This is a genomic window from Candidatus Binatia bacterium (assembly GCA_023150935.1).
Taxonomy (GTDB): domain Bacteria; phylum Desulfobacterota; class Binatia; order HRBIN30; family HRBIN30; genus JAKLJW01.
Map to the genome: position 1 here is coordinate 8282 of JAKLJW010000034.1, position 53073 is coordinate 61354.

The following is a 53073-nucleotide window of genomic DNA, read 5'->3' on the forward strand; positions in this document are numbered from 1 at the left end:
TGTGCGCGCACGGCGCGAAGAAATCTTCAGGCCATGGAGCGGCAGTGCCTTCCCGTTCGTCCCGAGTAGCGCCTTCTCGATGACCCGATCGCCCTGAGTAGCCGATATCTTCTCAATCGGCGTATCGAAGGGCTCAGGCGCGTATCGAGGGACAGGCTCGGCAGGGGCGCGCCCCTCGATACGGAGCCCAGGGGAAGGGCTCCTACTCGGGGCGAACGGGCTGGTTGTTCGCTTTGGGTTGCGGGCGCCAGCCCGCGCTAGGCCCGTCGAAGGGCGAGGGGCCGCTTTCTCCGACAGGCTCCTGGACCCGGGGGAATCCGGGCGGGGGGGGCGCGCCGCCGCGCAACTGGCTGCCGCATCCGGATGCCGCCCCCCTTTCCGCCGAAGACTCCAATGCGGTACACAGCGCAGCCGAGGAGGACACGGTCATGCAGGTTTGCGATCCGCGTGAAGTGGGGTTCGATCCCGGGCGTCTCGGTCGTCTCGCCGATAGCATCGAGGCCGACATTGCCGCCGAGCGCTTCGACGGCTGCGAGTTAATTGTCGCCCGCCACGGGCGCGTGGCTTTTCATCGCTGGTTCGGCTGGGCCGACCGCGCCCAGCGCAAACCACTTGTCGAGGACCAGGTGTTCTTCACGATGTCGATCGGCAAGCAGTTCACCAACGTGCTCGTGCTCAACTACATCGAACGCGGCGCGCTGGCGCTCACCACCCCGATCGCCGAGATCATTCCCGAGTTCGGCTGCCGCGGCAAAGACAACGTCGCCATCTGGCACGTGCTCACGCACACGGGCGGGCTGCCGGCACTCATGCCGCCGATGCCGATCGAGGAGGTGTCGCGCCTGCAATCGGTGGTCGCCGCGACGTGCGCGACGATCCTCGAAGCCGAACCCGGCTCGCGCGTGACCTACAGCGTCATCGTCGGACACGCGATCCTCGGAGAAGTCATCCGGCGCCTCGACGGCGGGCGCCGTCCGTACCGTCAGATCATGGCCGAAGAGCTTTTCCAGCCGCTGGGCATGACGAACACCTCGTTGGGCGCGCGGCCGGACCTTGCGGCGCGCATGGCGCCGGTGGTCGTACGCGACCGGCGTCCCGGGGCTCTGGAGCCGGAACTTCTCGAGGCGACCGGAATGCTGGTGACCGAGGAGGCGGAGATCCCCGCCGGGGGCTACCTGTCGACCGCCGCCGACGTGCACCGTTTTGCCGAAATGCTGCGCGGCGGCGGGGTGCTGGGCGACGTCCGGGTCCTGTCGCCGGCAACGGTCGAGCAGGGTCACACGATCCGCACCGGCGCCATGACCAACAGCCTGTTCGACTACACGCGCGCGGCGCGCGGCTGGACGCCGTTTCCCGCCAACATCGGCCTCGGTTTCTTTGTCCGCGGCGGCGGCATGCATCCGACGCCGATGGGCACCCTGGCCTCGCCGACGACGTTCGGCGGCTTCGGTGCGGGCTCGACGGTGTTCTGGATCGATCCGGTCCGCGACGTCACCTACGCGTTCCTGTCGACCGGGCTGATGGAGGAATCGCGCAGCATGGAGCGGCATCAGCGCCTGTCGGACATGGTGCACGCCGCGGTCGTCGAAATGCACACAGCCTGACGAACAACGAACGACCAGCAACAAACATCGATCCCCAAGCCCCAAGACCCCAAGCCCTCAAGCCCCCAAGCCCCCAAGACCCCAAGACCTCAAGACCTCAAGACCTCAAGCCCTCAAGACCCCAAGACCCCAAGACCCCAAGACCCCAAGACCTCAAGACCCCAAGGACCCCGCCCACACGTCCACGCCACCGAAGTACCCGCGGTTTGGCGCCACAGGACGCGGGCGTCGCGCCCTGGGCAGCGGGGACGACTCCGGTGTGCTCCCCGCCGCCGCGGCCGGCCGTGGTTCCAGCTTCGGCTTCGGTGCAGGATTCGGGTTGTTCAGGTCGCCGAACGCCGCCGCGACGTCGAGCTTGCCGTCGCCGTTGACGTCGCCGAGACCCACGCCCCACACCCGTTCGCGCCCGCTCGCGGGCAGGCCGCTGTCCGTCGCCGCCTGCCAGTGCTCGTGCCCGTCCCCGAGCAACGGAAAGAGACCATACGCCCCGGCCGGCGATCGTGTCGTCGTCCGGCCGGCGATCACCAGATCGGTGTGTCCGTCGCCGTTGAGATCGCCGAGGGCCACGCCCAACGCGGCGTACGAAGGAATTGCGCCCGCACCGGCGCGCCAGCGTGTTCCAGCGGCACCGCCGCGCTCCTGGATGAACACCTCGGCGCCGGGGACGGCGGCGCCGGTGGCCAGGTCCAGCAGGCCGTCGCCGTTGACGTCACCCGCGGCGATGCCCCAGTAGAGCCCTCCGGTGGGCGGCACGGGCAGACCGTCCGCGGCGCTGCGCCACGCGCCTTTGCCGTCGCCGAGCCACACGCGCGGTCCGCCGGCATGCGTCGCCGCCAGATCCACGTGCCCGTCCCGATTGAGGTCGACGGCGATAATGGCGTTGCCCCACCCGCTCTGCTCCAGGCCCCCGGATCGTTCAGTCCACTCGCCCTTGCAGTTGCCGAGGAAAGCCCGCACGCCGTGCTCGTTGGCGGCCACCGTGGCGATATCGAGGCAGCGGTCGCCGTTGAAGTCGGCGGCGGCGACGTCCTCCGTGCCGTACGCCGGCAGGCCGCTGGAGCCGGCCCGCCACACGCCGCGGCCGTCACCGAGAAAAACCGCCGCCCCCCGGCAGTGATCGCCGACCACGACGTCGAGCTTGCCGTCGTTGTTGGCGTCGGCGAACTGCATTCCGCCACCGCAATACGCTTCGCGCGGCAGGCCCTCCGAGGCATCGCGCCAACCGCCCTTGCCGTCGGACAGGAAAACGTGCGGTCCATCTGCCAGACGGGACACCACGCCGAGATCGGCGAAGCCGTCGGCATCGACGTCGCCGAAGGCGATGTGCGACTTCCAGAGCCCCGTGTGCGGCAGGCCGCGCGCGGCAGGCTGGAAGCGCACCGCACGCGCCTCCTCGCCGCCGGCCCGCGCCGCGTAAGCCCCGGCGACGGCCATGACGACACTCGAAGCCCAGATCGTGGCGGCCCGTAAATTCAGACGTCTACAAGTCACCGGCAGCATCTCTGGCGGCCCTCTCTCTTTCTCCGCGGCGCATCGTGGCACAAACCGGCCACCGGTGAATACGGGCTATCGGCACTTCGCGAAGTTCGCCATCTTCGACCCACCCGCCCGCGCTCCCCATCGATTTCAAGGACCGGCCGCCGCGGCACCGATGCGTACCGGCGCCGCCGGGTCGCCCTCGAACTCGATGACGAGAATGCCCCCGTTCGGCGGCAGCGCCGTTGCGCTCGCCATGGCGATGCGCACAACGCCCGGAGTATCGCCGTGGTAGGCGAGCACCCCACCTTCAGCCTGCGGTCCGCGCCGCACTCGTGCCAGGCGCAAGCGCTCAGGATCGAACTCCACACGGAAGTCCACCGCCGTAAGCGCGTCGCCCGCCGCGACGTACACGGGAATCCGTTGCCGCGCGCCGCGCCGGCCGCTCCGCGTTCGCCCGAGACGTACGGCAGGCGCCGACTCGCCGCTTACCAGCGCCGCTGCGGCACCGGCGTTCGGCGCCCAGTTGCCGGTGACGTCGCCGATCAGAATGCCGAGGAAGTCCTGGCCGGCGGCCGCCCCTGCCAGCGGCGCGTAAGCGATCGCTCCCGGCTGGCAAACACCGCTGCTGATGACCGGCTGGACGACCTGCTGATTAGCCACCGCCACCGGCGCCGGCACGAAGAGCCAGTCGGAGTTGCAGGTCGTTGCCAGCGGCATGCGGGCGATAATACCGACCACCTTCTGCAGTATCCGCGACGCATCGAGGGCGCTGATCGAGCCGTTGCCGGTTACGTCGGCCGCGAGTCGCTGATTGGCGTTGAGCACCCGCAGGCCCACCACCGACTGCAAGACGTACGACGCGTCGAGCGCGCTGATACCCGAGCCGAAGTTGCCGTCCTTGCGCGGCGCCACCTGCCATGTCGCCGCCGCGAGATTACCGAACGCGTACTGGCCGGCACTGTCGCTCATCTGCGCCGCCGGCGGTGTCCCTTGCAACTCGACCGTCGCGCCGTTCACGTTGTGGCTGCCGTTGTAGTAACGCAACCGGCCGCTGATGCCGTGACCGCCGGTGGGGGTCGGCGTCGGCGTCGCGGTAATCCCGGCACCACCGGTGGCCGTGCGCGTCGGCGTTCGCGAGCCCGTGGCCGTGGCGGTCGGCGGCCCGACGGTAAACGTCGGCGTCGGCACGATCGGAGTCGTCGGCCCGACCGGCGGCGTCGAGGTCGGGGTCGGACTTGCAGTCGAGGCGATCGTCGGCGTCGGCGAGAACCCACCGTTGACGGCGGCCCCGTAAGCCGCGACGGCAAACGGCAGCGGCGGCTCCTGATCGCCGGCGAGGATGACGTTGGACAGCGTGAGGAAGGTCGGTGCCGTCGTGGTCGCCGTGACACGCAAGAGCGCCACCGTACCGGCACCCGCAGGCGGCGCGGCAATACCGTACGTGGCGTAGAGAACGTGGACCCGACCGCCGGCGGTATCGACGACGTCGGTACCCAGAGCCGTACGTCCGGTCGACGTCGGCATCCACGGCGGGTCGGGGCACGGGCTGGTACCGCGTACGGTCGTGCAGATCGGGTCCCCACCGAGCGGCGCGAACGGCGGCACGCCCGCACCGCGGTACGCTTCGTTCGGATTGCCGACCGCCACGACGGCGGGATTGAAGCCGACGTCGAACTGGAAGGCCGCCAGCCCCGGCGCCGGAATGTTCGCGGCGTTCACCTGCACAATCGCCGACTGCCCCGGCGAGAGCACGATCGCCGCCGGTTCGATCCGCAGCGACGGGGCTTGCGCCAACGCCGATACCGGCAGGCAAACCGCGATGAGCAGCGCGCAAGACCGGACCGCCGCGAATGTCTGCAAGCTGCGGGTAAACATCGTCGTCGTGCTTCCGGACGCCGACCGCGCCGGGTGGTTCAGAACCGCTTCCGTCGATGGCGTTGTCCTCGTGACATATCGGCCGCCGTCGGAGTCTGTCAAGGTGGAACCCGGGCGCGGAGCGCGTGCCGTAACTCCGCTCTAACCCGCCGGGTCGTAGGCGCGACCCCTGTCCAGCCAGCGTTTCCGGCGCCGGCTCGCTCGCCCAACGGGCGAGAATCTCCGCTCCGATATGGAACATGGCGCGTCGAGTCGAGTCCCGCCCTTTCAGGGCTCGGTGTCCACGCTCGCCTTGACCCGGGGCGTTGCCCCGGGCTGATGCCTTTTGCCCCTTCGGGGCGTGCGCGCGAGCCGACGTTCCATCCGATGCTCAGGCCCGAAGGGACGGCCATTCGCCAGCCCGGGGCAACGCCCCGGGGAACGATTCAAAGACCGGAAGCCGAACCCCCGAAAGGGCGTCATGCGACGGCGAGCCACATCGCACCGGGGCCTGCACACACAATGGCCGGCGTCCTTTCGCAAGAGAACCGTCCCTTAAGAGCGGAGTTATGCGCGTGCCGACCACCTTGACAACTCCAACTGGCGAGTGGAATGGTCGTGCAATCCGCTATCGTAATTGAGGTTCTGCTTGTTTCGTTCGACTCGCATGCTCGTACTGGCGGGCGTCGTGACCGCCATGAGTGCGCCGGCTGCGACGGCGGCCGTGCGCGACATCGCCATTACCGATGCCGCGCCGCGCGGATTCTCGATCGTGTGGGTCTCCGACGAGTCCGTAGTCAGCGCCGGGGTGCGCGTGTTTACCGGCGCTAACGGCACCGGCGAGATCACCGGCACGCTAACCATCTCCCTCGTAAGCGCCGCGTTCCCGCCGGCGCTCGCCCATGGCGTCGTCAAGGTTTCCGTCACCGGCGTCAACCCGAACACCACGGTTTACGTCCAGACCGTCACCACCGGGGCCGGCGGCACCGTCGAATCCCCGGCTGCCCCCCCGTTCCTGGCGGCGCAAACGCCGGCGGAAACTACCGTCCTCGACGCCGCCAACCAGTTGCGGGTCAACGACGTCATCCGCCACGACGTGTTCCTCCCCGACGGCGTCACCCCGGCCGCCGGCGCATTGCTGGTGGTTGACGCGCCGGGTCTCGGCGCCTACCCGCTAACCGCCTTCGTCGGCGAGGGCATGCCCGTACCGACCGCCGCCGTCGACCTCAACAATCTCTTTTCGACCGCCACGGGCAAGAACGTCACCGTCCCCGCCGGACAGGTATTGCGGCTGACCGAGTTCCGCGGCCTCGCCTGCGCGGGACTGGTATCGCACCAGCTCGTCCGCTACCGCCGCGCGCCGGCGCACGAGGAAACCCCGGCCATCGTCGAACTGGAATTGCCCGTCCACTGTCATTTCGCCGACGTCCGGTGCGACGGCACGATCGACGCGCTCGATGCCCAGCGCGTCCTCGATGCCGACGACAGCCGCGCCGGTCAGTGCCGTTTCAACGCCGACCTCGACGCCGTCGCCGACGGCGCGATCGACGTCCTCGACGCCCAGCGCGTCCTCAACCACTTCGGCGAGAATGTGCCGTAAGGATTTCGCCATGGGTTTCCGGCGCCGATCTCTCGCGGCACTCCTCGCGGTTCTCGCCGTCATCTCCAGCCCGGGCCCGCCCCGGGTTTGGGCGCAGGTGGTCGAGCCGCTCCCGGCCGGACGCAAGTATCTGAACGCCCACCTCTACGAGGAAGCCGGAGCGCTGGTCTTCGTGCGCCCGGACAGCTCGACCGCCGAGCCCTTGAACGGCTGGAACGTACCCGGCCAGCCGGTCGGCGACCTGGTCGGCCTGGTGCGCGCCGGCGCTACGGGCACGGAATTGCGTGTGCTCGATCCCACCGGACGCCAGGTGGGTGCGGCAACGCTTCCCGGAGCACGGGCTCCGATCGTCACCGACAACGGCATCTTCACGCTCGTCGAGGCCTTGCACGTCCCCGTTCGCCCCCACGAAATCGACTTCTACGCTCTCGACGGCAGGCGACTCGGACAGGTGCGCGAACCCGGCCTTGCGCTGGTAAAGTACACGCCGTTGCGCGACGGCCGCCTCGTCACCGTCAACCAGGGCCCCGCCGGCGACGATCGCTCAATCGTCGTGTATGGCCCCGACGGCACCGTACGCTGGCGCTACGCCTGGAAAGGCACCGACGTGCCCGACGTTGTCGTGACGCCCGACACAACGCGTTTAGTGCTCCTCCGCCAGGATCTTCTCGCCGGCACATCGACGGTCACGGTCATGGGGCCGCGAAACGAGGTCATCCGGTCCCACACGCTCCCGACCGTATACCAGGGCCTCGCCAGCGACGACTCGCGACAGGTGGCGGTGGTTGGACAGAATGTGGTGGCGATGCTCGACGCGCCATCGGGGGCGCTGGCATGGCGCACGGCGGCAGACATCGACCTGTTGCTCGCGGGCGGTCTGCGCTTCGATTCCGCGTCCGGCCGATTGACGATCGTCAGCGCGCAGCGCGACCAGCGTGCCGGCCGCGCCAACCTGACACTGCGCAGCCTCGACGTCCGGAACGGCACGGTGGCGAGCACCGACCTCGGCACCCTGGGCCTCGCCGAAGCGCCACCGGTCCTCGCCATCGACACCGCACCGACGGGCGAGCGGCGGGTGTTACTGCAGGACCGCAGAATCGAAGCCGCTCCGGAGCGGTGAGGCAGCGATGCGCGGCGCACTGCTCCTCGTCGTGGGCGCGGCAATCACGGTCGCCCTTCCGCGTCCGGCCCCGGCGGACCCCGTGAACGGCCCGACCGGTGTCGGGGCGGTTGCGATCTACTCGACCCCGCCGGCCATACGAGTCCGCTGGAACGACGTCCCCGACGAAACCCGCTACGAGGTGTGGCGCGCGGTCGATGGCGCGCCGATCGCCAAGGTCGGGGACCCCGGTCAGAACGTGACCACCTTCGTCGACAGCGGCGTCAACAACGCCAGCGCGTACCGCTATCGCCTGTTTGCGTGCGATGCGGTGGGCTGCAAGATCGGCGGCGAGTTCACGACGTCGGTCAGCGTCAAGTGGCCGATCTCCGGAGGCCGCGAGGTGCTGCACGGTTTCAACGAGGTGCTGGCGTGGGCGGGCATCCGCGGCGGCGACGGCGTCACCTCGGGCTACCACGACGGGGTCGACCTGAATCGCACCACCAGCGGCGCCACCGCCGGCGACGACGTACGCGCCCCGCGGGGCGGCATCGTCAATCAGGTCATCCCCAACAACACGGTCGCCGACGACGGCTTCGTGGCCGTGCTGGTCGACCTCGGCGGCGGCAACGTCGAGTACGACAGCTTCAACCATATCGCCAATACCGGCGGCAACGGACCCATCGTCGCGGTCGGCGATGTCGTCGCTCCGGGACAGAAACTCGCCAGGGTGGGCACCCAGCGCTTCGCCGGCGACTTCACCGACCACGTCCACTCGATGGTCACCGTCGGCTCGGCTTTCGCCAGCAGTGCCCGCCACTTCCTGACTATCTTCACCGCCGACGCCGACCGCGATCCGCTGGGCAACTCGCCGGCGCTCTTCGACGAGAACGGCGACGGCAAGAAGGCTCTTTACCGCGACCACGGCGACGCCACGCCGACCAACTACCTGGACTACGATCACGACACCAAACCGCTGTCCGGCGATCTCGACATCCACGTCGAGGTCACCGACAGTCAGGGGACCAACCCCCGCCAGGCGCCGATCGATCTGGCCTACTGGGTCGAAGGGCCGCTTCCCGACGCCGAAGATCTCGACGACGTCAAGAGCGCGGCCAAGCCTTACAAGCTCTATGACTTCCGCACCAACTATTTCGGTCTCGGGGCGCCGACGAACTGCTCCTTACTGGCCGACATCCAGGACACCGCCAATAGCGGCTGCAAGGGCCTGGCCAACTGCACCGCTTACCCCGGCGCCGCCTGCAATTCGGTGGTCAAAGAAGGCACGACCAATTTCCCGTGGCCCATTCTGCACCATTTCATCGTCACCCACGCCAAAGGAGAGACGGGGGTCCGCGCCGACGTCGACGTCAACCAGTACTGGCGCACCAGGGCCAAGGAGGACAACGCCGCCACACCGGCGCACGCCAACTACGCCGGCAAACCCCTGGCCACGAAACCCACCGACGCGCGCTTTCCCGACGGCGACTACACGATCCACGTGGTCGCTTCGGACCTCGTTCACCCCAACGTCGACCTGCAGATCCAGAAGGTTCGCCTCGAGAACTATCCGCCCTTTATCAAAGAACTCACGCTCTACCAGGACCGCGATAACAGCGCCGCCTCTCAGGTCGATGCCGATCACCCCGGCTGCGAATTCGCCCTGTACAACTACAAGCACCAGAATCCGAATCCCTACCCCGGACCGGGCTACCTCGCGACGTCGCAGCAGCCGGCGTTCGCGGCGGCCGGCCGCAAGATCTGCGTCAGGGTGCGCTTCTCGGAGGGTATGGACACGGCCTGGGCAAGCTTTCGGGTCGAGCTCGATCCGCAAGGCGCCGGGGGCGCCGCACCGATCGCCTTCGCCGGCGCGTTCGGCAAGAAGTACACGGACAACGACACCTGGAAGGGCAGTCTGACGGTAACGGCGGACAACAGCGGCAACTCCGACTCGTCGCTGACCGACCCCGGCAAGGACGCCATCGTGCGCCTGGTCGCCCGGGACATGAAGGACCGCAACAACGCGCAGCGCGGACTCGACGAAAACGGCGACGGCACGGGCGAAGCCGACGCCGCCGATCTCAACCACCGCATCAAGCTCGACGCCAGTGCACCGGTGACCACGATCCAGATCAGGAAGGTGCCATGAACGCCGTCGCCTCACCGACTTCTGCCGCCGAACGCCGAGGGCCGGGGACGCGGCGCCGTGCGCTCCCGGTTGCCGCCGCGCTCGCCGTGGCGCTCGCCGGGGCCCTGCCCGTGCGCGCCGTCAGCGAACGCGAGTTCAGCCTCGACGACATGGTCTCGCTGGCCGACGATATCGTCGTCGGTCGGGTGCTGCACAGCACACCGCGCTGGCAGGGCAAACTGATCGTAACCGTGTCGCAGGTGGCCGTCGGCGAGTCGCTCAAGGGCCGCCCGGTGGACGAGGTCGAGGTCACTCAGCTCGGCGGCACCGCCGTCCACCCGCGCCTCGGCGTGCCGGTGACGATGTCGGTCTCCGAGGACGCGGTCTTGAGCCCCGGGGAGGAGGTCGTCCTGTTCGTCCGCCAGACCCGGCCCGGCACGCGACAACTGGTCGGCGGCGCGCAGGGCAAGTTGGTTATTCGCCCGGACCCGACATCGGGCGTTCCGACCCTGCCCGGGGCCCCGCATCGCTTGCTGGTCGAGCGCGAGGGCGAACACCGTCGCATCGAAACCGCCGCCCCCACGCTCGACGCCATGCGTCGCCGGATCGACGCGGCAGTCGCCCGGCAGGCCAATACCCGCGGCGAGGTGCCCAGATGACGCGCGGATTCGCTTGCCTGTTCGTCGCCGGCTTTGCAGCTCTCGGCCTCGCCATGGTCGGCCCTGCCGGCGCGCAGCTAACCGCGCCGCCCGCCGACCTGGTGCCGGAACCTCCGGTTGCCTCGGAACCGCATCGGATCGAATCGTCGAGCCCTGTCGCCACCTCGCGTCTCCTGTCCGAAGACGCGCACCGCTACCTCCAACAGCTCGGCATAGCGACCGCCCCCACCACCACCGCGCCCACGGCGCCTGACCCGGCTCCGCCGCCGCCGCCACCGCCGGCGGACGCAGGGGGCATCAGCCGCACGATCGAGGCCGAGACCGCGCCGGCGGTGAATGCATCGCCGCTGTTCAGGTTCCGCGACGTTACCGAACGCGACGGCGCCGGCTCGGCGATCGTGCCGAGGGCCGAGCGCCGGGCCGCCGTCGAAGCGTACCGCCAATCGTTGGCCGGAAAGGGCGCGGCCGGACGCTGACGACGATGGCGAGCGCGCGCGCGAATAGCCGCCGGACGGCTTACCTGTTCGCGGCCACGGCCGTCGCGGTGCTGAGCTGCGTCCGGCCGTTGTGGGCCGGCGGCAACACGCAGTTCCGGAATCCCAACAACTTGACCCAGGCGATCGACAAGATCTGGGACGACCGCATGCAACCCATCGCCTGGGTGTTAAGTCAGGACGGCATCCCGGGATCGGGCATCGACAACGCGACCCTGATCGGCGAACTGACGGCGGCGTTCGACACGTGGGAGGCTCTGCCGGCGTCGCGCCTCGACTTCACGTTCGACGGGCAGGTACCGCTGCGCGACGCCGGCCGCGGCGGTCCGCTCGCCGCCGGCGTCGACGGCGTCAATCTCGTCACCTTCACCGACCCCGACGTATTGTTCCCGCCCGGCGTGCTCGCGGTGGCCATCACTTTCTCCTTCGCGCAGGATACGGCGATCGACACGGCAAACGCCGACCTCGACGGCGACGGCACCGCCGACATTCCCACCGGCACGTATCCGGCGGGAACGATCTTCGACGGCGACATTGTCTTCAATTCGAGCGAGCCGTGGAGCACCGCCGGGGCGGGCGGCAGTATCGATGTCCGCGCCGTCGCCCTGCACGAGATCGGACACTTCTTCGGCCTCTGCCACTCGATGATCCGCGACGCGGTCATGTGGCCGTTCCTGAGCGCCAACATCGCCGCGGCTCGCACCCCGAAGGCCGACGACGTCGCCTACGCGTCGTTCTACTATCCCGCGCAGCCGGCCTACGGCGCCGCCTTCGGCGCCATCCGCGGACGGCTCGTCAACGGCTTCAGCAACGCTGCCGTGCTCGGCGGACACGTGTTCGCCGTCGATCCTCTCAGCGGACAAAGCGTCGTCGGCGCCTACAGCGGCGACGACGGCAGTTACACGATCCCCGCCCTCGCAGCAGGCAATTACCTCGTCGCCATCGAGCCGCTCGACGGCGACCCCGTCGGCCTCGACCCGGCCCGCGTCAACCAGGTCGTGCAGTTCACCTTCGACACCAACTTCCCCGAGGAGTTCTACGACGCCAACGAGAGCAACGTCGAAGCCGACCCGCTCGCCGGACTTGCCCTGACCGTCAGCGCCGGCGTCGACACGGCGGGCATCGACATCGTCACCAACACCGTCCAGGTACCCGGCGTCAATCGCATTCTCGACACGGGCTACAACCTCTTCGCCTATCCGGTGACGGCGCCCGCCGATCTGACGGCTTTCGACCTGCTCGAGGCGATCGGCGACGAGACGGCGGCGAACGCCATCGACCGCTTCGTTCCGGACACCGGACGGTTCGAACGCGCGGAATACGCCGGCGCCGTCCGGTCGGGTGCGAACTTCCCGATCCGGCGCGGCGAGGCTTACGTGGTGTACACCGATGCGCAGAGGGTCGTGAGCTTCGCCGGCGGAACCGACTGTCCCACGCTCGACCTGGCGCGTGGACTGAATCTGATCGGCGTCCCCTGCCCTCCCGCGGGCTACACGGCCTTCGGGTTGCTGCGGGACCTGGGCTCGCAATTCGAGGTCGACCGGATCGAGCGCTTCGACCCCGGCACCGGCATCTTCCAGGTCGCCGCCTACGACGCCGGGGGCAATCCCGGCGGAACCGACTTCCCCATCGTCAACGGCGAGGGTTACGCGGTCACCATGCTGGCGGCGCGGGCCGGGATTCGCATTCCAGCACCCGGGAGCAGCTTCGCGCCGGTGATCGCCGGACTGAGCCCGGGCCGCGGAGTGCCCGGGACGGTGGTCGTCATCCTCGGCGAGGGCTTCGATCCCGTCGGCGCCAACAACGTCGTCACCTTCAACGGCATCGGCGCCGGCGTCGTCTTCGCAACCTCGACGAGCCTGACCGTCACCGTGCCCGGCAACGCCGGAAGCGGCGTTGTGCGCGTCACCGTCGCCGGCCGCCAGAGCAACGGCTTGAACTTCGTCGTCGTAAGCCCGGTCGCCACCGACGATCCGAACGGCCCCACCGAACTCGTCTCCGGGCAGACGGGCGAAGGCACGCTCGCCGCCGACGGCGAGCAGGACCGGTACACGTTCACGGCACTCGCCGGCTCGCTGGTCGCGGTGCGCGCCGAGGCGGTGGCCGGCGGCGTCCCCGATCTCGTGCTCGTCCTCGAAGACCCGTACGGGGTCACCGTCGCCACCGACGACAACGGCGGCGGCGGCAGCAGTCCCCTCATCAACAACTTCGTCGTGGAAAACACGGGAACGCACACCATTGTCGTCAGCAACGTCCCCGGCGGCGGCACCGGGGCCTACCGCGTCAGTCTCACCATCGCAACCCGCGCCGCACCGACGCAACTGTCGATCATCGGCGGCGACTTCCAGACCGGGCTTGCCGGCAGCACGTTGCCGCAACCCCTCTCGATCTTCCTCACCGGTCCCACCGGCGCCCCCGTCGCCGGAGTTCCGGTGACCTTCGTCGCGACCGGCACGGAAGTCGGCAGCACGCTCGATCCGGCGAACGCCGGGACCACGGTGCTCACCACCAACAACTCCGGTATCGTCACGGTCCAGACCACGCTGTCCGCCACGCCCGGCGTGTACACCATTACCGTCACCGTGCCGGGCGCTGCCCCGGTCACCTTCACGGTCGCCGCCACCGACAAGGCAATCGCGTCGATTACCATGAACGGCGACCGCCAGCAGGGCACCGTCGGCAAGACCCTGCCCAATCCGCTCGATATCATCCTCGCCGATGTCAACGGCGCCCCGGTGTCGGGCGCTCTGGTGGCATTCAAGGTCGTGGGCGGCGGCGGCTCGATCAATCCGACCGGCGCGCAGACTACCGGGGCGCCGGGAAAGGCGACCACGACCTTCAAGCTGGGCAAACAGGTCGCCGCCCCGCAACTCGTCGCGGCGTTCGTGCCCGGCCAGTCCAAACCGTTGCTGTTCGAAGCGACGCCGAAGGCGGATGTCCCCGCGAAGGCGCGCAGCAACAAGTCCAACTTCAACGCGCTTACGCTCGGAACGGCGCGGCTCAATGCGCTGCAGGTGCAGGTGTTCGACCAGTTCGACAACCCGGTACCCGACGTCCTCGTCAACTACGGCGCCCCGGCGGGACTGACCGTACAGCCGGGGCTCGGCCCCGATGGCATCGGCTTTACCAACTTCCTCACCAACGCCGATGGCCTGCACGTCGCGATGGTTATCGCCGAGACGTCGCTGATTCCGACCATCGACGAGTTCGGCAATAAGGGTACGGCCGGACTGGCGGGCACGTACACGATAACCGCCGCTCCGGCCACCGGCAGCGCCCCGGCGCAGGTGTACAAGGTCGACGTCGACATGGGCCCGGAGATGGTCACCGCGTCCGTCCAGAACGATCAGGCGATGATCGGCCAACCCCTGCCCAGTCCGGTCCGCAAGCTCGTCCTGCGTTATCAACGCACCGACCGCTACACCGACGCCAACAACGACTCGAAGGACGACGACAACGGGGACTTCCGCGACGAGAACTTCACGCAGAAGACCCCGAAAGCCGTGCCCGGCGTCGCCATCACCTTCGAGGTGCAACGCGAGGACGGCAACAAGGAAACCGACTTCGGACTGCAGCCGACGAGCGTCGCACCCACGGTGGCCACCACCGACGCCAGCGGACTGACGACGGCGGCGGCGACGATGGGAGACGTGGGGGGCGTCAACCAGGTGGTCGGCAAGACGCCGGCCATCCCGGTCACCTGGCTGTTCGCCGACGGCACGACCCTGGATCAGAAGACCTTCACGGACGCCAATCTGTTCGCCGAGTCGACGAACCTGGTCGCCCTGCCGGTCGTGATCACCACGACGGTGACGGATCCGGGCGGTGGCATCGACCTGGCAACATTGAACGCGCTGCTGAACGGCACTTCGTTCTTCAACGGCGCCACCCCACCGGCGGTGCCGCCGAGCTTCCCCGAGCGCTTGCAGGTCACCGCCGGCGGCAAGGTGTTGACCGCGCTGCCGCCGAGCCTCGTGACCGATTCCGCCTTCACGGATATTCAGGTCGAGTACCGGCCGTCGCGACCGAAACTGCTCAACGGGGCCAACACCGTGCAGGTACAGAAGGTCAAGGACCGCGCCACCAACGAACAAGCGGCGGTAACGTCGCAGGGGTTCACTTACCCGTAACGCGCAGGCTGTCGACGAATGAAACGACCCCGCTTCGATCAGCTCGGCCCCGGACGGCCGCGAAGCCGCGACGAGATCACCGCGGCTTCGGTGAAGGCGACATGGCGGCTTCGCACCGCCCCGGCGTTATTCGCCGTGCTGGTCGCCCTGTGGGCAACGCCGGCCCGCGCCGCGGGACCGCTACTCCGCGACATCGTGGTCACGGACGTAACGCCGACGAGCTTCGCGGCGGTCTGGACCGTCCAGGGCGCCAGCACCGGCACCGTGCAGGTATATGCCGACGTACTCGGCACCGTGCCCGTGCCCGGCGCGGCAATAACCCCGTGGGCACTGGTCGGCGGCGATCCGACCGTCGCCGTCGCCGGCGAGGACGCCGGGGTGCTGCGCGTGCGCGTTTCCGGCCTCGCACCGGAAACGCCGTACTTTTTCCGCACGGCGACCACGGCCAGGGCCGGTGGGCCGGCGGCCATCGTGCCGGCCAGCGGCGCCGCCCTGTCCGTCGTCACGATGACGGCAAGTTTCCCGGAGGCGGCAAACGGTCTCGGCGCACAGGTGGTGCAAGCGGACGGAACCACGCCGCAGCCGGGCGCCGTCGTTCTCATCGCCCTGCCCGGTGCCGCCTTCCCACTGAGCGCCGTGACGCAGGACGGTTATGCGGCCGGCGTCGCCGCGGCCCACCTCGGTAACCTCTACGACGCCACGACAGGCACAACGAAGGCGATGGCCGGCGGCGAACTCGCACAACTCACGGCGCTCGGCGGCTCGGCCGGCAAGGGGACAGTTACGCAAGCCCTCGCGTCCAACCAGCGCCGCGGCGATCTGCAACTGCTCGGCGCCCCGCTGACCCTGCAGGCGGTCGCCGACACCGACGGCGACGGTTTGCCGAACGATTACGAAACCGCCAACGGTTTCAACCCGAACAGCGCGGCCGATGCCAGTCACGACCCCGACGCCGACGGCCTCACCGTACTGCAGGAGTTTCAGCGCGGTACTAACCCGCGCCTCGCCGACACCGACGGCGACGGTCTTAATGACGGTGCCGAAGCGAATACGCATGGAACCTCGCCGACGATCGGGGATACGGACCGCGACGGCCGCGGCGACGGCGCCGAGGTCAATGGGTCGCCGGTGACGGACCCCCTCGACGCCGACTCGGACAACGACGGCGTGACGGACGGCATCGAGGTCCAGCAGGGTACGGACCCGAACGACCCCGACAGCTACCCGGCACTGGACGCCGATGCGGACGGCATCGGCGACCGCGTCGACAACTGCCCCACCATTCCGAATCCGAGCCAGACCGACACCGACGGCGATACGCTCGGCGACGCCTGCGACCCCGACGACGACGGCGACGGAGCGGCCGACGGGAACGACAACTGCCGGCTCGTTGCCAATGCGTCGCAGGTCGATGGCGACGGAGACGGCGTCGGTGACCCGTGTGACAACTGCGCGGCGGTGGCGAATGCCGCGCAGCAGGACAACGATTCCGACGGCCTCGGCGACCCCTGCGACCCCGACGACGACAACGACGGCATCGACGACATGCGCGTTCCCGCGGCGCCGTCGGATACGCCTTTCCAGCTCGTCTCGGCGACCGGGATTACCGCCACGTCGCTGCCCGTCGTCGGCAATACGTCCGCCTTCGTGAGTGTCGAGAAGTACCTCGTCGGCGAGGCGCGCGGCGTACGGCTCGGCGTCTTCGACTTGAAGAACCGCAGTTTCACGGCGAGCGATGTGCCGCCGGCCGATCAACCGCTGCAGGGATGGCTGGCCCTGGGCATCGATACGAACGTGTGCGGCTGCTTCGGCGTGCTGGCCCGGGATACCATTGCCATCGACACCGACGCGGGTCCGATCGCCGCCGTGCTGCCGGCGAACGCGCAGAACACGCGAACGCAGTTCTTTGTCGCCACCGACGGTTCGACCTACACGCAGTACTACTTGCCGAACGGCCCGCTGGCCACCTTGCGGCAATCGGCGCAGATCGGCGGTCCACTCGACAACTGCCAGTTCGTGGCGAACCCGGCCCAGGAGGACTCCGACGGCGACGGCCTCGGCGACTTCTGCGACGCCACCGCCGACGACCTCGACGGCGACAACATACTCAACCCCGTCGACAACTGCCCAACCGCCCACAATCCGGCGCAGGCTGATTTCGACGGCGACGGCCTCGGCGACGCCTGCGATGACGACGACGACAACGACGGCGTGACCGACGCGATCGAGGTGGGCGTGACCATCACCGACCCGCGCGCCGCAGACAGCGACGGCGACGGGATCGTCGATGGAGACGAGGACCTCGACTTCGACGGCTGGTCCAACGCCGCCGAGACGGCGCGCGGCACCTCGCCGGTCGACGCCGACGTCGACCTGCAGCCCGGCCTCAACCTCTTCGCTTACCCGGTTGCCGTACCGGCGGGTCTGACCGCGTTCCAGCTCCTGCCGTTACTCGGCAACCCCTCGCAGGTGGCCGGCCTTGCGCGTCTCGACCAGGGAACCCAGAGCGTGCAGGAGGCGGATTACGTCGGTGGGGTACCGCACGGCGTCGACTTCCCGATCTCGGCCGCCGAAGGCTACTTCGTGCGCATGCTAACGGCGCGACGGGTCACCTTCCCCGGCACGCCGAGCTGTCCGACGCACGCCCTCCAGCCGGGAGCGAACCTCGTCGGCTTCCCTTGCGTACCGGCGGGTTTCACGACGCGCTCCGTGCTGGGGCACATGGGGACGGAGCTCACCGTGGCGAGCGTGCAGAGTCTCGATCCGGCCAGCGGCCGCTTCGAGACGAGTTTCTGGCTGGCCGGTGCATCGGTCGGTCCGGCGGCACCCGTCGCGGCCGGCCGGGCAATCCTCGTCTACGCTCACCTGCCGGTGGCCGCCGTGGCGCCGGCGATCGACCCGCCGAGTGTCGCGATTACCGGCCCGGCGAACGGGGCCACGCTCGATGCCACGCCCATTACGGTCACGGGCACGGTCGACGACCCGGCGACGCTGGTGATCGTCAACGGCGTAAAGGCGAGTGTGGTCGGAACCACGTTCACGGCCGGTGGCGTAGAGCTGCAGGAAGGCGCCAATACAATCACGGCGGTGGCGCGCAATCCGGCCAATCTCACCGTGCGCGAGTCGATCGCCGTCACGCTCGATACGACGCCGGATCCAGACTACACGCTACCGCGTCCCGGCAGCATCAACGACAGTCGCGATTTCAACGTCGGCGCCGGAGCGCTGGCGACGCTGGATCACTTCCACTATGCGCCGACGAACCTGCCGGCTGGGGTCTCGTTCACGCCAAGCTCGATAAGCTTCAACCCGACCACCGGGGATGTCGCGGCGCCCTTCACGATCGCCACCTCCGCCGATGCCGCCGCGGGGCTGCACGTGTTTCAAGTCGAATACGACTTCCACAACGCCGCCCACGGCTCGCTGGCCGCGCACACGATGCAGTTCGTGATCGACGTCCTGCCCTGATTTGCGGTTCTCGCGGGGGCGCGAACCGCACAAGTAACTCGGATGGGGCGGGCGAGCCTCCCACCGAGCCGCGCTTAGTACTCGTCGGGATAAGTATGGCAACGTATCCGCAACCGCTCACCCTGACTTACGAATTCCGTGTTTGCGCGCACGGCGCGAAGAAATCGGATGGCTGATCGGGCCATTGGGTTGCGGGCGGTAGCCGGCGCTGATTTGCGATTTCCGAGTTTCTGCGAGGGGCCGCGGGCCGGCGGCTGAGCGCTGGCTTTCGGCCGATTCGGCGCCAGTGGATCAATCAGACCCGGCGGCATATAGTCTGCGTCGGAGGTTACAATGAAGTACCGAGTTGCGCTCCATCGCTCCGAAGAAGGCGTCTGCGTTTGGGTTCCGGGGCTACCGGGCTGCGTCTCGCAAGGGGACACGGAGGAAGAGGCGCTGGCAAACATCGTCGTCGCGATCCGCGAATATATCGAGGTCACCATGGAACAGGTGGAAGGCGCTGAGATCCGCGAAGTCGAGGTGGCGGCCTGAGGATGCCGAAGCTGCCGGGCATTAATCACCTCGACGCAGTCCGCGCGTTTCAGAAAGCGGGCTTCCGTATTGCGCGACAAGGGAAACATGTCGTGATGACAGACGGGAGGCGGACGCTCACGATTCCTCGCCACGACCCTGTGAACGCGTTTACGATGGGGCGAATCGTGGTGGACGCCGGGTTCACGATCGACGAGTTCCGAAAGCTCCTCTAATCGGATGGCTCACGCGCCAAGCCGAACCAGCCGGTCCAGGTTCCGGCGAAAAGCGCGGCGGCGCCCGCATCTTCCGGTTCCGCGAAGGAATGCTCCCTTCTGGTTTTCGATTTCCGAGTTTGCGCGCACGGCGCGAAGAACTTTCCAGACGATCGAGGAGCGGTGCGCCACCGTTCGTGCCGAGTAGCGCCGTCTCGACAACCCGACCGCCCTGAGTAGCCGATGTCTTCTCAATCGGCGTATCGAAGGGTTCAGGCGCGTATCGAGGCACGTCTGGTGTGACCCCTCGATACGGCCCCTGAACAAACGGGTCCTACTCGGGGCGAACGGGGAGTTGCGGGCATTGGGTTGCGGGCGGTAACCCGCGCCAGGCCACTACTTCCGAGAATCCTCACGGCGCGCAAAGATTCCGCAGGCGGTGGACGCGCTCGGAGATCGCGCTCCACCTGTTGTGGGCTCTGCCCTGCTATCCTCCGGCCGCCGCCACTGCCGCCTTGACCGCCTCGTTGACGATGGCGCCGTCGTGCGTCACGCAGCTTCCCTTCTGCACCTCGTCGGTGAAGTCGAGCGCCAGGTTGCCGTCTTTGATGAAGCACTTGATGAGAGCGCTGACGTTGCGGGCGTACAGGGTGCTCGCGTGTACCGGCATCGTGGCCGGCAGGTTGGTCGGCCCGAGGATCGTAACGCCGCCGGCGTCGACCTGTTCATCTGCCCGCGTCAGCTCGCAATTGCCGCCCGCTTCGGCGGCAAGGTCGACGATGACCGAGCCCGGCCGCATGTTGGCCACCGTCTCCTTAGTCACCAGTCGCGGGGCCGGTCTTCCCGGAATGAGCGCCGTGGTGATGACGACGTCGAACTCCTTCATCTTTTCCGCCAGCATTTCCTGTTGCTTGCGGCTCTGCTCGGCGGTCAGCGCTTTCGCGTAGCCGCCCGCGTCTTCGGCATCCGTGGCGCCCACGTCGAATGCCAGGAAGGTGGCCCCGAGGCTCTGGACCTGTTCCTTGACGACCGGGCGGACATCGTAGCCAAAGACCTGCGCGCCGAGACGGCGCGCGGTGGCGATCGCCTGAAGCCCGGCCACGCCGGCGCCGATCACCAGCACCTTGGCGGCAAACACGGTCCCGGCCGCCGTCATGAACATCGGGAAGAAGCGCGGCAGCGCCTCCGCGGCAAGCACCGCGGCCTTGTATCCGGCGATATTGGCCTGCGACGACAGGGCATCCATGTTCTGCGCCCGACTGATCCGCGGAATACCCTCCATGCCGAAACTCGTAATCCGCCGCGCCACAAGGCGGCGCACCAGATCGGGGCTGGTCAGCGCCTGCAGCATGGCGACCAGCACGGTGCCTTCGCGCAACATGTCCGCCTCGTGGCGTCCGAGGGTCGGATGGTCGACCGGCTTCTGGACCTTGAGGACCATATCGGCCTCGGCGTACAGGCCGGGTGCGTCGGCGACGATGGTTGCCCCGGCCCGCACATAAGCGTCGTCGAAGAAAAACGCCGCCGCCCCGGCATGGCGTTCCACCAGAACCGTGAGCCCCGCCTTGATCAGCGGCGCAACGGCGTCGGGGGTGAGGGCGACGCGGCGTTCTTTGGGTACGATCTCCTTGGGAACGGCGATCTTCATGCAGCCTCCATCATCACGCGGTGGCGGCTATATCAAGGTGCCCTTGGCCTGTCACATCGGTCGGCGACGGCGCACCAGCGCACCGGCGACGACGGCCGCGGCCAGCCAACCCACCCAGTCGCCCCAGTTCGTGTAAACCGTCGTCACTTCGAGCCGGTTCACCGTGGCCCGGAGGTTCTCGCGCGTGAGCACGCCGCTCCGTACGACGTCGCGGCCGACCGGGTCGATCACGGCGCTGACCCCGCTGTTGGTGGCGCGGACGAGAAAGCGCCGGTGCTCGATGGCGCGGAAACGCGCCATGGCGAGATGAATCCACGGCTCCTGCGAGTCGCCGAACCACGAATCGTTGGCCACCGTGGCGAGCAGGTTCGGCCGTCCCGCAACCACCATGCGACGCACGTGCGCCGCTTGCACCGCTTCATGGCAGATGGGCACGGCGATTCGCCACGGACCGAGGGTCAGCGCCGACATTGCCGTACCGGCGCTGAAGGCCGACGCACCGACGGCGCCGTCGGCCAGGCTCGGGACCAGATCCACGAACGGAACGTACTCGGTAAACGGGATCAGCACGTTCTTGTCGTAGGCGTCGCGGATCACGCCGTCGGCCCCGATGAGCAACGCCGAGTTGTACGTGCGGTTGCGGCCGGAGGTGCCGTCGACCGACGCGGCGCCGAACAGCAAAGGCACACCGAGATCTTCCCGAATCATCCGCCCCGACAGTGGCAGCGGCCGGCGCAGGCCGCGCGTGTACACCGTCTCGGGCCAGACGACGAGGTCGACCGGGTCGCCGGCCGCAAGCAGTTCGCGCGTTTGTTCGAGGTAGACGCGGTGATCGAAAGTCGGCCGCCGGCCCTTCTCGAAGACGCCCAGGTTACTCTGCACCAACCCCACGCGAAGCGGCGGCGCCGCGGCCGCGGCGGCGTCGATTGCGGCGATACGCACCGTGCCGTACGTCCACACCACCAGCACCGCACCCACGGCGGTCACCCACGGTAAGACGGGGCGCCGCCGCCGACCGCGAATCCAGCACCAGGTCTCGAACGCGGCAAGGTTCACCAGCGCCACGAACGCCGAAAGCAGCAGCGGCCCGCCGAGATCGGAGATTTGAACGAGGGTGAGCCGGGGCGCCAGAGCGTGACCGATGTGAACCGGAAACAGCGACGGATAGAGCCACTCGACGACGAGAAGGGGGGGAATACCCGCCATCGCAAGCGGCCAGCCGCGGCGGCGAATCGAGGCGTAGACGAGACCGTAAAGCGCGAAACGCAACCCGAACCACGACGCGTCGCCGAGCCAGAGCACGGCGCCGAGAACGATGTTGCCGTCGAGGAAGACCTCGACGACGCGCCACATCCAGTGGAAGCCGCCGGCATAGGCCACGAATCCGAAGACGAAACCGAGAAGCGCGGCGCGGCCGAGCCCATGGGGTCGGGCGTCTTCGAACGCCGCCCAGAGCGGCACCAAGCCCACCAGCATCAGGGGCCAGAACCCAAACCCGACATAGCCGAGACAGCAGAGTGTCCCCGCCAAGGCGCTGAGAAGAACCTGACCCGCGAGCTTCAACACTCTGTCAGCGTCTCGGGAAGATCCACGGCGGCCATGAACCTCCGCTCCGACCGGGGCGGAACCGTCCGCCACCGTCCCACACTGGATCCCGCGGCCCGGGAAGACCGTCTCTGCGTCACGATGTCCCCATATAGGGGCCGGGGTGAGAGGAATCCACCCGGTTGACCTGGGGCGAAAGTTTAGCGAAACTCCCGTCATGACGAGTACGGCCTCGTGATGGTGTCTCATGCGTCTCGCGTGTCTGTGCGTTCCCGATTTTCCGCTGGCTGCGGTCATGCGCGTACAGCCGGAACTGCGCGAGGCGGCGGTGGCGGCGGTCGATGGTTTGGGTCCGCGGGCACGAGTGCTGGCGGTATCGGCAGCGGCCGCGCGACAGGGGGCGACCGCCGGCCTGACGGTGGCGCAGGCCACGGCCATTGCGGCCCGGTTGGTTGTTCGGCCGGTTACTCCGGACATGCTCCGGGCGGCGCAGGCGGCCCTGTGCGATGCCGCCGCTTCGTTCTCGCCCCGCTTCGAGGATGCGGGTTCGGGTATCGTGTACGTGGATCTCGACGGCCTCGGTCTGCTCTACGATTCCGAAGCGCGACTCGCCAACGCGATGTTTCGCGGCGTTCTGCGGCTCGGCCTCGAGGCCCAGGTCGGCGTCGCCGGCTCGAAGGTGGCGGCCCTGCTCGCGGCCCGGCACGGCGGCGGGGTGCGGGTTATCCCGGCAGGCGAAGAATGGAGTTTCCTGGCACCGGTGCCGGTGGCGTGGCTCGCGCCGGAGGCCGGGCTGGGCGAGACGTTGCGGTTCTGGGGCATTCGCACCATCGGAGAACTCGCGGCGTTGCCGATCCGAGCGCTCGGCACGCGTCTGGGAAGTGCGGGGGTGCAGCTCGCGCGGCGCGCGCGCGGCGAGGACGACACGCCGCTGGTACCACGGGAACTGCCGTTACAGTTCGAGGAGCGGCTCGACCTCGATTACGGCATCGAAACGCTGGAGCCGTGCCTGTTCGTTCTACGCGGCCTGCTCGATCGACTTACCGCACGGCTCGAGATGCGCGGGCTGGTATGCGGCGACCTGCGACTGGGGTTGCGACTGGCGACGCGGGGACGGGACGAGCGCACGGTAACCGTGGCGGCGCCGAGCAACGACGTCAAGGCGCTGCTGGCACTGGTGCGTGTCGATTTCGAGGCGCATCCGCCGGCGGCGGCCGTCGAGGCGCTGCACGTGGCGGCAGTGTCGGAACGCTTGCGGCCCGCGCAGCTCGATCTCTTCAGGCCGGGCGGTCCGGCACCGGCGCGGCTGGCGGTCACCCTGGCTCGCCTGACGGCGCTGTGCGGTGCCGACCGTGTCGGCGCGCCGGTCGTTTCGGACACGCATCGACCGGACGGCTGGGGGATCGGCTCGTCGGAGGCGGTCGGGTTGTCAGGCGGTCATGCCGTCAAGGATGGTAACCCAAAGATCGACAGCCCGACCGCAGACAGCGCGGCAACTAACGCCCCGCCCCCCTGCATTCCCCTCGCCCTCCGCGCCCTGCGGCCGCCGCGGTCGGTCGAGGTTTTCTGCGAGCGTGACCGGCCGGTGTTTGTCCGCGGCGATGCGCTTGCCGGCCGTGTCGTGCAGGTTGCCGGTCCATGGCGCGTCGAGGGCGACTGGTGGCGCGACGGCAAATACGCACGCGACTATTACGATGCGCAACTCGGCGACGGCGGCGTGTACCGACTGTACCACGACCTCGGCAACGACGGCTGGTTCGTGGATGGAGAGTACGACTGAAGTCGAGGCGTCGAGGAGTCGGAGAGGACGGACCGAATGCGGATGAGTCGTCTTGCTCGTGGTTCTTCAACGCCTCGACTTCCCGGCGTCTCGACGGCGGACTACGTCGAGCTGCGTTGCCGCAGTGCCTTCAGCTTTCTGACCGGGGCGTCGTTGCCCGAAGACCTCGTCGCACGGGCGGCGGCGTTGGGCTACGGGACGCTGGCGCTCGGCGACCGTGACGGCGTCTACGGCGCACCGCGCTTGCACAAAGCCGCACAGGCAGCCGGCCTGCGCGCCCTGGTGGGGACGGAGGTGGTGCTGGCGGAGAATCCGCGCAACCGCGCGGACGCTGGCGACGTCAGGGACCGAAACGACCCCCCGACCGTCGACAACCCGACCGCCTGCCCCCTGTATCTTCTCGCCGCCACCCGTGCCGGGTACCGGAATCTCTGCCGACTCGTCACGCAGATGAAGCTGCGGGCGGCGAAGGGACAGGGCACCGTCGTCCGGACCGATCTCGAGGAGCATGCGGAGGGCCTGATTTGTCTGCTTCGCCCCGCTTTCGGCATCGCGTCCGCCCATGGGGCGGTTGAGCGGTTGGGTTTCTATCGAGAGGCGGCGGTCAGGCTGTCAGGCCGTTACGCCGTCAAGGATGAAACCCCGACGGCCGACCGCCCGGCACCTGACATTCTGCTCTACCTGAAGTCCATCTTCCCCGGCCGTCTCTATATCGACCTGCAACGTCATCTCGATGCGGACGAGGAGCGGCTCAACCGGGCGTCGATTGCGCTCGCCCGGCAGCAGCGCCTGCCGCTGGTTGCCACCAACGACGTGCGGCACGCGCTGCCGGCGGGGCGGGCCCTGCTCGACGTGCTCACCTGCATCCGCGCCAGGACGACCCTCGACACGGCCGGCCGCCGGCTGTTGCGCAACGCCGAGCGACACCTGAAGGCGCCCGCGGAAATGGCGGCGCTCTTCCGCGACCTGCCCGAGGCCGTACGCAACACTCGCCATATCGCCGAGCAGTGCGAGTTCACCCTTGCCGACCTCGGGTACCGCTTTCCGGACTATCCGTTGCCGCCGGGCGAGACGCCGATCGGCCACCTGCGCACCCTCACCTATGCCGGGGCCCGTGACCGCTACGGCACGCTCGCGCCGCGGGTACGCCGGCAGCTCGAGCACGAACTCGCCGTCATCGGCAAGCTCGATCTTGCCGGCTACTTCCTCATCGTCTGGGACATTGTCCGTTTCTGCCGCGAGCAGGGCATCCTCGCGCAGGGCCGCGGCTCGGCCGCCAACTCGGCAGTGTGTTATGCCCTCGGCATCACCGCCGTCGACGCGGTCGGCATGGACCTGCTCTTCGAGCGGTTCCTGTCCGAAGAGCGCGGCGAATGGCCCGACATCGACATCGATCTGCCGAGCGGCGACCGGCGCGAGCGTGTCATTCAGTACGTCTACCGGCGCTACGGCGAGCGCGGCGCGGCCATGACCGCCAACGTCATCACCTACCGCACGCGCAGCGCCGTGCGCGAGGTCGGCAAAGCGCTCGGCTTCACGCTGGCACAGGTGGACAAGCTCGCCAGGCTCCTCAACCGTTTCGAGTTGCCCGATTCGAGCGACGCGCTGGCGGAGCAACTGCAGGCCGGCGGCGTCGATCCGACGGCGCCGCGAGTCGGTTTGCTCGTCGACATGGTGCAACGGATCCAGCACCTGCCACGCCATCTCGGCCAGCACTCCGGCGGCATGGTCATCGCCGCCGGGCGACTCGACACGATCGTACCGCTCGAACCGGCGGCGATGCCCGGACGCGTCGTCGTGCAGTGGGACAAGGACGATTGCGCCGACCTCGGCATCATCAAGGTGGACCTGCTCGGACTCGGCATGATGGCAGTGCTGGAGGAGACGATTCCGACGATCCGCGAGCACGAAGGCGTCGGCATCGATCTCGCGCACCTGCCCCCCGACGACCCGAAGACCTACGCCATGCTGAGGGCGGCCGATACCATCGGCGTGTTTCAGGTGGAGAGTCGGGCACAGATGGCGACGTTGCCGCGCCTGCGTCCCGGCCGCTTCTACGACCTCGTCGTCGAGGTGGCGCTGATTCGGCCGGGGCCGATCGTCGGGCAGATGGTGCACCCGTACCTCGATCGCCGCAACGGCCGCGCCCCGGTGACTTACGCGCACCCCGATCTCGAACCGATCCTGAAGCGAACGCTCGGCGTGCCGCTCTTTCAGGAGCAGCTCCTGCGCATGGCGATGGTGCTCGCCGGGTTTACCGGCGGGGAGGCCGAGGAGCTGCGGCGAGCGATGGGGTTCAAGCGCTCGGTGGCGCGCATGCAGGCCATCGAGCACAAGCTGCGCGCCGGCATGGCGGCGCGCGGCATCGCCGGCGACGTGCAGGACGCGGTCGTGCGCAGCATCACTTCGTTCGCGCTCTACGGCTTTCCGGAGTCGCACGCAGCGAGCTTTGCGTTGCTGGCATACGCCTCGGCATACCTGCGAGCGCATCATCTCGCGGCGTTCACCTGCGCCATGCTCAACAACTGGCCGCTCGGTTTCTACCACCCGGCAACGCTGGTGAAAGACGCGCAACGCCACGGCCTGCGCGTGTTGCCGGTGGACGTGATGCGCTCCGGCGTGCGGTGCACGCTGGAGCGCGGGGACAGGACGTCAGGCGGTTACGCCGTCAAGGAATCTCCCCTGACAGCTACTCCCCCGACCGACACCCTGTCCCTCCGCCTCGGCCTCCGCTACGTCGCGGGCCTGCGGGCGGCGGCGGCCGAGCGTATCGAGGCGGAGCGAGCACGGCGTCGATTCGCGTCGGTCGACGATGTCGTGGTGCGCTGCGGTCTGCGCGACGACGAGGCGCGCACGCTGGCGCACATCGGCGCCCTCGCCGCCTTCGGCCTGACCCGACGCGAAGCGCTGTGGCAGGTGGCGGGTGTGGACCGGGAACCGTTGTGGCAGAGCGTTGAGGCGTCGGGTCGTTACGCCGTTAAGGATCACGACGACGAAAGACACACGCCGTACGAGGGGAATGCTCCGGCAGGGCATCGATCCAATCCCGCCCCGCTCCCGGAAATGTCGCTCCTCGAACGGACTCTGGCCGATTACCGGGGCACCGGGATAACCGTCGGGCCGCATCTCGTGAAACACCTGCGCCCCGAACTTACCGCCCGCGGTGCCGTGCGGGCGTGCGACCTGCCCCGGATTCGCGACGGTCGCTGGACAAAAATCGCCGGCCTGGTGATCGTACGGCAGCGACCGGGCAGCGCGAAGGGATTCTGCTTCCTTACCCTCGAAGACGAAACCGGCACCTGCAACGCTGTCGTGACCCCCGACATGTTCCGCCGCCATCGCACCCTCCTGCACACCGCGACGCTGCTCCTCGTCGAAGGGCCGGTGGAAAAGGTGGTGGCATCCCGGGGCCCGGATTCGGAGGCCGAAGTCCCCGGCTCGGATTTGAAACGCCGCCGGCGTCCACAGGTCGACAAGCCGACCAGCCGGAGGTCCCCGGTCGTCAGCCAGCCGTCGTCAGCCGTCAGCGACCCATCCGGGACGCCGAGCGACGAACGACAGACGCCCGTCATCCATGTCCGTGCCCGCCGTCTGGAGGCGCTCTCCTTGCCGCAACAGCAGGTCGGCCTCACCGGCCGCGGCTACCGCATGCAGGTTAAGCCCGACGACGACGAACCACCACCGACGCCGAAGTCACACGATTTCCGGTAACGACGGGCACCCGGGCGCGAAGGAGGAGCGCCAGCGAGAGCATCGACCGGCGCCAGGCCACGCTGCCGCGCCGCGCCGCCGCCGGGCGCAGGCGCGTTACACGGGCGCGCCGCGGCTTTGCCGGCTCCTGCGCCGGGGCCTGCCGGCAGGACTCCAGCCAGTCGAGAACGACGGGGTAGACGTCGTCGGGGGCGTGCAGACCGAGCACGAGGTCGGCGTGACTGTAGTCGTGAGCGAACCCGTACTGCTTACCGACGATGCAGAACCGTTTGTGTCGAGCGCCAACTCGCCGGTAGACCCGTTCCAGGTCGCGCGCCGGCGTCAGACCGTCCTTGCTTCCGGCGACGATCAGCAGCGGCGTCGAGATACGTTCCAGGTGATCGGTGAAGTCGAACATCGCGTAGCGGTCGCTCATGTGTTTGGTCTCGTACCATTGGGCAAACTCGCGCAGCAGGGAAGCCGGCAGGTCGTCGACGGCAGTGAGCATCAAGGTGCGGAGCAACTTCACGTCGGCGTTGCCCGGATACCAGCCGAGTTCGGCGATGCTGGCGCTCCAGAGCTCGTTGAGCATGGCGGCAAACGGCGCTCCGAAGCGGGCCAGGGTCCCGAGGGGAACCCGGTCGGGCAGCCAGCCGAGGAGCCAGCGGTAGGGCAGTCCGAAGTCGATCAGCGGATGGCCGACGTCGCTCATCGTCGGCGAGCCGAGCGTGACGGCGCTGGCGATCTTGCCCTGCGCCGGTGTCATCAGGAGTGCGTAGGCGATCATGCCGCCCATCGAGTGTCCGACCCAGTGCACCTGCCTGGCACCCGTTTCGTGCAGCACTTTCTGGAGGGCGGCGGGAGCGTCGTGCTGGACGTAGTCTTCGAAAGTCCAGTCGTAGCGTTTGCCGTTGAGCAGCGACGGGCGCGTCGACCGACCGGCGCCGCGCAATTCGATTACCCAGGCGTCGTAGCCGCGACGCGCGAGATAGCGAGCGATCGACACTCGGCCCGGGCCGTCCATGTCCCAGCGATTCGAGGACATGCCGTGGCAGAGGATGACGGGCGTGCGGTGCGCCGTGCCGCGCGGCTCGTACCTGTAGAGGGCCAGCAACCAGCCGTCGCGCGTGCGGGCCCGATACAGGCGCGGGCGGGGACGGTCGAGATCGAACCAGGCGTCGATAAGGCGTTGCATGGGGCCCCCTACCACAGGCCCGCGCGAGCATCCAGCGCGCGGCCTGGCCTCCCGCCCTCAGCCCTCAAGACCTCACCCCGCCGGGCGCCCGCGGACTACCCGGCGTTCACGAGCAGACCGATATGTGTGTAGTAGTTCAGCGCACTGTACAGCAGAATCGCGACGCCGCTCACGACAAGACACCAACCCCCCATCCGCGCCACCGGGCTGCCCAGATCGCGAACTGCCACCGGCGCCAGCAGGGGACCCACCGCGCTCAGCGCGTAGAGCGAGCCAACCAGCGTATTCTCCACCCACGGATAGTCGTGAAAGATGCCGCTGATCGGTTCCTGCGCCGGTGCCGCGCCAATCGCCGAGAACCGGAACACCGCCACCGTGCAGGCCAGGAGGATCAGACCGAGCGAAAAGACGAGCCACGACACCGGCCGCAGCACACCGGTCAGGCGGTCGAGAGCCACGTCGCTCCGATCCCGAAACGCCTCCGGATGGGTCCACATGAACAACGCGGCCGCCAGCAGCAAGACACCGAGGAACAGCGTCGGCTCCCCGAAGATGATATTGACTTGAGGCTTGGCGTGGAGCGGCCACGTCACCGTCATCATACCACTCAGGAAGGTAAGGATTATGCCCAGCACTCCGAACGAAAGAGCCCACCCTTCCGGCTCGACACGGTGGCCTCGGCGCAACTTAGCGCCCAGAATCGGAACCAGAACCAGCGCGGCCCCGGCGGTGACACCGATCAACGTGTTGTAAAGGATCATTCCGCTTCCATGATACCGTCTCGACGCCGTGGGCCAAAGCCCAGAGTACAACTCACGGACCCTCTCCTCGAATCCGTTCGCGGGTTCGGGGCCGCGGACGGCGGCGGTCTCTTTTGCCGTGCCGACATGGTATCCAATCGCTTATGGCGGACGATGGGCGCGAAACAGCGACTCGACCGGACTTGCCGGCGCTGCGGGCGGTGCGCTCGACGGAACTCGACGCCGATACGCTGCGCCGCATCGTCGCGCTGTTCCGAATCTCGTACCGCGCGGCCGACGAGGCGTACCTCTTGCGCTCGCTCGAGAGACTACGCTTCGTCGCCACGGCGATTGCGGCTGAGACGCTCGCCGGGTTCGCGCTGGGCGACCTGCGGCGCATGGACCTGCCGCGGTTGCCGGCGCAAGCCGTCGCGCTCGCCGGCATTTGCTGCGTCGACCCGCGGTTCCGCCGCCTCGGCCTCTTCCGCGCTCTGGAGCAGCAAGCGTTCGCCGCCGCCGGCATCGCCGCGGAAGGACGCCTGCTCGCCTGCGGCCGCGTCGCACACCCGGCAAGCTTCCGCACCATGACCTCCAACCCCACCCACGTCCCGCGCCGCGGCCTCACTCCGACGCCCTGGCAGCGCGAGGTCGGCGCCGCCGTGGCGGGGGCTTACGGCGTCGAGCACTTCGATCCGGCCACCTTCGTGTGCGCCGGTAGCGGCAAGGCGATCGGGTATCCGATTCTCGATATGAACGTGGAACCCGAGGAGTGGGAGGTGTTCGCCGGCGTCGACCGCGACCGCGGCGACTCGCTGCTCGGCCTGTGTTGGGTCCCGGACGCGCCGGAGGGCTGGTAATGGTCGCCGCGCGGTCCGCGCCTGCGTGCGCACGATTGCGCGGATGTCCTCACGGTCGCGCGGTCGATCCGCGAGCAACTTGTAGACCACCAGCGCTTCCGGGCCGGCGACCGGAAGGGTCAGGTCTGCAACGACGACGGCTTCCGCGCGCTGGACCACGTCACCCTCAAATGCCGTCTTCGCAACCAGCACGTCCACCTGGCGCAGGTCGATGTTCTCGGCTCGAAAGACGACGATGTCCGGCAGCTATTCTCCGGGCGCCACTCGCTGCTCTCGCACGCGTGCGTAGCCCAGCGACTCAAGTGCGCGGACGACGGTGTCCAACGTTGCCGCCTCCGCCAGCACCGTCACGTCAGGATCGGTTCTGGCACGTGCGGCGCCATGGCTAAGCGCGCGGCGCGCGGTGAACACGCCAGCGCCCCCTACGCTCGCGACAGGTAATTCTCGGGAACGAACACGTTGCGACACCGGAACGCCGGCGGCGATTCGAGCATCAACCGCAGGCGCAAAGCGAAGCCATGTGCCGGAAATGCGAAAAACGGCTCCGGACTACCGATACTCCGTGTCCACGCCGGGGTCGCCATACCCACCTCGCGACAGAGGGCGCTCACAACCGCCGCCACGAGGCCCTCAATCTTGCCGGAGTACGCCGGGCCGACCTCCACCATCGCGCTTCGCTCCTCAGGCGTCGCCGCCCGAAAGTCGTCGACGAACCCGTTGACGTGCAATTGGAACCGCTCCCGGTCTGCGCCGCACGCATCCAGCAGCTCAGCCACGGTCATCGAACATCTCCTCGAGCAGGAGGCGCACGCGGACCGGCAGGCGCTCGGCCGGAAAGTAATCCAGCACCACGGCGAGAACGGCATCGGCCGACTGCAACCCGAGTCGGTCAGCCAGGAACCGGATGTCCGCGGCGTCCTCGGCGGTACGCGCCGCGGCACACTTCATCGCCAGCAGTGTGCGGGCGTCGACGGCGGACACCGTCAGATGCGACAACGTCTCCCAGGTCTCGTACCCGGCAGCCGCCGGCACGAATGCCTTCGCTGCATCGTTGAGCCAGTGATCGTCGAGCTGAAGCTCCTCTGCCACCTTGCGCGCGGCGCGCCGGACAACCGGCGCTTCGGTGAACCACGCATCGACATCTTTCGTGGCCGGGCGCGCACGATGCACCAGACACATCACCGCACCACCAACCAGGAAGACCTCCGCGCACTGCTCCTCTTCCGCGAGAAGCGCGTTGAGGCGGCGTAGTGCCGCGACGAGCGTCTCGCGTTGGAGAAGCGTCATGCGACCGCAGTCTATCACCGCCGCCGCTGGCCTGGCTATCTGTGCGCACCGCGGGCAGCGTCCCGCTGTCAGGATGCCGGCTGCCGCGAGAACGCGAAAAGGGCTCCTTGCAGGATCGGCGCGACCGCGACGGCCTGGTCGAACGTGAGGTACATACCGTGACGCCGTTCGCCCGTCCGCCGCAGCGGGATCACGTACCGGACTACGAAAGGGAGAATGGGGTCCACCATCGCGTCCCCGCCTTACGGATTGGGCGCCGCACAGCGATCGCGGGCGGGCGCCTCTTTCCGCTTCAGCCCCGAGGTGTCGTTCCGGACGGTTGTGCCGCCGTAGGTGGTGCAGTAGCGCTTCGTATCGCTGCCCAGACTCAGTACGATCCCCGCCTCGCCAGTGAACGGCGCCGCCACGCTGACACCCAGGCCTTTGCACACCGCCTTCACGACCTTGTTCTTCACGAGCACCGTGCGGCAGGGGTCGCTCGGCGTCCCCGTTCCTTTGTAGCGATACCCCTTCGCACCCGCCGGCCGTCCGAGGCCGGTCCACCCGCTGGCCGGAAGGGCATAGATCGTGGAGCCGGTTCCGCCGGTGTCGACGATCTCGAGCGTGCCACCTTCCGTGCGCGGATCGTCACCGGCACCCGCCAGCTCGAAGGTCCGGCCGGACGGGGCTCTGGCAACAAAGGCAAGCTTTCCGGGTGCGATCGTGAGGACCCGTCCGGGCATGAGCTCGGGCCGCGGTGGTTTGGTCCGCAGTCCCGTGGACGCCACCGGTTCCGGTTCGCCGTCACCGTCGAGATCGGCGCTCAAGATCACATCGAACGTCCTCGTGCCGTCATGAACCAGCGGGGTGATCGTTATCTCGTCGACCAGCGTCGATCCCGCCGGAACCGTGACGTTGCGCGTGAGCCTGGTTCCGGGGGGATTCGATCCCAGACTCACGACCGACATGTCCGAAGCCCCCGTGGAATCCTCGACGCTCCAGGTCAGGTCATACGACTTTGGCGAGCCCGAGGTGTTGTAGACGACGACGGGCTTGCGAATGGGTACGCCGACGCTGACGCGTCCGTGCGAGTTATCGACCGGGACGAAGCAATCGTCACGTTCGTCGACGAGAAAACCGACGCACTGCCGATCGCCGTCCGGCGCCGAGATCGTCACCCGATACGCGGCGCGTTCTCCCTGCGCGGTCAGGCCAGACGGCCTCTGCAGCGTCAGCGAAACGGTCTTGATGCTGGCCGGATTGACAGTTTCCGGAGGAAGGCTGACCGACGAAGGTCCGAGTACCGTACTCGTCTGGCTACCCAACTGGAAGCCGACCTGCAGCCCGACCGCGGTTATAGAGTAGGTCTGTCCGACCGGACTCGGGTTGTGGATTTCGAGCGGAACCGTGGCCGAGGTATCCGATGCGCATAGTCCCCTCGTGCGCGGCACCGCACACCAACGCTGACACTTGCCGTCGGCATCCGCAAGCCAGATGCCGAGGACGCTCGTCGGGTCGAGGACGTATTGGAACACTTCCAGCTCGTCGATACCGCCGTCGAACGACTGCGAATTGAACTCGACGAAGCCGCCGCCTTCCATGTACGCGAACCCGATTCCCGCCGGCATCGTGTTGGTGAGGTTTCCTGCGAGCGGACTGAGCGATTCGGTGTGTGCCAGCGTGCCGTCGACGTAGAAGCGCACCAGTCCACCCCCGCCGGTACCGCCGTCGCGATCCACGGTGACGGCCACGAGATGCCATTGCCCGTCGGTAAGTGACGGAATCGAGCCCGACACGGCTTCGCGCGCACCGCCGCTGCTCCGCATCAGCAGGCTCAGGCGATCGTCGCGCAGGCCGAAACCGAAGCCGTGTTTGATCCCTTTCCAGAGAATGGCGCGGTACCCGCTGTCGGGGTCCGGGCGAATCCACGCGTCGATGGAGAAGTCCAGTGAGTCGCTACCGGTCTCCGGTCCGAAGTCGAGCGCGCCGTCCGAGGGGTGGGGAACCAGTACGAACTGTCCCGCCCCATCGAGGTCGAGCGATTGCCCGACATGGCCGCTCAGGCGGGCGATCGGCAGGGTGCCCTGGTGGGTGCCGTCGTGGTCGGCGATCGTTTCGTTGGCGGTGTTGCCGGTGGGTTCGTCGAAGGGCCACCATGCGGCCATCGTCACCGGCGGCGTGACGCACGCGCCCAGGATCGGGGTGATCACGGCCGGACCGAGGGTCGGGTTAACGCCCGTCCCCTCGATCGTATAGTTCCCGTTGTGGATCGCGAAACACGCGCTCGTGTCGGTACTGGCGGTGACCGTAACCGTGAAGGTCCCGTACGCACCGGGTGCGAGGGTACCGAGGTTGCAGGTCACGACGCCCGCGGCGTACCCGCAGGTACCTCCCGTCGACGGCGCACTTTGGGAAACCCACGTAGCACAGTCCGGAATCGTCTCGTTGACGATCACGTTAGCGACCGGCTCCGTTCCGTCGTTGCGGTACGTGAAGGTATAGGTCAGGTTGGCGCCGGCCTCGACCCACTCTTCGCTCGCGGTCTTGACGACCGAGAGACCCGGGAGTTGAGCGCCGAAACCGTCCACGTAGACATAGGCCCAGTGCGGTCCCCCCCCCGCACAGTCTCCGGCGGACACATCCAGCTCGACGATGCTGCCAATCGCCAGCGATGGTGCCGGGACATCCACTACCGTCCAATCGGTGTAGCCCACGTCTCCGCCCGCGGCGGGGATCCACTTCCAGGGAACGCCGGGCTCGTTGGCAAAGACGAACTTTTCGTACAGGAGAGTCCCGGAAAGGACCTCGGTGAGCCGTATGCGGAAAAACGGTTGATCGCAGGGAGGATGGCCGGGGTCGACGATAACCGGGGCGTAGACGAAGCGTATGTGTACCAGGGAGTCGACGGGGTCGATGTCCAACGCCGTTATGGTCGACTGCTGCCCGATCGAGTTCAGATTTAAGGTTAAACCCACGGCGTTCTCACCGTTCACTCGTGCGGAGTTGAGCCCGAACTTCGGGAATTTCAGGGTAGCGCCCGCGCCCAGGTTCGGGTCCACCCCGGTCTCGGGCGGACTGGCCGAGACGATCACCGTACGATCGACGCCTCCGGGCGTTGGCGGGACCGCCGAGAAGGGTCCGTTGCATGGGCCGGGCAGCGTACCGTGCTTCGAAGTCGTTTTGGTCCAGCCAGCGAAGGTGGACTCGAAGCCGCCGTTGGTGAACAGCGCTCGGGCCGGGGTATCGAGGAGTATCGCCAACGACACGAAGGCGACGGCACCCAGTCCACCAAGACGTGCGGCCATACGCAGCGATCCCTTTCCGGTATCGCGACCGCTCGCAGCCGCAGGATGTACACCGCCTCGACCGGTGCCGCGCGCGGTCGGCCTGTGCAGAGCAACGGAGACCGAACGCGGCCACAATGCGCCCATCCCCGGAAGGGGTCAAGAGAAACCTGTCGGGCTATCGGAGCGTAAGGGCAGATCCGGATGGCGTGCGTGCCGGCATCCACCGTGCCCCAGCCCCAGCCCCTGCCCGTGCCCCCTGCCCCGACGTCAGGCCAAACCGGGCTTGGGCAGGGGCTGGGGCAGGGAATTTGGGGGTACATTTGGAGTGGCACAAGTCGTGCGGCCGGATGGCGGAAAAACCCTCTCACGTTCGGCCCGCAGCGCCTTGCGGTCGCATACGAATGCTCGTATAGTCTGCCGAGATGAAGGAGGCGCGCTTCGTCGGCACCGCCCGTGAGGACTTGGCGGCGTTTCCGGAGGAGGCACGTCGACGCGCCGGATACGAGTTGTTCATGGTGCAAGTGGGGCGGCAGCCGGCGGACTTCAAGCCCCTGCCTGCCGTCGGGACGGGGGCTTACGAGGTTCGCGTGCGGCATGAAGCAGGCGCCTTTCGTGTGGTCTACGTGGCAAAGTCAGAAGATGCGGTCTACGTCCTCCACGCCTTCCAGAAGAAGACACGCAAGACGTCACGGGCGGACATCGAAGTCGCAGCCAGGCGTTACAAGCTGATCGGAGAGCACCCATGAAGAAGCCCGATAAGCGCATCACGCGGGGCAGCGGGAACGTCTTTCTTGACCTGGGTTTCCCACCGCACGAAGCAGCCGTCATGTTGCTGCGCTGTGAGCTTGCCGAGGCGCTGCGGCAGTGGATGGCTCGTGAGGGCCTTACGCAAGCGCAGGCGGCCAAGCGTCTCGGCGTGGTGCAACCGCGCATGTCCGAGATCGCGCGTAATAAGGTGGATAAGCTTTCGCTCGACTACTTGGTGGGCCTGTGCGCGAAGGCCGGCGTATCGGTTGCAGTGAGGCTGGCGGCGTAATCGGCAGGCCGAACCAGCCGCTCCGGGCGACGGCGAAAAGCACGGTCGGAAGAACATCCACTCAATCGCCCGGGGGGTCGGTGGGACATCCACTCGCGCCCGCCGGAGCGATGGGTGTCCAGCACCCCTGCCCGAGCCCCCGCCCCTGCCCCTGCCCCGACGTCAGGCCAAACCGGGCTGGTGACGCGTGGCGCATGACCGGACACCCACCGCCCAGGGTCCGGGATCGCCCCTGCCCAAGCCCCTGCCCCCGACGCGCCGGCGCGAGCGGATTTCCCATTCACCAGGTGCTTCGGACGTGTCGATAGCGCCGGATCTCCCGGTCGCTCGTCACGAAGGGCACATCAAGTCGCCGGGCCAGTGCGATCAGGAAACGATCGGCCGGGTCTTGGTGAAACGAACCGGGGAGGAGCGTGCTTCCAATGGCGTCGCGTGCACTCCATCTGCGAGCGCCGCCGAGCCGGCCTCTCCTCCGTACCGGCTCGGATAAGCAACTTTTCCCGCGAATACCCGTACATCCCCAGGTGCGACCCGCACGGTTCCGCCGGCGCCGGCCCGGCGGTATTGCCGGCGCTGACGGAACGTGCTTGAGAACCCGGTACGGAGAGGTGCCCGAGCGGCCTAAGGGGCACGCCTGGAGAGCGTGTGTACCCAAAAGGTACCGTGGGTTCGAATCCCACCCTCTCCGTTGTCAGATCGGAGACCCGGAACGGGCCGTTCACGACGCCGCGTCGTCAACCCCGGTCCGAAGTCGATCTCGCCGCCGCGGCGCGGAGAGGCGCCGGCCGCGACGGAAAAGGAGAGATGGCCGCAAACGGCGCAAGACCTGGCACGAAATCCCAGGAGCCTGTCGGAGAAAGGCCCGCTGGTGCTTCGACAAGCTCAGCACGGGCGGGCTCTGCCTTGATTTCACAGCATTTTCCGCTCGCCCTGAGCCCGTCGAAGGGCGATGGGCCGCTTTCTCCGACAGGCTCCTAGTCCGCGCCCCCCCCACTCCTCGCCCCCCGGCTTTCCAACTTTCCGCCTCTACTGCCCGACCGCACTCTGGACGCACCGCACGCGACATGCCAACATCCGGAGTCGACAGAACCGACCACCAGTCGATGCAGGACGGGCAGGAGTGATAGCTAGGTCCCACGCAAGGGAGCGTCGCGAACCCCGTCAGGTCCGGAAGGAAGCAGCGGTACCGACTACCTTCCTGTGCCGTGGGGAAACCTAGCTATCACTGCTGCCCGTCGCCGGTCCCAATGAGCTACCTGGTCCTCGCCCGCAAGTGGCGACCGCAAACCTTCGAGGAAATCGTCGGGCAGGACCACGTCAGCCGCACCCTCGGCAACGCGATTCGCACCGGCCGCGTCGCGCACGCGTTCCTCTTCACGGGCGTGCGCGGGGTCGGCAAGACCACGGCCGCACGGATCCTCGCCAAGGCCCTCAACTGCACCCGCGGCCCCACGCCCACGCCCTGCAACGACTGCGTCAACTGCCGCGAAATCACGGCGGGCAACGCCGTCGACGTGCTTGAAATCGACGGCGCCTCCAACACCGGCGTCGACGACGTCCGCGAAATCATCGAAAACGTCCGCTACCAACCCGCCAAGAGCCGCTTCAAGATCTACATCATCGACGAAGTCCACATGCTCTCGACGAGCGCCTTCAACGCCCTGCTCAAGACCCTCGAAGAGCCCCCGCCGCACGTCAAGTTCATCTTCGCCACCACGGACCCGCACAAGGTACCGCACACCATTCATTCCCGCTGCCAGCGCTACGATTTCAAGCGCATTCCTTACCGGCTGATCGTCGAACGCCTCGCCGACATCGCCCGGCACGAGGACGTCACCGTCAGCGAAGCCGCCCTCTTCACCATCGCCCGCGAGGGCGAGGGCAGCATGCGCGACGCCCAGTCGCTGTTCGATCAGGTGATCGCCTACGCCGGAAATACCGTCGGCGACGCCGACATCGGCGCCGCTCTCGGCGTCGCCGACCGCAAGCTGTTGCTGAATACTGCCGACGCGCTGCTCACCCACGACGCCGGCGCGGCGCTCGCCCGCCTCGACGAGCTGCACAGCTTCGGACACGACCTGCGCCGCTTCACCCGCGAGCTTCTCGAACACTTCCGCAATCTGGCGATCGCCCGCCTGGTCCCCGACGAGAGCCTGCTCGCCGACCTCTCCGAAGATGAACGCGCCGAAACTCTGCGCCAGTCGCAACTCGCCTCGTCCGCGGACCTCGACCGCGCCTTTCGCGTGCTCATGACCGCCGAGACCGAAGTGGCCCGCGTTCCCTATCCGAAGCTGGTCCTCGAAATGACCCTCATCAAGCTCGCGACCATGGCACCGATCGTTCCGCTCGACACTCTCATCGAACGTCTCGACGAGATCGAACGGCGGCTGCTGACACCGTCCACCGCTGGAACCCCGCCACGCCGCACCGGCGACGCACCCGCCCCGGCAAAAACGTCGCACCGCGAGAGCGCACCGGCGACCGGAACGACTCGACCGGCCGGCTCTTCCTCCACCGCCACAGCCGCTCGACCGGCACCGGCGGCACCCGCCACCGGCGATGACAGCACAATCGAGTCCGCCGCCCCCGATGCACAGCCCGCTCGGGAGACGCCCGGCCGGAGCTGGGAGGACTTCCTCGCCACGGTCGCAAAAGAGAAGGTCACCTTGCTGCCCTATCTCCTCAAGAGCGCACCGCCCAACCTCGAAGGACCGGAGCTGGCGCTCAGCGTGCCCTCCGGTTACTACTACGACTATCTGGCACAACGGGATCACGCGCAGATCGTCGAGGACCTCGCCCGACGCTTCTTCGGGCGATCCTATCGAGTCTCGGTCCGGACATCGGAAGCGGCACCCGCCGCGCCAGCCTCGGGGACGGCGCCAACTGCCGCCGACCTGCACGCGGCGGCCATGGATCATCCGGCCGTCCGCGCCGCGGTGGAGATCCTCGGCGGCGAGGTCCACGAGATCAAACCCCGCGGCCGGCGCGACAGAGGTGGCGAATGAGTAAGGGATTCAATCCGCTCGGCAATATCGTGAAGCAGGCGCAGGAGCTGCAAGAGCGCCTGGGCAAGATTCAAGAGGAAGCCGCCGCCCGCACCGTCGAAGCCTCGGCCGGCGGCGGCATGGTGACCGCCGTGGTCACCGGCAAGCTCGAAGTTGTCGCCTTGCGCATCGACCCGTCGGTCCTCGATACCCGCGACCTCGACATGCTCCAGGATCTCGTCGTCGCCGCCGTGAATCAGGGCCTTCGCAAAGCCCAGGAGATGATGGCCGAAGAGATGCGCAAAGTAACCGGCGGCCTCAACCTGCCCGGCCTCGGCATGTGAACGGAGCGAGCCGCCGTGGAAAGTGGAAAGCCCGGCGCGGCCACCTTTCGCAACCCCCGCCCCGCACCCCGATCGCCTGACCGCGCACTACCCAAACATTCCGCCCCATGTCAGCCCTGCCGCCTCCCCTCACTCGCCTGATCGAGGCTCTCGTCAAACTGCCCGGCGTCGGCGAAAAGACCGCTACCCGGCTCGCCTTCCATCTGCTCAAGGCCGACCGGCGCGACGCCGAGCAACTGGCCGCGGCGCTCCGCACGCTCCACGACGAGACGCGTCTTTGCTCCGTCTGCCAGGCCCTCACCACCGATGACCCGTGCCGGCTCTGCGCCGATCCCGCGCGCGACGCCCCGACGATCTGCGTCGTCGAACGCCCCGCGGACGTCATCGCCCTGGAACGCCCCGGCACCTTCAAGGGCCGCTACCACGTCCTGCACGGCTGCCTCGCGCCGCTCGATGGGGTCGGCCCCGAACAGCTTCGTATCGCGGAACTGCTCCGCCGCCTCGCCGACGGGCGCGTCGCCGAAGTCATCATCGCCACCAACCCCACCGTCGAAGGCGAAGCCACGGCGATATACCTCGCCCGCCTCGTCAAGCCGCTCGGTGTCCGGGTGACGCGCATCGCCCACGGACTGCCGATGGGCGCCGACGTCGAGTACGCCGACAGCGCCACCCTGGGCCACGCCCTCGACGGACGCCGAGAGATGTAGGTCGACGCCGCCCGAGCGTACATCGCAACCATGCGCCTCCGCATCGATTACGGCCGCACCGGACTCGACGTCGAACTGCCCGACGATCGACCCGTGGCGGTGATCGAGCCGGCCGACGCCGCGCCACTCCCCGACCCCCACGCCGCGATTGCAAAGGCGCTGGCCGAACCCATCGGCTGCGCCCCGCTTGCCGAGGTCGTCCTCGTCAGCGACGGCGTGCCGGCGGCACAGGTCCCTGCCCTCCTTGCCACGCCGGCCCCCAGCGTCGAGGCGGCGCTCGAACGCGCTTCCGCTTTCCACGGCGACGGCGCCCGCGTCGCCGTGCTGCCGCACGGCCCCTACGCAATTCCAACCGTGCGCGGCCGCAAGCTCACCCTCGCCCGCGCCTGGATGGAAGACGGCGCACCGCGGTAAACGAAACCCGGAGCTCGACCGACGACGGGCAACCCGCACTGCCTCCGTCCGTCATTCGCCGTCCTGCAGCGCAGCGACGATTTCGATCCGCGCCGCGGCCGTGTCCTCGGTCGCGTAGGCGCGCTCCAGGGCGGCGCGAGCGGCCGGGCCGCCGAGGCGCCCAAGCGCCCACGCCGCATGCGCACGGACGCTCCACGCCGGGTCGCGGTGGAGCGCCTTCGCCAGGACGGGCAGCGCCGCCGGGTTGCCGCTGTTGCCGAGGCCGATCGCCGCATTGCGCGCCATGCTGGCCCGGCCCGTTCGCCGCACCGCCGTACCCCGATAGCGCCGGCGAAAGCCTTCTTCATCGAGCGCCAGCAACTCCGGCAAGCGGGGCCACAGCGCGTCCGCCAGATCGGCGCCGCCATCGTCGACCGGATCGTCGTTCCACGGGCACACGATCTGGCAATCGTCGCAACCGAATACCCAGTTGCCGAACCGGCGCCGCAAGTCGCGCGGCACCGAGCCCCGGTGCTCGATGGTCCAGTAGGATATGCAGCGTCGCGCATCGAGAACGTAGCCCGGCTGCAAAGCCCCGGTGGGGCACGCGTCCAGACAGCGCTGGCACGTGCCGCAGCGGTCCGGATGCGGCACGTCGGGTTCGAGTTCGAGGGTCGTCAGCACCTCCCCGAGCAGCAGCCACGAACCCGCACGCGCGTTGAGCAAGTTGGTGTTCTTACCGAACCAGCCGAGGCCCGCCCCGACGGCCCACTCGCGTTCGAGCACGGGTCCGGTATCGACGTAAGCGCGGAAACCGGCCTCCGGACGTATGCGGCGCAAGGCCGCGACGAGCTGGCGCAGCCTCTCCCCAACCGTGTCGTGGTAGTCGGGACCTGCGGCGTAGGCTGCCATGCGGCCGCGCGGCTCGCCGCGCCAGTCGCGAGGGGATGCAGTCGGCGACCGGTAGCGCATGCCGACGCTGACGGCACTGCGCGCGCCGGGAAGGATCGCCTCGGGGTCCAGCCGCTTTGCCAGGCCGCGGCCGATGTACTCCATGCCGGCGGCATTGCCCGCCGCCAGCCAGTCACGAACGAACGCCCCGTGCGGCGGCGCACCCAGCCGCGCCAGGCCGCAGATGTCGAAACCGACTCGATCGGCCGCTTCCCGCACCGCCGTCTCGAGCCGCTCCATCACGCCACTCCCGTCGGGCCGCCGCGCCGCACGTTCTTGCGGCACCGGAACGACTCGTTTACTGTCGCGCGCTGCACACCGTATCGCCTCTGGAGGAAATCATGGCACCCCCGCTGCGTAACCTGAAGATGCTCGACCTGTCCCGCCAGCTCCCGGGGCCGTTCTGCTCGCTCATGCTTGCCGATCTCGGCGTCGACGTCCTCGTGGTCTCGTCCCCGACCGACGTCATGGGAATCGGCCTGCCGCTCGTGCAACGCAACAAGCGCAGCCTCACCCTCAACCTCAAGCATCCCGAAGGCAAGGCCCTCTTCTACCGGTTGGCCGAGGACGCCGACATCGTCCTCGAAGGCTTTCGACCGGGGGTCACGGCGCGCCTCGGGATCGATTACGAGACGCTGGCCCAGCGCAACTCGCGCCTCGTGTACTGTTCGATCTCTGGCTACGGGCAGTACGGTCCGTATCGCGACAAGGTCGGACACGACGTCAATTACCTCGGTTACGCCGGGGTTCTCGGAGCGGCGGGAACCGCCGGCGGGCCGCCGGCGATCCTGCCCGTCCAGGTCGCCGATATTGGCGGCGGCGCGTTGATGGGCGCCGTCGGCATCCTCGCCGCCCTCATGGCGCGCGAGCACACCGGGCGCGGTCAGTTCATCGATATCTCGATGATGGACGGCAGCGTGCTGTGGAACGTGTTTCACATCCTCCTCTATCTCGTGAGCAGCCAGACGCCCGAACGCGGCAAGACGCGCCTTACCGGGCACCACCCCTGCTACGCGATTTACGAGACCGCGGACGGCAAGTACGTCACCGTCGGCGCTCTGGAGGAGCACTTCTGGCGCAATCTGTGCGTACAGCTTGGCGTCGAGGAGTTCATCCCCGATCAGTACGCCGAAGGTGCGCGACGCGACGAGATGTTCCGTGTCATTCGCGACCGCTTCCGGCAGAAGACTCAGGCGCAGTGGCTGGCGCAGCTCGAGCACGTCGATATTTGCTTCGGCCCGGTCAACAGCGTGGCCGAGGCCTTCGACGACCCTCAGGTCAAAGCCCGCGGTCTGTTTCGCGACCTTGACGGCCTCCGCCTCATTGCCTCGCCTCTCAAGTTGTCGGCTACCCCGCCGCAAGAGCCGACCCCGCCGCCGGATTTCGGACAGCATACCGACGAGGTGCTGCGCGACCTCGGCCTGTCGGCGGAGCGAATCGCCGCGCTCCGCGACGCCGGAGTGGTGTAGCGAGGGCCGGCCGGTGGACTTCGGTTTCAGCGAAGCCGAGGACGCGCTGCGGGAATCGGCGCGTAAGTTCCTCGCCTCGAAGTGTCCGATGACGTACGTGCGCGCCATGCTCGAAGACGACACCGGGTACGCCGAGGAGCAGTGGCGGAAGCTGGCCGAACTCGGCTGGCTGGGTTTGATTTTCCCCGAGGAGTTCGGCGGCGCCGGGCTCGGCATGGTGGAGCTGGTCGTGCTGCTGGAAGAAATGGGCCGCGTGGTCATGCCGGGCCCGTTCTTCTCCACCGTCGTTCTGGGCGGGGTCGCTCTCGCCCTGGGAGGGTCGAAGGCGCAGCGAACCCGCTACCTCGACCCGCTCGCACGAGGGGCTCTCAAAGCGACCCTGGCGCAGGTCGAAGACAGCGGCCGGTGGGACGCCGAAGGTATTCGCATGCCGGCACTGAAAACTTCTGGCGGCTTTACTCTGTCGGGGAGCAAGCTGTTCGTGCCCGATGCGCACGTGGCGGACTTGCTCGTTGTCGCGGCGCGCACGAGCGGCAAGGGGGAGCGTGGGGTTACCCTCTTCCTGGTCGAGCGCAACCGACCCGGGGTCGGCGTTCGGCTACTGAAGACCATCGACCAGACCCGCAAGCTCTGCGAGGTCACGTTGACGGACGTCGAGGTGCCGGTGGAAGCCGTCCTCGGCCGCGTCGGGCGGGGATGGCCACTCCTCGACCGGGTCGTCGATCGCGCCCGGGTGGCACTGTGCGCGGAGACGTGCGGCGGTACGCAGAAGGTACTCGAGATGAGTGTCGACTACGCCAGAGTGCGCGAGCAATTCGGGCGGCCGATCGGCAGTTTTCAGGCTATACAGCACAAGTGCGCCAACATGATGGTGCAGGTGGAGAGTGCAAAGTCGGCGACTTATTACGCCGCCTGGGCCGTGGCTAACGACGTCAGCGAAGCGCACCTCGCCGCCTGCATGGCCAAGGCCTACTGCGCCGACGCCGGCCGCGTCGTGACCGCCGAGGGCATTCAGATCCACGGTGGGATCGGCTTCACCTGGGAACACGACCTGCACCTGTACTTCAAACGCGCCAGGGCCTCTGAGGCCGCTTACGGCGACGCCACGTGGCACCGCGAGCTGGTCGCACGGGAAACGCTGGGAAAGCCGTGAAGGCCTGGGGGGCCTGCGGGCTTGGGGGATTGGGGGACATCCCATTCACGCCCTCAAGCCCTCATCCCCTCAAGCCCTCATCCCCTCACGCCCTCAAGCCTTCCCGCCCCCCACCTCGACCACTGCGGCCACCGGGTGCTTCCGGCGGCCGCAGAGCTGAATGATCCAGGCCATCGGATACTTGCGGCGGACGAGCTTCAGCACGCGCGCAATCTCGGTCGGGTCCTCGATGGGTGTGGCGCGCGCGGGTTGCGGGCCGTCGCCGAAGTCGACTTCCACCGTGGGCGTCTTGCGGAGGTTCTTGTACCAGTCCGCGCTCGCTCCACGCACGTGCTGCACATAAAACCGGCTGGCGTCCGCCACGACGAACCATACCGTCACGGTGTGGCGCTTGCCGCTCTTGCGGCCGACGGTCGTGAGCCGCACCGTCGACCGCCGCCGGTGGGCGCCGAGATCGACGCTCACCGCGGCACCACCCATACTGCCGTCTGCCGCAGATCCCCGCGCACCGCTTACTCCCGAAACGCCGCCACAACCGCACGCCAACGCGCCGCATCGCCGGCATGGAACGGGAAGTAGAACGATACGCGGTCCAGATAACCCGTGTAGCGGCGCTTGATCAGCGCCGGGATATCCTCGCTGGCGCCGGTAACCGCAAAGACGTCCAGCATTTCGTCGGAGATCTCGTCGGCCATCGCGGTCCACTCCCCGCGTTTCGAGAGTTCCGTCAGACGCCGGGCGACGTCGCCCCAGCCATGGAGTTCGAGCACCCCCGCGTACGCCGGCGTCGAGGCGTAGAAGGCGATCTGCTGGCGAACGGGGCCCCTGGCCGCCTCGATTTCTTCGCGCGTGTTGCCGGCAACGACGAATATACTCGACGCCAGTTCGATGTCGCCGCGGGCGCGACCGCCTCTGGCCAGCCCCTTCTCGATGTTCGGCAGCGTCACCGCCTCCAGATACGCGATGGAATGCAACGGGTGGACATGGAATCCGTCGCACAGCTCGCCCGCAAGGCGGCACATGTATTCGTTCACACCGGCGATGTAGATGCGCGGGTAGGGCACCGACAGCGGCCCGGGATTGAAGAACGGCGTCATCAGCGTGAAGGTGTAGAACTGGCCCTGGAAGTTCGGCCGGGTCCCGTGCTGCCAGCAGTCCCAGGCCGCACGGATCATCAGCAGCATCTCCCGCAGCTTCGGACCCGGCTGCTCCCACTTGACGCCGAAGCGGCGCTCGTTGTGGCCCTTGACCTGCGTACCGAGGCCGAGGACGAAGCGGCCGTTCGACAGCGCCTGCAGGTCCCATGCGATCTGCGCCAGCACCATCGGGCTGCGCGGGAATGCCACCGCGATGGCGGTACCGAGTTCGATCCGTTGCGTATGCTCGGCCGCGAGCACGAGCGGAAAGAAAGGGTCGTGCGCCGTCTCGGCCGTCCACAAACCATCGAATCCAACGGCCTCGGCGGCCTGCGCCGCGGTGGCAGCGTCCCTGAGCGTTCCCGGCATCAATCCCGTATCGATCTTCATCGCACCCTCGCCCGAACCGGAGTGTAGGCGCAGACGCTATCCGAAAGGCACCGCGGACACCACCAACCCCACGGCGAAAACGGCAGGCAGCTCTTGTTCAGCCTGCCCCCGCCTCCCCAAGCCCCCGGGCCCTCAAGCCCTCGCGCCCTCGCGCCCTCCAAGCGCCGTGGGCGCGTCGTAAGATCGGACGGCAAGTGCGGGCGTATTTCATTGCTCGGGCCGCCCCCCCGCGCTATGAACAGGGCGTGGCGCCGATGACCGATCCGCAGCGGTGGGACAACGACCCGGGACGCCGGGCGAACGCTTCGCACACCCCGGTGCGCCCGGCGCGGCAGGGCAACGGGTACAATTTCCAGAACATGGTCGGTGCCAGCTTACGCCACGCCCGCCGCGTCATTGTGCTCGTCGTCGGACTCACGGTGCTCGCTCTGGGCACGGCGCTGATCGTGCTTCCAGGCCCGGCGTTTGTCGTGATTCCGGTCGGGCTTGCCATTCTCGCCACCGAGTTCGAGTGGGCACGACGGTGGCTGCACCACATCAAGGCCGGGGCGCGGACGCTGGTCGATCGCAACCGGCACCCGCTGCGCAACTGGCGCCGCTGGTTCCGCGTCTCGCGGTAATCCTCCGCACGCGGGCTCTCCTGCGCGTCGCGCACATGGGCTGGTTCGGCACCGCATCTGCTGGCGCCGCCGAGGCGACCTCTCCTCCGTACTCGTACTCGTTCACGTACTCGTACTCGTTCACGTACTCGTACACGGCCACTTACTCGTGAACCTCCAACCGCTCGCGGTCCAACTTCATCGCTGCGTGCCCTCAGTCCGTGTACGAGTACGTGTACCGCTTCGCTGAGTACGTGTACGGAGTGGGAGCCGAACTACGATTCACAACGCGCGCGGAGCGCACGTTCCACCTTGGATTCAACGCGCGCGGAGCGCACGTTCCACCTTGGGGACGGTCATTGCAGGGGCACGGCGTCGATGCAGCGCTTGAACTCGCGATGCCAGTTGACGACCGTGCCTGCCTGTTTCAAGTAGGAATCGAGTCCCATCAGGGCGCGCACCAGGAAGACCCGGTGGCCCGGAGCCTTGAACACGCGGTTTTCGAAACCGATGGCGGCCACCTCCATGCCCTTCTCCACCGAGTTATATTTGCGCGGGTCGTAAGAACGGTCGCGCAATACCGGCTCGAAGATCACGTTCATGATCTTCACCAGGGGCTTGGGATCGTCGCCGGCATCCATGAATCCGAGCGCCACGAAACTCTCGGCCATCGCCGCCTCGTCGCGACCGATGGTCGCATGGGCCAGACGGTGATACGCCCGGCGGATCGGTTCCGGGAAGACGCGGATCGATCCGAAGTCCAGAATCGCCAGCTTCGGATGGTAGGTCACGAGATAATTGCCCGGGTGCGGATCGGTGTGCAGAACCCCGAACTCGAAGACCTGCCGCCACACCACCCTGAAGTACTTGAGAGCCACCCAATCCTTCGTCGCCTGCTCGACGCCCGGAGCGAGAATGTCCTTGAGCGGATACCCCTCGACCAGGCCCATGGTGAGCACGCGTCGCGAGGACAGCGAAGGATAGACCGCGGGAATGACGACCTCGTCGTCGGCGGCGAACATCTTCTGAAAGCGCTGGATGTTGCGCGCCTCGTTGACGTAATCGAGTTCTTCGTGCAGGCGCTCCTCGAGTTCTCGGGCGACGTCGGACTGGTCGATCTTCTGGCGCATGACGTCGCGTCCGATCATCGTGAACGTGTGCAGCAGGGCCTTCATGTTCTGGAGATCCTGCCGCACCGTCTCCTCGACCCCCGGGTACTGCACCTTCACGACCACGGTCGAACCGTCCTTCAGCCGTGCCCTGTGCACCTGGCCGAGCGACGCCGCCGCGAACGCCTCTTCCTCGAATTCCGCAAACAGCCGTTCGGGCGGCGAACCGAGCTCGCGCACGATTTGTTTACGGATCAGCGGGTAATCCATCGGCGGCACCGACGACTGCACCACGGACAATACGCTCAGGGCTTCCGCGGGCAGGATGTCGTCGCGCATCGACAGCATCTGCACAAGCTTCATGAACGCGCCGCGCAACTCCTTCGAGCGTTCGACGATCTTGATCGCACTCTTGATGTGGGTGTCGAGCAGCGCCTGCTGGCGCTGGTCGCTCGACCGGAACGGCCACCGCACCGCCTGCCACACGTAACTCGACCCCACCGAGGTGGCGAGGCCGCCAACGGAAAGCACGCGTTTGGCTCGCCCCTGCGTAATGCGCGTGCGGGGCCTGGCAGCGTCCGAGGTCTTCGGCATGCGGACCGATTCTAGCGACAATCGCAGCTTTCGGAAGCCGCCGGCCCAAATCAGCGCCCGGTACTCTTCGCCGCGCGAGCCCTGGCTCGCTTGCCTCTGGCCCGCGACCCGCCGCTTCGCGCTCTCGGCTCGAGTTTCGGGCCTGCGGGCTTGCGGCTTCGGACCTTCGACTTCGGACCGGGAGCCGCGGACTTCGGACCGGCAGCCTTCGACCTGACGGCTTGAACCCGCGCTCCGCGCTGTTCCGCCGCGCCGCTCTCCCGGGCGCGGCGCGCCGCCACCCAGCCGGCGCGATGCACCTGCTCGCGGCTGTTGAACACCAGCGCTCCCGCCGGGACGTCACGCCGCACGGTGGTCGCCGTGGCAATGTAGACGTCGTCGCCGATCGTCACCGGTGCAACCAGTTGCGAATCGCTACCCACCTGGACCCGATCGCCGACGACCGTCTGGTGTTTGCGAAAGCCGTCGTAGTTGCACGTGATCGTCCCGGCGCCGACATTGACGTCACGCCCCACGCGCACGTCGCCGAGGTAAGCAAGGTGGTTGGCCTTGGTTCCGGGACCGAGCACGGCGTTCTTCGTTTCGACGAAGTCGCCGATGTGAACCCCGACGCCGAGGTGGGTTCCCGGCCGCAGATGCGCAAACGGCCCGACGGCAACGTTATCCTCGACTCGCACCTCGGTCATGACGACGCCGAACTTGACGTGCACGTCGTTGCCGAGGGTGGCGTCGACGAGAAACGCGCTGCCGTCGAGGCGGCAGTTCTCGCCGATCGCAGTCGCTCCTCGTAAGGTCACGTTCGGTCCGATCACCGTGTCGCGTCCAATGCGCACTTCGGGCCCGATGTAGGCCGTGGCTGGATCTTCGATAGTCACCCCGGCATCCATCCACCGGCTGGTAATTCGCGCCCGCAGTTCGCCTTCGCGCGCCGCCAGATCGCCGCGCGAGCTGATCTGAATGCCCTCGTCGCCCAGCGCCGCCGCACTGGCGATCGTTAGACCCTGGGCCCGGGCGAGGGCCACTATGTCGGTGAGGTACAGCTCGGCCTGGGCGTTGGTCGGTTCGAGGCCGGCCAGGGCATCGAACAGGAAGGACGAGGCGGCGCAGTACACACCGACATTGATTTCGCGGATTGCCCGCTCCGCGGGGGTCGCATCGCGCTCTTCGACAATCCTGACGACAGCTCCGTGTTCGTCGCGCACGACGCGGCCGAAGCCATGCGGATCGTCGACCGTAGCGGTGAGCAGCGACACCGGCGCGTTGGCGGCGCGGTGCGCGGCAACCAGATCTCGCAGACTCTCCGGCCGGAGAAAGGGCAGATCGCCGTTGACCAGCAACAGGTCGCCGTCGAAGTCGCCGAGCACACTCCGCGCCGCCACGGTGGCGTCGCCGGTGCCGCGTTGCTCGGCCTGCACCGCGAAGCGTACCCCGTAGGACAGACAGGCGGCGCGCACCGCTTCGGCCTGGTACCCGACGACGACCACAATCGGATCCACACCGATGCCGCGCAGCGCCGACAGCGGGTAAGCGATCAACGGCCGGCCGCCGAGATGGTGCAACACCTTGGCAATCCCGGACTTCATCCGCGTGCCGAGTCCAGCGGCAAGAACGATGGCTCCGGTCATCTGAAGGGTGATTAGAACGTCAGCGCGGGCTGACGCCCGCAACCCATTGCGGATTGCGGAATGCGGATTGCGGAACTCATGAATTCGTCGTTCGCAATCCGAAATCCGCATTCCGAAATTCTTCGCACCATGCGATCAAACACGGAACTCGTAAACCAGGGGGCTAAGGGTACATGGAATCGGGATCGCGCCGAGCCAACAAACTGACTCCGAACGGCCAACGACGCTTTCCCGGGTGAGCCTTACTGAGGCTCCTCCCCCGCCTCTCCATCCATCTCGACTATATCCTCCGCCTCTCCACGCACGTCCTCGTCGGGGTCCTTCAGGGCACTATGAATGAGCGGCCACCTGGACTCGTCCTCGCTGTCCGCCACGATGCGCAGCGCCGCCGCCCGCACATCCGGATCGCTGTCGCCAAGCGCAATCGACAACGCATCCAGCGGCGGGTTGTCGGTAACGAACGTCAACTCTTCGAGGGCGGCCAGTCGCACTTCCGGGTCCTGGTCGGACAGCGCCTGAGTAAGAACCGGCACTGCCGAATCGCCTCCGTACGCGTCAAGCGACTCCAACGCCCGAATGCGCTCCTCCGGGTCCGGATCGCTCAGGGCTTTGGCGCGCATCACGTCGAACGTCTCGTCCGGCATCCTCGCCGGTTCATCGGCCGTCGACTCGTCCGCGCCGGCGGCCGCCCGCTTCGGCACGCGCTGGCGGTCCCCAACGGCACGTCCCTCACCGGCACCGCCAACGACGCGGCGATCCCGCGTCTCCGGTTCGCCGCCCATGGAACGGGAAGAACTTCCCGGATCGCGGCGCTCGGCACGTCGCTCTGAGGAACGCGGCTTGGCCATGGGCATGCCTGCGGGCGGAACCCCGCGCGCCGCAATCGCCTCACGCCCGGGGGCGTCCTCGTCGACATCCCCGCTCCACGTGAACCAGAGCAAGCCGAGCCCCGCTACAGCAATGACCGCTAACACCAGCGGGCCGGCTCCAAACCGCTTGTTCATAAGTCGCCTCTCGTTCGCGACGCCGCGACCCGGGGGAGGAGGTTGCAAGAACCCGGCGGCGGAATCGCTCGTATTACCCTCTGAACACTACCTTGCGCCGGAGACGCGGCGCAACCTCTCGGTGGGCAGACCGCCGCCGTCGCCTCCGGCGCGGCCACGTAGCGCTTGACAAGTTTTCCCTGCGGGGCGCACAATCGCAGCCGTCTGGCAACTCGTTGACGGACGGGGACGTTTCCCAACCAGGCAAGGTGACCTTTTTTTTGAGTCAACGCAGTAGGCATAGGTCATGCGATTTGATAAGGGACTTTATCCCAGAGTAGACGAGATACCCTGACGACCGGAACATGCGGGATCTGTACTTGGAAACGGCGGGCCCCTGGCGGCGGTCGCGTCGTCCACGGCAGGGGGGCTCTTCGACACGGAGGAGGTGCCGAATGAGAAACACCGGATTCTGCTTCTTGGTAGTGACGACGCTGGCCGCGGTGGGTTACACCCCGGCTAACGCGGCCCTGTTCGGGACCGTACCGAACGGCGGCGACACCACGCTGGTGGTCATCAACACCAGCACCGGAGCCGCCACGGCCGTCGGCCCGATCGGCGCCGTGGACGTGCAGGGCCTCGCCGGCCGCCCCGGTGACGGCAAGCTCTTCGGCGGCACCAATAACGCCAACAGTGCCAGCGCCGGCGAGGTGCTCACCATTTCGCCCGCCATCAACAGCTCCGGTACCGTGCTCGGGCCCGCCGACGGCGGGCCCGTCGGCGGCGTCGCACTGTCGCCGACAACGTCGGTCATGTACGCGACGTGCAGCCGCTTTACTACGGGACCGAAAAAGCCGGACTGCCTGTGTACCGTCAACCAGCTCACCGGCGAGTTGACTCCGGTCAACGAGTTCAACCACCTCGACCCCGGCTGGACCATCGCCAACTTCAACGGCCTGGCCGCCAGTCCGGGAGGAGTTCTTTACGCCTCGACGACCAAGACCGGCAATCCGGGTTCCAGCGAGCCGCGTCTGTACACGGTGAACACGACAACGGGCATCTCCTCCGTGGTCGGCCAGATCCGCGACGGCTCGAACGTACAGCTCAACGCCGGCGTGGTCGGCCTCGAGTTCGTCGGCGGCGTCCTGTACGGCTCGACCGACGACGCCCGCATCATCACGATCGATCCGGCCACCGGCGTCTACACGCTGGTCGGCTCGACTGGAGTTGGAAGCGTTCAGGGCCTCGCCGATCTCGGCGTCGTCACCCCGGCGCCCAGCGCCACACCAACGGGCCCGACGCCGACCGCGACCCCGGGGCCCTGCATTCCGGGCATGCCGGCAAACCCCTGCGTCCCAGGCGGCGGCTCGACCAAGACCGACTGCCAGCTCGAATGGGTGGTCAACCCGGTGCCGCTGCTGAAGAACGGCATGCCGGTACCCGACCTGAAAAACGGTGTACAGCGCAACCGAGCCTACTGCTACGACGGCGACCCGCGCTGCGATTTCGACGGCGTCAAAGACAACTCCAGTTGCACCTTCCGCATCGGACTGTGCATCAACAACACCGACGCCCGCTTCCCGGCGTGCACCCCTCTCGACCTGTCGTCCATGGAAGTGAAGGGTCCCAACCCGCGATCGCTCAAGGATGCCGCCGACTCGGCGAACCTAGCCACGCTCGAGGGCATCGCCGACGGCGCACCGGGCGGCTTCGGGGTCAACGTGTTCCGTGGCCGGACCGTCCACATACCCGGCATCTCCAATCCGCTGCCGAACCGCTGCAGCGCCTCCTTCGATCTCGTGGTCCCCTGCAAGTCCAGCTCGCGGGGCCCGCGTAAGGCCAAGAAGACCTTCAAGCTCAAAGCCGCTTCGAGCGCGGGGCTCAAGGACTCGGATTCGCTCAAGCTCGAGTGCCGCCCCAGCACCTGCGGCAACAGCATCGTCGAGAGCGATCACGAAACCTGCGACGACGGCAACCGCACGAATGGGGACGGCTGCAACCAGGCGTGCATCATAGAGGTCGCCACGCCGACCCCGACGCCCGCCCCGCCGACGGCCACGCCGACGAATACCGTGCCGGTGGGAGCGACCAACACGCCGACCAGCACACCGACCCAAACGCCAACCGACACTCCGTCGGGACCCACCAATACTCCCACAGAAACCCCGACGATTACGGAGACACCGACCATTACGGCAACTCCGAGTGTGACGCCGACTCAGGGCGTAACGATAATTCCGCTCCGGATTTTCCCCGGCGGCGGTGCGCCGCTGATCTGTCAGGGCACCTGCTCGGGCGGGCCGACTCCGGGCAAGGTCTGCGGTAACAACGCCGACTGCGGCAGCGGCGGTA

The 53073-nt window shown here is 67.8% G+C and carries 39 protein-coding genes, 1 tRNA gene and 1 other RNA gene; 25 read left to right on the forward strand and 16 right to left on the reverse strand.

Annotated features, from left to right (window positions below):
• The first annotated feature begins 428 nt into the window (after positions 1–428).
• The gene (locus tag L6Q96_17400; protein MCK6556334.1) at positions 429–1604 is read left to right on the forward strand and encodes a beta-lactamase family protein; all 1176 of its coding nucleotides are present in this window, start codon (positions 429–431) and stop codon (positions 1602–1604) included.
• A 153-nt stretch (positions 1605–1757) separates the two neighbouring features.
• On the opposite strand, the gene L6Q96_17405 is transcribed toward L6Q96_17400, so the two are convergent.
• Both L6Q96_17405 and L6Q96_17410 read right to left on the reverse strand, forming a co-directional pair.
• Complete coding sequence (locus tag L6Q96_17405; protein ID MCK6556335.1) at positions 1758–3095, reverse strand: VCBS repeat-containing protein; 1338 nt, start codon at positions 3093–3095, stop codon at positions 1758–1760.
• Between the two features lie 135 nt (positions 3096–3230).
• On the reverse strand, positions 3231–4958 hold the full coding sequence (locus tag L6Q96_17410) for a hypothetical protein (protein ID MCK6556336.1): 1728 nt from the start codon (positions 4956–4958) through the stop codon (positions 3231–3233).
• Between the two features lie 628 nt (positions 4959–5586).
• On the opposite strand from L6Q96_17410, the gene L6Q96_17415 reads away from it, so the two are divergent.
• The 9 genes from L6Q96_17415 to L6Q96_17455 all read left to right on the forward strand — a co-directional run bounded on the left by L6Q96_17415 (position 5587) and on the right by L6Q96_17455 (position 19261).
• Positions 5587–6537: a hypothetical protein gene (locus L6Q96_17415; protein ID MCK6556337.1), complete on the forward strand. Its 951-nt coding sequence runs from the start codon at positions 5587–5589 to the stop codon at positions 6535–6537.
• Between the two features lie 10 nt (positions 6538–6547).
• Positions 6548–7657, forward strand: a complete 1110-nt coding sequence (locus L6Q96_17420; GenBank protein ID MCK6556338.1) for a hypothetical protein — start codon at positions 6548–6550, stop codon at positions 7655–7657.
• A 7-nt stretch (positions 7658–7664) separates the two neighbouring features.
• Entirely contained in the window at positions 7665–9785 is a 2121-nt protein-coding gene (locus tag L6Q96_17425; GenBank protein MCK6556339.1) for a hypothetical protein, read from the forward strand.
• Positions 9782–10423: a hypothetical protein gene (locus L6Q96_17430; GenBank protein MCK6556340.1), complete on the forward strand. Its 642-nt coding sequence runs from the start codon at positions 9782–9784 to the stop codon at positions 10421–10423. The genes L6Q96_17425 and L6Q96_17430 overlap by 4 nt, the downstream gene beginning before the upstream one ends.
• Positions 10420–10899, forward strand: coding sequence for a hypothetical protein (locus L6Q96_17435; GenBank protein ID MCK6556341.1), 480 nt, complete (start codon positions 10420–10422; stop codon positions 10897–10899). Before L6Q96_17430 ends, L6Q96_17435 begins: the two co-directional genes overlap by 4 nt.
• 5 nt (positions 10900–10904) lie before the next feature.
• On the forward strand, positions 10905–15047 hold the full coding sequence (locus L6Q96_17440) for a matrixin family metalloprotease (GenBank protein ID MCK6556342.1): 4143 nt from the start codon (positions 10905–10907) through the stop codon (positions 15045–15047).
• Between the two features lie 18 nt (positions 15048–15065).
• Positions 15066–18515 carry a thrombospondin type 3 repeat-containing protein gene (locus L6Q96_17445; protein ID MCK6556343.1) on the forward strand — a complete coding sequence of 1150 codons (3450 nt, stop codon included), beginning with the start codon at positions 15066–15068 and terminating at the stop codon, positions 18513–18515.
• Between the two features lie 333 nt (positions 18516–18848).
• The gene (locus L6Q96_17450) at positions 18849–19046 is read left to right on the forward strand and encodes a type II toxin-antitoxin system HicB family antitoxin (protein ID MCK6556344.1); all 198 of its coding nucleotides are present in this window, start codon (positions 18849–18851) and stop codon (positions 19044–19046) included.
• A gap of 2 nt (positions 19047–19048) precedes the next feature.
• On the forward strand, positions 19049–19261 hold the full coding sequence (locus L6Q96_17455) for a type II toxin-antitoxin system HicA family toxin (GenBank protein MCK6556345.1): 213 nt from the start codon (positions 19049–19051) through the stop codon (positions 19259–19261).
• A 466-nt stretch (positions 19262–19727) separates the two neighbouring features.
• Here L6Q96_17455 and L6Q96_17460 read toward each other — a convergent pair whose 3' ends face one another.
• Together L6Q96_17460 and lnt are read right to left on the reverse strand one after the other, a co-directional pair.
• A complete protein-coding gene (locus tag L6Q96_17460) occupies positions 19728–20888 on the reverse strand; it encodes a Re/Si-specific NAD(P)(+) transhydrogenase subunit alpha (GenBank protein MCK6556346.1) in 1161 nt (386 codons plus the stop codon).
• 51 nt (positions 20889–20939) lie between these two features.
• A complete protein-coding gene (lnt, locus tag L6Q96_17465; protein ID MCK6556347.1) occupies positions 20940–22454 on the reverse strand; it encodes an apolipoprotein N-acyltransferase in 1515 nt (504 codons plus the stop codon).
• 226 nt (positions 22455–22680) lie between these two features.
• Between lnt and L6Q96_17470 the strand changes: the two genes are divergently transcribed.
• The gene (locus tag L6Q96_17470; protein MCK6556348.1) at positions 22681–24213 is read left to right on the forward strand and encodes a DNA polymerase Y family protein; all 1533 of its coding nucleotides are present in this window, start codon (positions 22681–22683) and stop codon (positions 24211–24213) included.
• A 42-nt stretch (positions 24214–24255) separates the two neighbouring features.
• Entirely contained in the window at positions 24256–27924 is a 3669-nt protein-coding gene (locus tag L6Q96_17475; protein ID MCK6556349.1) for an error-prone DNA polymerase, read from the forward strand.
• On the opposite strand, the gene L6Q96_17480 is transcribed toward L6Q96_17475, so the two are convergent.
• Together L6Q96_17480 and L6Q96_17485 are read right to left on the reverse strand one after the other, a co-directional pair.
• Positions 27869–29098: an alpha/beta hydrolase gene (locus L6Q96_17480; GenBank protein ID MCK6556350.1), complete on the reverse strand. Its 1230-nt coding sequence runs from the start codon at positions 29096–29098 to the stop codon at positions 27869–27871. The genes L6Q96_17475 and L6Q96_17480 overlap by 56 nt on opposite strands.
• Positions 29099–29193: 95 nt before the next feature.
• The gene (locus tag L6Q96_17485; GenBank protein ID MCK6556351.1) at positions 29194–29859 is read right to left on the reverse strand and encodes a DUF981 domain-containing protein; all 666 of its coding nucleotides are present in this window, start codon (positions 29857–29859) and stop codon (positions 29194–29196) included.
• Between the two features lie 143 nt (positions 29860–30002).
• Here L6Q96_17485 and L6Q96_17490 point away from each other — a divergent pair, with 143 nt between their 5' ends.
• Positions 30003–30695, forward strand: a complete 693-nt coding sequence (locus L6Q96_17490) for a hypothetical protein (protein ID MCK6556352.1) — start codon at positions 30003–30005, stop codon at positions 30693–30695.
• A 422-nt stretch (positions 30696–31117) separates the two neighbouring features.
• Here the strand turns inward: L6Q96_17490 and L6Q96_17495 are convergent, their stop codons facing one another.
• The 4 genes from L6Q96_17495 to L6Q96_17510 all read right to left on the reverse strand — a co-directional run bounded on the left by L6Q96_17495 (position 31118) and on the right by L6Q96_17510 (position 35266).
• On the reverse strand, positions 31118–31477 hold the full coding sequence (locus tag L6Q96_17495; protein ID MCK6556353.1) for a hypothetical protein: 360 nt from the start codon (positions 31475–31477) through the stop codon (positions 31118–31120).
• Positions 31464–31982 (reverse strand): hypothetical protein, encoded by a 519-nt coding sequence (locus L6Q96_17500; GenBank protein MCK6556354.1) that lies wholly within the window; start codon positions 31980–31982, stop codon positions 31464–31466. Before L6Q96_17500 ends, L6Q96_17495 begins: the two co-directional genes overlap by 14 nt.
• A gap of 68 nt (positions 31983–32050) precedes the next feature.
• Positions 32051–32212 carry a hypothetical protein gene (locus L6Q96_17505; protein ID MCK6556355.1) on the reverse strand — a complete coding sequence of 54 codons (162 nt, stop codon included), beginning with the start codon at positions 32210–32212 and terminating at the stop codon, positions 32051–32053.
• Positions 32213–32224: 12 nt separating this feature from the next.
• Positions 32225–35266 (reverse strand): hypothetical protein, encoded by a 3042-nt coding sequence (locus tag L6Q96_17510; GenBank protein ID MCK6556356.1) that lies wholly within the window; start codon positions 35264–35266, stop codon positions 32225–32227.
• 404 nt (positions 35267–35670) lie between these two features.
• On the opposite strand from L6Q96_17510, the gene L6Q96_17515 reads away from it, so the two are divergent.
• The 8 genes from L6Q96_17515 (at position 35671) to L6Q96_17550 (ending at position 40733) form a co-directional block, all read left to right on the forward strand.
• Positions 35671–35994 carry a type II toxin-antitoxin system RelE/ParE family toxin gene (locus L6Q96_17515; protein MCK6556357.1) on the forward strand — a complete coding sequence of 108 codons (324 nt, stop codon included), beginning with the start codon at positions 35671–35673 and terminating at the stop codon, positions 35992–35994.
• Positions 35991–36284: an XRE family transcriptional regulator gene (locus L6Q96_17520; protein ID MCK6556358.1), complete on the forward strand. Its 294-nt coding sequence runs from the start codon at positions 35991–35993 to the stop codon at positions 36282–36284. The genes L6Q96_17515 and L6Q96_17520 overlap by 4 nt, the downstream gene beginning before the upstream one ends.
• Positions 36285–36886: 602 nt before the next feature.
• Positions 36887–36972, forward strand: a tRNA-Ser gene (locus L6Q96_17525).
• A gap of 437 nt (positions 36973–37409) precedes the next feature.
• An RNA gene (gene ffs, locus L6Q96_17530) (signal recognition particle sRNA small type) lies at positions 37410–37508 on the forward strand.
• Between the two features lie 23 nt (positions 37509–37531).
• Entirely contained in the window at positions 37532–39289 is a 1758-nt protein-coding gene (dnaX, locus tag L6Q96_17535; protein MCK6556359.1) for a DNA polymerase III subunit gamma/tau, read from the forward strand.
• On the forward strand, positions 39286–39612 hold the full coding sequence (locus L6Q96_17540) for a YbaB/EbfC family nucleoid-associated protein (protein MCK6556360.1): 327 nt from the start codon (positions 39286–39288) through the stop codon (positions 39610–39612). Before dnaX ends, L6Q96_17540 begins: the two co-directional genes overlap by 4 nt.
• A 107-nt stretch (positions 39613–39719) precedes the next feature.
• The gene (gene recR, locus L6Q96_17545) at positions 39720–40319 is read left to right on the forward strand and encodes a recombination mediator RecR (protein MCK6556361.1); all 600 of its coding nucleotides are present in this window, start codon (positions 39720–39722) and stop codon (positions 40317–40319) included.
• 30 nt (positions 40320–40349) lie between these two features.
• The gene (locus L6Q96_17550) at positions 40350–40733 is read left to right on the forward strand and encodes a lactate racemase domain-containing protein (GenBank protein MCK6556362.1); all 384 of its coding nucleotides are present in this window, start codon (positions 40350–40352) and stop codon (positions 40731–40733) included.
• A gap of 51 nt (positions 40734–40784) precedes the next feature.
• Here L6Q96_17550 and queG read toward each other — a convergent pair whose 3' ends face one another.
• Positions 40785–41948: a tRNA epoxyqueuosine(34) reductase QueG gene (queG, locus tag L6Q96_17555; GenBank protein ID MCK6556363.1), complete on the reverse strand. Its 1164-nt coding sequence runs from the start codon at positions 41946–41948 to the stop codon at positions 40785–40787.
• Between the two features lie 56 nt (positions 41949–42004).
• On the opposite strand from queG, the gene L6Q96_17560 reads away from it, so the two are divergent.
• Positions 42005–43132, forward strand: coding sequence for a CoA transferase (locus L6Q96_17560; protein MCK6556364.1), 1128 nt, complete (start codon positions 42005–42007; stop codon positions 43130–43132).
• Between the two features lie 13 nt (positions 43133–43145).
• Positions 43146–44285 carry an acyl-CoA/acyl-ACP dehydrogenase gene (locus L6Q96_17565; protein ID MCK6556365.1) on the forward strand — a complete coding sequence of 380 codons (1140 nt, stop codon included), beginning with the start codon at positions 43146–43148 and terminating at the stop codon, positions 44283–44285.
• 93 nt (positions 44286–44378) lie between these two features.
• Here L6Q96_17565 and L6Q96_17570 read toward each other — a convergent pair whose 3' ends face one another.
• Both L6Q96_17570 and L6Q96_17575 read right to left on the reverse strand, forming a co-directional pair.
• Complete coding sequence (locus tag L6Q96_17570) at positions 44379–44765, reverse strand: nitroreductase family deazaflavin-dependent oxidoreductase (GenBank protein ID MCK6556366.1); 387 nt, start codon at positions 44763–44765, stop codon at positions 44379–44381.
• 32 nt (positions 44766–44797) lie between these two features.
• Entirely contained in the window at positions 44798–45811 is a 1014-nt protein-coding gene (locus L6Q96_17575; protein ID MCK6556367.1) for a TIGR03617 family F420-dependent LLM class oxidoreductase, read from the reverse strand.
• Positions 45812–46065: 254 nt separating this feature from the next.
• Here L6Q96_17575 and L6Q96_17580 point away from each other — a divergent pair, with 254 nt between their 5' ends.
• The gene (locus L6Q96_17580; protein ID MCK6556368.1) at positions 46066–46431 is read left to right on the forward strand and encodes a PGPGW domain-containing protein; all 366 of its coding nucleotides are present in this window, start codon (positions 46066–46068) and stop codon (positions 46429–46431) included.
• Positions 46432–46766: 335 nt separating this feature from the next.
• On the opposite strand, the gene L6Q96_17585 is transcribed toward L6Q96_17580, so the two are convergent.
• From L6Q96_17585 to L6Q96_17595, 3 genes are all read right to left on the reverse strand, one after another.
• Entirely contained in the window at positions 46767–48113 is a 1347-nt protein-coding gene (locus L6Q96_17585; protein ID MCK6556369.1) for an AarF/ABC1/UbiB kinase family protein, read from the reverse strand.
• A 50-nt stretch (positions 48114–48163) separates the two neighbouring features.
• Positions 48164–49738, reverse strand: coding sequence for a bifunctional UDP-N-acetylglucosamine diphosphorylase/glucosamine-1-phosphate N-acetyltransferase GlmU (gene glmU, locus L6Q96_17590; GenBank protein MCK6556370.1), 1575 nt, complete (start codon positions 49736–49738; stop codon positions 48164–48166).
• 242 nt (positions 49739–49980) lie between these two features.
• Positions 49981–50742: a HEAT repeat domain-containing protein gene (locus tag L6Q96_17595; protein MCK6556371.1), complete on the reverse strand. Its 762-nt coding sequence runs from the start codon at positions 50740–50742 to the stop codon at positions 49981–49983.
• 434 nt (positions 50743–51176) lie between these two features.
• Here L6Q96_17595 and L6Q96_17600 point away from each other — a divergent pair.
• The coding region (locus L6Q96_17600; protein ID MCK6556372.1) for a hypothetical protein at positions 51177–53073 on the forward strand (1897 nt) is incomplete at its 3' end.

Excerpts from the sequence above, each read along its gene's own strand:
- L6Q96_17400 (MCK6556334.1), top strand. The coding sequence starts at position 429 with ATGCAGGTTTGCGATCCGCGTGAAGTGGGGTTCGATCCCGGGCGTCTC.
- L6Q96_17410 (MCK6556336.1), bottom strand. The coding sequence starts at position 4,958 with ATGTTTACCCGCAGCTTGCAGACATTCGCGGCGGTCCGGTCTTGCGCG.
- L6Q96_17420 (MCK6556338.1), top strand. The coding sequence starts at position 6,548 with ATGGGTTTCCGGCGCCGATCTCTCGCGGCACTCCTCGCGGTTCTCGCC.
- L6Q96_17425 (MCK6556339.1), top strand. The coding sequence starts at position 7,665 with ATGCGCGGCGCACTGCTCCTCGTCGTGGGCGCGGCAATCACGGTCGCC.
- L6Q96_17430 (MCK6556340.1), top strand. The coding sequence starts at position 9,782 with ATGAACGCCGTCGCCTCACCGACTTCTGCCGCCGAACGCCGAGGGCCG.
- L6Q96_17435 (MCK6556341.1), top strand. The coding sequence starts at position 10,420 with ATGACGCGCGGATTCGCTTGCCTGTTCGTCGCCGGCTTTGCAGCTCTC.
- L6Q96_17440 (MCK6556342.1), top strand. The coding sequence starts at position 10,905 with ATGGCGAGCGCGCGCGCGAATAGCCGCCGGACGGCTTACCTGTTCGCG.
- L6Q96_17445 (MCK6556343.1), top strand. The coding sequence starts at position 15,066 with ATGAAACGACCCCGCTTCGATCAGCTCGGCCCCGGACGGCCGCGAAGC.
- L6Q96_17450 (MCK6556344.1), top strand. The coding sequence starts at position 18,849 with ATGAAGTACCGAGTTGCGCTCCATCGCTCCGAAGAAGGCGTCTGCGTT.
- L6Q96_17455 (MCK6556345.1), top strand. The coding sequence starts at position 19,049 with ATGCCGAAGCTGCCGGGCATTAATCACCTCGACGCAGTCCGCGCGTTT.
- L6Q96_17460 (MCK6556346.1), bottom strand. The coding sequence starts at position 20,888 with ATGAAGATCGCCGTTCCCAAGGAGATCGTACCCAAAGAACGCCGCGTC.
- L6Q96_17470 (MCK6556348.1), top strand. The coding sequence starts at position 22,681 with ATGCGTCTCGCGTGTCTGTGCGTTCCCGATTTTCCGCTGGCTGCGGTC.
- L6Q96_17475 (MCK6556349.1), top strand. The coding sequence starts at position 24,256 with ATGAGTCGTCTTGCTCGTGGTTCTTCAACGCCTCGACTTCCCGGCGTC.
- L6Q96_17480 (MCK6556350.1), bottom strand. The coding sequence starts at position 29,098 with ATGCAACGCCTTATCGACGCCTGGTTCGATCTCGACCGTCCCCGCCCG.
- L6Q96_17485 (MCK6556351.1), bottom strand. The coding sequence starts at position 29,859 with ATGATCCTTTACAACACGTTGATCGGTGTCACCGCCGGGGCCGCGCTG.
- L6Q96_17490 (MCK6556352.1), top strand. The coding sequence starts at position 30,003 with ATGGCGGACGATGGGCGCGAAACAGCGACTCGACCGGACTTGCCGGCG.
- L6Q96_17495 (MCK6556353.1), bottom strand. The coding sequence starts at position 31,477 with ATGACCGTGGCTGAGCTGCTGGATGCGTGCGGCGCAGACCGGGAGCGG.
- L6Q96_17500 (MCK6556354.1), bottom strand. The coding sequence starts at position 31,982 with ATGACGCTTCTCCAACGCGAGACGCTCGTCGCGGCACTACGCCGCCTC.
- L6Q96_17505 (MCK6556355.1), bottom strand. The coding sequence starts at position 32,212 with ATGGTGGACCCCATTCTCCCTTTCGTAGTCCGGTACGTGATCCCGCTG.
- L6Q96_17510 (MCK6556356.1), bottom strand. The coding sequence starts at position 35,266 with ATGGCCGCACGTCTTGGTGGACTGGGTGCCGTCGCCTTCGTGTCGTTG.
- L6Q96_17515 (MCK6556357.1), top strand. The coding sequence starts at position 35,671 with ATGAAGGAGGCGCGCTTCGTCGGCACCGCCCGTGAGGACTTGGCGGCG.
- L6Q96_17520 (MCK6556358.1), top strand. The coding sequence starts at position 35,991 with ATGAAGAAGCCCGATAAGCGCATCACGCGGGGCAGCGGGAACGTCTTT.
- dnaX (MCK6556359.1), top strand. The coding sequence starts at position 37,532 with ATGAGCTACCTGGTCCTCGCCCGCAAGTGGCGACCGCAAACCTTCGAG.
- L6Q96_17540 (MCK6556360.1), top strand. The coding sequence starts at position 39,286 with ATGAGTAAGGGATTCAATCCGCTCGGCAATATCGTGAAGCAGGCGCAG.
- recR (MCK6556361.1), top strand. The coding sequence starts at position 39,720 with ATGTCAGCCCTGCCGCCTCCCCTCACTCGCCTGATCGAGGCTCTCGTC.
- L6Q96_17550 (MCK6556362.1), top strand. The coding sequence starts at position 40,350 with ATGCGCCTCCGCATCGATTACGGCCGCACCGGACTCGACGTCGAACTG.
- L6Q96_17560 (MCK6556364.1), top strand. The coding sequence starts at position 42,005 with ATGGCACCCCCGCTGCGTAACCTGAAGATGCTCGACCTGTCCCGCCAG.
- L6Q96_17570 (MCK6556366.1), bottom strand. The coding sequence starts at position 44,765 with ATGGGTGGTGCCGCGGTGAGCGTCGATCTCGGCGCCCACCGGCGGCGG.
- L6Q96_17575 (MCK6556367.1), bottom strand. The coding sequence starts at position 45,811 with ATGAAGATCGATACGGGATTGATGCCGGGAACGCTCAGGGACGCTGCC.
- L6Q96_17580 (MCK6556368.1), top strand. The coding sequence starts at position 46,066 with ATGACCGATCCGCAGCGGTGGGACAACGACCCGGGACGCCGGGCGAAC.
- L6Q96_17585 (MCK6556369.1), bottom strand. The coding sequence starts at position 48,113 with ATGCCGAAGACCTCGGACGCTGCCAGGCCCCGCACGCGCATTACGCAG.
- glmU (MCK6556370.1), bottom strand. The coding sequence starts at position 49,738 with ATGACCGGAGCCATCGTTCTTGCCGCTGGACTCGGCACGCGGATGAAG.
- L6Q96_17595 (MCK6556371.1), bottom strand. The coding sequence starts at position 50,742 with ATGAACAAGCGGTTTGGAGCCGGCCCGCTGGTGTTAGCGGTCATTGCT.